Source organism: Pseudomonas sp. 21615526, assembly GCF_013386245.1.
In the GTDB taxonomy this organism is placed as follows: Bacteria; Pseudomonadota; Gammaproteobacteria; order Pseudomonadales; family Pseudomonadaceae; genus Aquipseudomonas.
In genome coordinates, this window is sequence record NZ_JACAOM010000012.1 from 53,814 (window position 1) to 111,484 (window position 57,671).

Annotated in this window: 51 protein-coding genes, 1 other RNA gene and 2 pseudogenes (2 of these 54 cut by a window edge); 31 read left to right on the forward strand and 23 right to left on the reverse strand. The window is 61.5% G+C overall.

All coding sequences use genetic code 11. The features are described from left to right. The 3 genes from HX786_RS05190 to HX786_RS05200 form a co-directional block, all read right to left on the reverse strand. Positions 1-82, reverse strand: the 5' end (the start) of a protein-coding gene (locus HX786_RS05190) for a phosphoheptose isomerase (protein WP_003216190.1). Its footprint begins 512 nt before the window's first position; only the first 82 of its 594 coding nucleotides appear in the window; the start codon lies at positions 80-82; its stop codon lies beyond the left edge, outside the window. Positions 83-174: 92 nt separating this feature from the next. Further along, positions 175-546 (reverse strand): YraN family protein, encoded by a 372-nt coding sequence (locus tag HX786_RS05195; RefSeq protein WP_076014393.1) that lies wholly within the window; start codon positions 544-546, stop codon positions 175-177. Then, on the reverse strand, positions 546-2,357 hold the full coding sequence (locus HX786_RS05200; RefSeq protein WP_177021829.1) for a penicillin-binding protein activator: 1,812 nt from the start codon (positions 2,355-2,357) through the stop codon (positions 546-548). The genes HX786_RS05195 and HX786_RS05200 overlap by 1 nt, the downstream gene beginning before the upstream one ends. Positions 2,358-2,533: 176 nt before the next feature. Here HX786_RS05200 and rsmI point away from each other — a divergent pair, with 176 nt between their 5' ends. The 18 genes from rsmI (at position 2,534) to lpxC (ending at position 22,042) form a co-directional block, all read left to right on the forward strand. Next, positions 2,534-3,439: a 16S rRNA (cytidine(1402)-2'-O)-methyltransferase gene (gene rsmI / locus HX786_RS05205; protein WP_161635740.1), complete on the forward strand. Its 906-nt coding sequence runs from the start codon at positions 2,534-2,536 to the stop codon at positions 3,437-3,439. A 95-nt stretch (positions 3,440-3,534) separates the two neighbouring features. Beyond that, positions 3,535-3,888: RNase P RNA component class A (gene rnpB / locus HX786_RS05210), an RNA gene on the forward strand. A 355-nt stretch (positions 3,889-4,243) separates the two neighbouring features. Continuing rightward, positions 4,244-4,699, forward strand: coding sequence for a division/cell wall cluster transcriptional repressor MraZ (mraZ, locus tag HX786_RS05215; protein ID WP_003171868.1), 456 nt, complete (start codon positions 4,244-4,246; stop codon positions 4,697-4,699). Next, positions 4,696-5,643 (forward strand): 16S rRNA (cytosine(1402)-N(4))-methyltransferase RsmH, encoded by a 948-nt coding sequence (rsmH, locus tag HX786_RS05220; protein ID WP_003216201.1) that lies wholly within the window; start codon positions 4,696-4,698, stop codon positions 5,641-5,643. Before mraZ ends, rsmH begins: the two co-directional genes overlap by 4 nt. Then, entirely contained in the window at positions 5,640-5,933 is a 294-nt protein-coding gene (gene ftsL / locus HX786_RS05225) for a cell division protein FtsL (RefSeq protein ID WP_003216203.1), read from the forward strand. Before rsmH ends, ftsL begins: the two co-directional genes overlap by 4 nt. Then, entirely contained in the window at positions 5,933-7,675 is a 1,743-nt protein-coding gene (locus tag HX786_RS05230) for a penicillin-binding protein 2 (protein WP_166742205.1), read from the forward strand. The genes ftsL and HX786_RS05230 overlap by 1 nt, the downstream gene beginning before the upstream one ends. After that, positions 7,675-9,138, forward strand: a complete 1,464-nt coding sequence (locus HX786_RS05235) for a UDP-N-acetylmuramoyl-L-alanyl-D-glutamate--2,6-diaminopimelate ligase (protein ID WP_003216207.1) — start codon at positions 7,675-7,677, stop codon at positions 9,136-9,138. Before HX786_RS05230 ends, HX786_RS05235 begins: the two co-directional genes overlap by 1 nt. Then, positions 9,131-10,501, forward strand: a complete 1,371-nt coding sequence (gene murF, locus HX786_RS05240; protein ID WP_178911794.1) for a UDP-N-acetylmuramoyl-tripeptide--D-alanyl-D-alanine ligase — start codon at positions 9,131-9,133, stop codon at positions 10,499-10,501. Before HX786_RS05235 ends, murF begins: the two co-directional genes overlap by 8 nt. Further along, complete coding sequence (gene mraY / locus HX786_RS05245) at positions 10,501-11,583, forward strand: phospho-N-acetylmuramoyl-pentapeptide-transferase (protein ID WP_008434230.1); 1,083 nt, start codon at positions 10,501-10,503, stop codon at positions 11,581-11,583. Before murF ends, mraY begins: the two co-directional genes overlap by 1 nt. Positions 11,584-11,589: 6 nt before the next feature. Next, positions 11,590-12,936: a UDP-N-acetylmuramoyl-L-alanine--D-glutamate ligase gene (gene murD, locus HX786_RS05250; RefSeq protein ID WP_076014386.1), complete on the forward strand. Its 1,347-nt coding sequence runs from the start codon at positions 11,590-11,592 to the stop codon at positions 12,934-12,936. After that, entirely contained in the window at positions 12,933-14,156 is a 1,224-nt protein-coding gene (ftsW, locus tag HX786_RS05255) for a putative lipid II flippase FtsW (protein ID WP_010170479.1), read from the forward strand. Before murD ends, ftsW begins: the two co-directional genes overlap by 4 nt. Beyond that, positions 14,146-15,216 carry an undecaprenyldiphospho-muramoylpentapeptide beta-N-acetylglucosaminyltransferase gene (gene murG / locus HX786_RS05260; RefSeq protein ID WP_003216217.1) on the forward strand — a complete coding sequence of 357 codons (1,071 nt, stop codon included), beginning with the start codon at positions 14,146-14,148 and terminating at the stop codon, positions 15,214-15,216. The genes ftsW and murG overlap by 11 nt, the downstream gene beginning before the upstream one ends. Beyond that, complete coding sequence (gene murC, locus HX786_RS05265; RefSeq protein ID WP_003216219.1) at positions 15,209-16,654, forward strand: UDP-N-acetylmuramate--L-alanine ligase; 1,446 nt, start codon at positions 15,209-15,211, stop codon at positions 16,652-16,654. The genes murG and murC overlap by 8 nt, the downstream gene beginning before the upstream one ends. Next, positions 16,651-17,607 (forward strand): D-alanine--D-alanine ligase, encoded by a 957-nt coding sequence (locus tag HX786_RS05270; RefSeq protein WP_178911795.1) that lies wholly within the window; start codon positions 16,651-16,653, stop codon positions 17,605-17,607. Before murC ends, HX786_RS05270 begins: the two co-directional genes overlap by 4 nt. A 4-nt stretch (positions 17,608-17,611) precedes the next feature. Then, on the forward strand, positions 17,612-18,478 hold the full coding sequence (locus HX786_RS05275; protein ID WP_023659197.1) for a cell division protein FtsQ/DivIB: 867 nt from the start codon (positions 17,612-17,614) through the stop codon (positions 18,476-18,478). A 15-nt stretch (positions 18,479-18,493) separates the two neighbouring features. Beyond that, positions 18,494-19,756 carry a cell division protein FtsA gene (gene ftsA / locus HX786_RS05280; RefSeq protein ID WP_003216224.1) on the forward strand — a complete coding sequence of 421 codons (1,263 nt, stop codon included), beginning with the start codon at positions 18,494-18,496 and terminating at the stop codon, positions 19,754-19,756. Positions 19,757-19,821: 65 nt separating this feature from the next. After that, positions 19,822-21,018 (forward strand): cell division protein FtsZ, encoded by a 1,197-nt coding sequence (gene ftsZ, locus HX786_RS05285; RefSeq protein WP_003216225.1) that lies wholly within the window; start codon positions 19,822-19,824, stop codon positions 21,016-21,018. A 112-nt stretch (positions 21,019-21,130) separates the two neighbouring features. Beyond that, positions 21,131-22,042, forward strand: coding sequence for a UDP-3-O-acyl-N-acetylglucosamine deacetylase (gene lpxC, locus HX786_RS05290; protein ID WP_003216227.1), 912 nt, complete (start codon positions 21,131-21,133; stop codon positions 22,040-22,042). Positions 22,043-22,145: 103 nt separating this feature from the next. On the opposite strand, the gene HX786_RS05295 is transcribed toward lpxC, so the two are convergent. Then, positions 22,146-23,645: a sensor domain-containing diguanylate cyclase gene (locus HX786_RS05295; RefSeq protein WP_178911796.1), complete on the reverse strand. Its 1,500-nt coding sequence runs from the start codon at positions 23,643-23,645 to the stop codon at positions 22,146-22,148. Positions 23,646-23,731: 86 nt separating this feature from the next. Then, complete coding sequence (locus HX786_RS05300) at positions 23,732-25,054, reverse strand: OprD family porin (RefSeq protein ID WP_008434205.1); 1,323 nt, start codon at positions 25,052-25,054, stop codon at positions 23,732-23,734. A gap of 351 nt (positions 25,055-25,405) precedes the next feature. Between HX786_RS05300 and HX786_RS05305 the strand changes: the two genes are divergently transcribed. The 5 genes and pseudogenes from HX786_RS05305 to HX786_RS05320 all read left to right on the forward strand — a co-directional run bounded on the left by HX786_RS05305 (position 25,406) and on the right by HX786_RS05320 (position 28,799). Continuing rightward, positions 25,406-26,380: a D-glycerate dehydrogenase gene (locus tag HX786_RS05305; RefSeq protein ID WP_178911797.1), complete on the forward strand. Its 975-nt coding sequence runs from the start codon at positions 25,406-25,408 to the stop codon at positions 26,378-26,380. Positions 26,381-26,408: 28 nt separating this feature from the next. Further along, a pseudogene (locus HX786_RS31835) lies at positions 26,409-26,507 on the forward strand (outer membrane lipoprotein carrier protein LolA); the annotation flags it as partial. A gap of 51 nt (positions 26,508-26,558) precedes the next feature. Continuing rightward, positions 26,559-27,461 carry a chemotaxis protein CheV gene (locus HX786_RS05310; RefSeq protein WP_102369883.1) on the forward strand — a complete coding sequence of 301 codons (903 nt, stop codon included), beginning with the start codon at positions 26,559-26,561 and terminating at the stop codon, positions 27,459-27,461. Positions 27,462-27,464: 3 nt separating this feature from the next. Continuing rightward, positions 27,465-27,947 (forward strand): N-acetyltransferase, encoded by a 483-nt coding sequence (locus HX786_RS05315; RefSeq protein ID WP_003216240.1) that lies wholly within the window; start codon positions 27,465-27,467, stop codon positions 27,945-27,947. Positions 27,948-28,055: 108 nt separating this feature from the next. Continuing rightward, a complete protein-coding gene (locus HX786_RS05320; RefSeq protein ID WP_003216242.1) occupies positions 28,056-28,799 on the forward strand; it encodes a YkgJ family cysteine cluster protein in 744 nt (247 codons plus the stop codon). A gap of 3 nt (positions 28,800-28,802) precedes the next feature. Here HX786_RS05320 and HX786_RS05325 read toward each other — a convergent pair whose 3' ends face one another. The 4 genes and pseudogenes from HX786_RS05325 to HX786_RS05335 form a co-directional block, all read right to left on the reverse strand. Further along, positions 28,803-29,849, reverse strand: a complete 1,047-nt coding sequence (locus tag HX786_RS05325) for a methyl-accepting chemotaxis protein (RefSeq protein ID WP_372846356.1) — start codon at positions 29,847-29,849, stop codon at positions 28,803-28,805. A 246-nt stretch (positions 29,850-30,095) separates the two neighbouring features. Then, positions 30,096-30,377, reverse strand: a pseudogene (locus HX786_RS32290) (PAS domain-containing protein); the annotation flags it as partial. Positions 30,378-30,484: 107 nt separating this feature from the next. Next, a complete protein-coding gene (locus HX786_RS05330; RefSeq protein WP_008434195.1) occupies positions 30,485-31,276 on the reverse strand; it encodes a transporter substrate-binding domain-containing protein in 792 nt (263 codons plus the stop codon). A 169-nt stretch (positions 31,277-31,445) separates the two neighbouring features. After that, positions 31,446-31,688, reverse strand: a complete 243-nt coding sequence (locus tag HX786_RS05335) for a hypothetical protein (RefSeq protein ID WP_003216247.1) — start codon at positions 31,686-31,688, stop codon at positions 31,446-31,448. Positions 31,689-31,902: 214 nt separating this feature from the next. Here HX786_RS05335 and HX786_RS05340 point away from each other — a divergent pair, with 214 nt between their 5' ends. The 4 genes from HX786_RS05340 to HX786_RS05355 are packed head-to-tail and all read left to right on the forward strand — an operon-like array spanning position 31,903 to position 38,224. Continuing rightward, positions 31,903-33,069: an efflux RND transporter periplasmic adaptor subunit gene (locus HX786_RS05340; protein WP_003216249.1), complete on the forward strand. Its 1,167-nt coding sequence runs from the start codon at positions 31,903-31,905 to the stop codon at positions 33,067-33,069. Next, entirely contained in the window at positions 33,066-36,161 is a 3,096-nt protein-coding gene (locus tag HX786_RS05345) for a multidrug efflux RND transporter permease subunit (RefSeq protein WP_008434191.1), read from the forward strand. Before HX786_RS05340 ends, HX786_RS05345 begins: the two co-directional genes overlap by 4 nt. A gap of 31 nt (positions 36,162-36,192) precedes the next feature. Beyond that, positions 36,193-36,870: a heavy metal response regulator transcription factor gene (locus HX786_RS05350; RefSeq protein WP_003216255.1), complete on the forward strand. Its 678-nt coding sequence runs from the start codon at positions 36,193-36,195 to the stop codon at positions 36,868-36,870. Beyond that, complete coding sequence (locus tag HX786_RS05355; protein WP_003216256.1) at positions 36,860-38,224, forward strand: heavy metal sensor histidine kinase; 1,365 nt, start codon at positions 36,860-36,862, stop codon at positions 38,222-38,224. The genes HX786_RS05350 and HX786_RS05355 overlap by 11 nt, the downstream gene beginning before the upstream one ends. A 12-nt stretch (positions 38,225-38,236) precedes the next feature. On the opposite strand, the gene HX786_RS05360 is transcribed toward HX786_RS05355, so the two are convergent. Continuing rightward, entirely contained in the window at positions 38,237-39,205 is a 969-nt protein-coding gene (locus HX786_RS05360) for a LysR family transcriptional regulator (protein ID WP_003216257.1), read from the reverse strand. 182 nt (positions 39,206-39,387) lie between these two features. Between HX786_RS05360 and HX786_RS05365 the strand changes: the two genes are divergently transcribed. The 4 genes from HX786_RS05365 to HX786_RS05380 are packed head-to-tail and all read left to right on the forward strand — an operon-like array spanning position 39,388 to position 44,154. Then, positions 39,388-40,899, forward strand: coding sequence for an efflux transporter outer membrane subunit (locus HX786_RS05365; protein WP_178911799.1), 1,512 nt, complete (start codon positions 39,388-39,390; stop codon positions 40,897-40,899). A gap of 10 nt (positions 40,900-40,909) precedes the next feature. Continuing rightward, positions 40,910-43,093 carry an FUSC family protein gene (locus HX786_RS05370; protein WP_003216260.1) on the forward strand — a complete coding sequence of 728 codons (2,184 nt, stop codon included), beginning with the start codon at positions 40,910-40,912 and terminating at the stop codon, positions 43,091-43,093. Beyond that, the gene (locus HX786_RS05375) at positions 43,083-43,283 is read left to right on the forward strand and encodes a DUF1656 domain-containing protein (protein WP_003216262.1); all 201 of its coding nucleotides are present in this window, start codon (positions 43,083-43,085) and stop codon (positions 43,281-43,283) included. Before HX786_RS05370 ends, HX786_RS05375 begins: the two co-directional genes overlap by 11 nt. Before the next feature lie 10 nt (positions 43,284-43,293). Continuing rightward, complete coding sequence (locus HX786_RS05380) at positions 43,294-44,154, forward strand: HlyD family secretion protein (RefSeq protein WP_087692839.1); 861 nt, start codon at positions 43,294-43,296, stop codon at positions 44,152-44,154. Positions 44,155-44,256: 102 nt separating this feature from the next. Here HX786_RS05380 and HX786_RS05385 read toward each other — a convergent pair whose 3' ends face one another. From HX786_RS05385 to HX786_RS05445, 13 genes are all read right to left on the reverse strand, one after another. Further along, positions 44,257-44,655 carry a hypothetical protein gene (locus HX786_RS05385; protein ID WP_003216266.1) on the reverse strand — a complete coding sequence of 133 codons (399 nt, stop codon included), beginning with the start codon at positions 44,653-44,655 and terminating at the stop codon, positions 44,257-44,259. Between the two features lie 14 nt (positions 44,656-44,669). Beyond that, positions 44,670-45,299: a TIGR02646 family protein gene (locus HX786_RS05390; protein WP_178911800.1), complete on the reverse strand. Its 630-nt coding sequence runs from the start codon at positions 45,297-45,299 to the stop codon at positions 44,670-44,672. Then, a complete protein-coding gene (locus HX786_RS05395) occupies positions 45,292-46,650 on the reverse strand; it encodes an AAA family ATPase (RefSeq protein WP_178911801.1) in 1,359 nt (452 codons plus the stop codon). The genes HX786_RS05390 and HX786_RS05395 overlap by 8 nt, the downstream gene beginning before the upstream one ends. 91 nt (positions 46,651-46,741) lie before the next feature. Next, on the reverse strand, positions 46,742-47,554 hold the full coding sequence (locus HX786_RS05400) for an SDR family oxidoreductase (protein WP_178911802.1): 813 nt from the start codon (positions 47,552-47,554) through the stop codon (positions 46,742-46,744). 20 nt (positions 47,555-47,574) lie between these two features. Beyond that, the gene (locus HX786_RS05405) at positions 47,575-48,039 is read right to left on the reverse strand and encodes a hypothetical protein (RefSeq protein WP_003216273.1); all 465 of its coding nucleotides are present in this window, start codon (positions 48,037-48,039) and stop codon (positions 47,575-47,577) included. A 154-nt stretch (positions 48,040-48,193) separates the two neighbouring features. Next, positions 48,194-49,645 carry a mannose-1-phosphate guanylyltransferase/mannose-6-phosphate isomerase gene (locus HX786_RS05410; RefSeq protein ID WP_003216275.1) on the reverse strand — a complete coding sequence of 484 codons (1,452 nt, stop codon included), beginning with the start codon at positions 49,643-49,645 and terminating at the stop codon, positions 48,194-48,196. Positions 49,646-49,794: 149 nt separating this feature from the next. After that, entirely contained in the window at positions 49,795-50,442 is a 648-nt protein-coding gene (locus HX786_RS05415) for an alginate O-acetyltransferase AlgF (RefSeq protein ID WP_008434181.1), read from the reverse strand. Positions 50,443-50,458: 16 nt separating this feature from the next. Beyond that, on the reverse strand, positions 50,459-51,646 hold the full coding sequence (locus HX786_RS05420) for an alginate O-acetyltransferase (protein ID WP_102369877.1): 1,188 nt from the start codon (positions 51,644-51,646) through the stop codon (positions 50,459-50,461). Positions 51,647-51,657: 11 nt separating this feature from the next. Next, positions 51,658-53,223: an MBOAT family protein gene (locus tag HX786_RS05425; protein WP_008434176.1), complete on the reverse strand. Its 1,566-nt coding sequence runs from the start codon at positions 53,221-53,223 to the stop codon at positions 51,658-51,660. Positions 53,224-53,413: 190 nt separating this feature from the next. Continuing rightward, positions 53,414-54,523, reverse strand: coding sequence for a mannuronate-specific alginate lyase (locus HX786_RS05430; RefSeq protein ID WP_008434173.1), 1,110 nt, complete (start codon positions 54,521-54,523; stop codon positions 53,414-53,416). 8 nt (positions 54,524-54,531) lie between these two features. Then, a complete protein-coding gene (locus HX786_RS05435) occupies positions 54,532-55,980 on the reverse strand; it encodes an alginate O-acetyltransferase (protein ID WP_076014451.1) in 1,449 nt (482 codons plus the stop codon). 11 nt (positions 55,981-55,991) lie between these two features. Next, complete coding sequence (gene algG / locus HX786_RS05440; RefSeq protein ID WP_178911803.1) at positions 55,992-57,551, reverse strand: mannuronan 5-epimerase AlgG; 1,560 nt, start codon at positions 57,549-57,551, stop codon at positions 55,992-55,994. Beyond that, a protein-coding gene (locus HX786_RS05445) for an alginate export family protein (protein WP_003216288.1) crosses the window boundary here: on the reverse strand, positions 57,551-57,671 show its end. It continues 1,367 nt past the right edge of the window; the window shows 121 of its 1,488 coding nt (coding positions 1,368-1,488); its start codon lies beyond the right edge, outside the window — the gene reads right to left on this strand; its stop codon occupies positions 57,551-57,553. The genes algG and HX786_RS05445 overlap by 1 nt, the downstream gene beginning before the upstream one ends.

Below are 57,671 nucleotides of genomic sequence, written 5' to 3' on the forward strand. Positions count from 1 at the left end.
GCGGTGCAAGTACGTCCATCGCCTGTTGCTTGGTATCGATACTGGCCTGGAAAAGCTGGCGAATTCGGGATTGCATGTCCATCTGTGTGACCTTAAGTAGCGCGGCTGTTTGGCACGGGAATGTGCAGCCCGCAAAGCAAAGAGCAAAAGTGTGCGGTGTAGATGTCCGGCGAATCAGCTGTCAAAGGCATCTTGCAGCCAGTTCAGATCGGCTGTTCCCCGGGGAGTGCTTTCTATGGCAACCACATCGAAACGGCAGGGATGATCGGCCCAGCGACGCTCCTTGAGCAGGAAAAACTGCGCGGCGAGTATCAACTTCTGGCGCTTGCGCCCGTCGATACTGGCGAGCGCGCCACCCCATTGTGCGTGTTTTCTGTAGCGGACTTCGACAAATACTACTGTATCGCCGTCAAGCATGACCAGATCAAGCTCGCCGCGTTTGCATAACCAGTTCTGCGCCAGGAGGCGCAGACCTTGTTGTTGCAGGTACTCGAGAGCTTGAAGTTCGGCGTCCTTGCCGCTTTGTGCGCTTGACCGCTCGGGCATCAGCGCGGGGTATCAGGCAGGCGCTGGATCTCGCCACCGACGAACTTCGCCCATGGCATCTGGCGGTCGACACGCTGGCTGGCGCTGACGCCCAGGTTGCCCGACAGGCCGTCGACACGAGTGTCCGGCAGTGCCTTGAGCTGCCCCAGGCGCGGCGCCAGGCGGTAGGCATCCACACCCATCGCATAAAGACGGCCAAGGCTGCCGTTGGCTTGTGGCCATTGGGCAGCGACCTGGTTGCGCAGCGGGTCGGTGGTGTTCAGCAGCCAAGGGGTTTCGCAGAACATCACGTTGGTCATGTCCAGGTACTGGTTCTTGTCGCCACTGGCGCTGAACACGTGGGACGTCGCATACACCGGCACGTCGCCAGCGTATTGGAAGTTCAGGGTCGGCTTGATCTGCTGGGCCAGTTGCGGAGTCACGGCCAGGAAGATGAACTCGATGTCCTGGCGGCGCGATGGCTGGGCGGAAACATCCGAACCTACCGTGCTTTGCAGGCTCTTGGCGCGGCCTTCGCTCTTGCGCAGCTGGAACAGGTCGGCAATCTGCTGGGCCAGGGCTACCGGCTGGTCAACGTACTCGACGCCCACCACGGTGCCGCCATTGGCTTCCCAATCCTGACGGAATGCCTTGTAGACGCGCTCGCCCCATTCGCCTTTCGGCACCATGGCGGCGGCGCGGTGCAGGCCATCGGCGCGAGCACGACGGGACACTTCACGGGCTTCGTCTTCAGCGGCCAGGCCAAACTGGAACAGTTGCGCCGGGTTCTGCTCGGCTTCGCTGTAGTTCAGGGCCAGGGTGGTAATCGGCAATTGCGGGCGTGCGCTGAGTTGCTTGACCAGTGGCTTCTCCAGCGGGCCGACCACCAGTTGCACGCCGGCGGCCTGGGCCTTGGCGTAGAAGTCGTCGATGGAGGTCAGGCGCGAGCTGTCGTAGAACTCGATCACCGGCGGCTTCTGCCCGGCTTGTTCAGCCTGGTAGTGCGCGGCCATGAAGCCTTCGCGCAGCGCCTTGGCAACGCCGGCCAGCGGACCTTCCTGCGGCAGCAGCAGCGCGATCTTGTTCAGCGGCTGGCTGGCCAGTTCCTTGAGCTTGGTCAGCGGCTGCGGCAATTGCGAAGCTGCCGGGTGGCCAGGGTTCTGGGCGCGCCAGGTGTCGATGGCCGCCTGCTGTTGCTCCAGAGTGCCGGCGCCCTTGACTGCCTGGGCCAGGCTGATCCAGCCGTCCAGCGTCGGGTTGCCGCTGGCTTGCAGCTGATCGGCAGGCAAGGCGGCAATCAGTGCCCAGATGGCTTCGTGGTTGCTGTTGTAGGCATCGCCCGTCAGCAGCGGGGCCATGGCGACGCGCTCGCGGGCGGCGGCCAGGGTCTGGCCGTCGGCCTCATAGGCGCGGGCATGCACGGTGCCCGTGCGGATCTGCTGTTCAGGCGGCAGTTCCTTGAGGCTTTGCAGGCTCGGGTGATTCAAGGCCGTCAACGCTGCCTTGGGCTGGTTGCGGGCCATCGCCAGTTCAGCCGACAGGGTGCTGGCAAATACCTGCGCCGCCGGTTTCAGGACGTCCAGTGGCACCTGGGCAAGAATCTGCGCCGAGCGTCCCGGATTGTTTTGGTGGAACGCCAGGTCAGCCGCACTCAAGCGCAACAGCGCGGCTTTTTCCGGAGTCTTGGCCGAAGTCGCCTGTTCGAGCAGTTGCTCGATGCTGGCATCCGGAGTCCGGGGGAGGTCGCCAAGGCTGGACGAGGGCGAGCTGGCGCAAGCCGCCAACAGGGCAGCGAGGCAGAGGGCAGAGAACAGCCGCAGGCAAGCGATCATGTAAGTGTTCCTGATACCGATCAAATTAGCGTGGAATTGTACCCAAGCACTGGCCGGGGCGCGATGTTACTGGCGTGAAACCGTCTATTTAGGTCGTGTAAATGTTGCAGGACCCTATAGGCGGCTGAAATCGAACCCGCCCCGAGGGCATATATTCAAGGCGTCTACGCGCTACAATGTGGCTTTTGCCAACCATCGAGGTGTGCGTTTTGACTGCTCCAGGTCCTTTGAATTCCACTGCAGGCTCGCTTTTTGTCGTGGCGACGCCCATTGGCAACCTGGACGACATCAGTGCCCGTGCGCTGAAAGTGTTGCGCGACGTAAAACTGATCGCGGCTGAAGACACTCGGCACTCCCAGCGGTTGATGCAGCATTTCGGTATTCCGACCCCCTTGGCCGCCTGTCACGAACACAACGAACGTGAAGAAGGCAGTCGTTTTATCACTCGTTTGCTGGCGGGTGATGACGTGGCTTTGATCTCGGATGCGGGTACGCCGCTGATTTCCGACCCTGGCTATCATCTGGTTCGCCAGGCGCGGGCGGCTGGTATCAATGTAGTGCCTGTTCCGGGAGCGTGCGCGCTGATTGCTGCATTGTCTGCTGCCGGCTTGCCGTCGGACCGGTTTATCTTCGAAGGCTTCCTGCCTGCCAAGGCCGTCGGGCGCCGGGCGCGCCTGGAACTGGTAAAGGAAGAGCCACGCACGCTGATCTTCTACGAAGCCCCGCACCGCATCCTTGAGTGCCTGCAAGATATGGAGCTGGTGTTCGGCGGCGATCGCCTGGCACTGCTGGCGCGGGAAATCACCAAGACCTTCGAAACCCTCAAGGGCTTGCCGCTGCAGGAACTGCGCGAATTCGTGGAAGGCGACAGCAATCAGCAGCGCGGCGAGTGCGTAGTGCTGGTAGCCGGCTGGTCGGCGCCGGAAAGCGAAGATGCCGTGGGCAGCGAGGCAATGCGCATTCTTGACCTGCTGCTCAAGGAGATGCCATTGAAGCGCGCCGCTGCATTGGCCGCGGAAATAACCGGCGTACGCAAGAACGTCCTGTATCAAGTGGCGCTGGATAAACAAAAGGGCGAATAGTTCCGGGTTCTAACCTGCACTCCGTCTGAACATGATGGCATTAGTGTCTTTTAATACTTGTTCTAACGCCGCCGTGCCGTTAACCTGCGCGGCGGAGAGTCGATTGGACAGTCGCTGCCTTCTATGAAAATTAGAGGGGGGAGGAAAGTCCGGGCTCCATAGGGCGAAGTGCCAGGTAATGCCTGGGAGGCGTGAGCCTACGGAAAGTGCCACAGAAAATAACCGCCTAAGTACTTCGGTACCGGTAAGGGTGAAAAGGTGCGGTAAGAGCGCACCGCACGACTGGCAACAGTTCGTGGCTAGGTAAACCCCACTTGGAGCAAGACCAAATAGGGTCCCAAGGCGTGGCCCGCGCTGGGACCGGGTAGGTTGCTAAAGATGTCCAGTGATGGCCATCGTAGACGAATGACTGTTCAAGACAGAACCCGGCTTACAGATCGACTCTCCACCTTTTTTCCTTCTGTCCGAATCTCGGGCAGGAACCTGGTAGTAACGCGAGAATCCCTCCCTGCTGAATCGTCAGCAGATGCGTCTTCGTAATACCGAAAAAATCTTACTCTTAATAAATTACTTTAACTTTAAGCCTTAGCTCTTTGAGCTATTTGGTGTTGTTGAGTCAAAATCGCCGTCAAACTCTCGTTTCTCCTCCCTTTACCTTCCTAAATCTCCGTTCTGTAAGGCTTTTCCTTGAATCCGCGCCTTGACGGTGTGGTGGGCGCATTCCTATAGTGTGCGCAAGTGGCGGAAAGTGGCACAAAGTGGGTTTTTTGAACGTAAAACGCTAAAATTTGGAGAAACGCATCTGTGTTTCGCGGAGCTAACGCTATCAGTCTCGATGCAAAAGGCCGTCTCGCCATGCCGAGCCGGTATCGTGACGAGCTCATTTCGCGAAGTTCCGGGCAATTAATCATCACCATCGATGCCGTTGATCCCTGTTTATGTGTGTACCCGCTCGATGAGTGGGAGCTGATTGAAACCAAATTGCGTGCACTGCCTTCACTGCGTGAAGAGAACCGCCGCCTGCAACGCTTGCTGATTGGTAATGCCGTCGACCTCGAACTCGATGGCAGTGGTCGTTTCCTGGTTCCACCGCGTCTGCGCGAATACGCCAAATTGGACAAGCGCGCGATGCTGGTAGGCCAACTGAACAAGTTCCAATTGTGGGACGAAGATGCCTGGGATGCTGTTTCTGCAGCTGACCTGGCTGCTATTCAACAACCGGGCGCCATGCCTGATGAACTGCGTGATTTGATCCTGTGACTATTGATAGCGGCTTTAACCACATCACCGTACTGCTTGACGAAGCCGTTGAGGCTCTCGCCGTACGCGCGGATGGCTGCTATTTGGATGGCACCTTCGGCAGGGGCGGGCACAGTCGGCTGATCCTCAGCCAGCTGGGTCCGGACGGTAAGCTCCTCGGGTTCGACAAAGACCCTCAAGCGATTGCCACCGGGCAAGCGCTAGCGGCCGAAGACGGCCGCTTTGTCGTTGTGCAGCGCAGCTTTGCCGAGCTCGGTGCAGAAGTCGCCGAACGTGGCATGGCGGGCAAGGTGGCCGGGGTTCTGCTGGACCTGGGCGTGTCTTCCCCGCAGCTGGACGACCCTGAGCGCGGCTTCAGTTTCATGAACGACGGCCCGCTGGACATGCGCATGGACCCAAGCCGTGGCATCAGCGCCGCGCAGTTCATCGCTACCGCTCCCCACGAAGAAATCACCCGCGTGTTCAAGGAATACGGCGAGGAGCGCTTCGCTGGCCGCATGGCGCGTGCCGTGGTCGAACGCCGGGAAATCCAGCCGTTCGAGCGCACGGCCGACCTGGCTGAAGTGCTGAAAGTCGCCAACCCTGCATGGGAAAAGGGCAAGAACCCGGCAACCCGTGCGTTCCAGGGCCTGCGTATTCACGTCAACAACGAATTGGGCGACCTGGAAGCCGGCCTCGAAGCCGCCCTGGAAGCTCTGGAAGTGGGCGGTCGCCTGGTGGTGATCAGCTTCCACTCCCTGGAAGACCGCATCGTCAAATTGTTCATGCGTCGCCTGGTCAAGGGCGAGTCCGACAACCTGCCGCGCAACCTGCCGGTGCGTTACGAAGCTTTTGTGCCGAAAATCAAAATCCATGGCAAAGCGCAGTTCGCTTCCGAAGCCGAACTCAAGGCCAACCCACGTGCCCGTAGCGCTGTCATGCGCGTTGCGGAGAAGTTGCGGTGAGCAAGCTTTTCGCCAAGCCCCTCCCGGGCGGCAGCTTCTTTATGTTGCTGCTATTTGTTGGCGTGCTGGTGTCCGCGATTGCGGTGTCCTACAGCGCCCATTACAACCGCCAACTGCTCAATACCCTGTACGGGGAGTTGAGCGTGCGCGACAAGGCGCAGGCGGAGTGGGGCCGGTTGATCCTCGAGCAAAGTACCTGGACGGCCCACAGCCGCATCGAAGTGCTGGCCACTGAACAACTGAAGATGCACATCCCGGGCGCTGCAGAAGTTCGCATGGTGGCGCCATGATGAAACTCGAGGGCGCACTCTACCCGTGGCGTTTCCGCGTAGTGCTGGGGTTGCTGGCACTGATGGTGGGCGCGATTGCCTGGCGGATTATCGACCTGCAAGTGGTGGACCGTGACTTCCTGATCGGCCAGGGCGATGCCCGTAGCCTGCGGCATATCCCGATTCCTGCACACCGCGGCCTGATCACCGACCGTAACGGCGAGCCCCTGGCCGTCAGTACCCCGGTGACCACCCTGTGGGCCAACGCCAAGGAAATGCAGACCGCCAAAGACAAATGGCCGGAACTCGCTGCCGCCCTGGGCCAGGACCCGAAAGCCCTGAGCGAACGCCTCGAAGCCCAGGCCAATAAAGAATTCATCTACCTGGTTCGCGGGCTCACCCCCGAACAAGGCCAGCAAGTACTCGACCTTAAAGTCCCCGGTGTCTACGGCATCGAGGAATTTCGGCGTTTCTACCCGGCCGGCGAAACCACCGCCCATATGGTGGGTTTCACCGACATTGATGATCACGGTCGCGAAGGCGTGGAACTCGCCTACGACGAATGGCTGGCCGGGGTTCCCGGCAAACGACAGGTCATCAAGGATCGGCGCGGCAGACTGATCAAGGATGTCCAGGTCACCAAAAACGCCAAGGCCGGTAAGCCCTTGGCGTTGTCGATTGACCTGCGCCTGCAATACCTGGCCAACCGTGAGCTGCGTAACGCGATCATCGAGAACGGTGCGAAAGCCGGCAGCCTGGTGATCATGGACGTGAAGACCGGCGAGATTCTCGCCATGGTCAACCAGCCGACCTACAACCCGAATAACCGTCGCAACCTGCAGCCGGCGATGATGCGCAACCGCGCCATGATCGACGTGTTCGAGCCGGGTTCGACCATGAAAGCCATTTCCATGAGTGCCGCCCTGGAAACCGGGCGCTGGAAACCGGCCGATAAGGTCGAGGTTTACCCGGGCACATTGCAGCTGGGCAAATACACCATTCGTGACGTGTCGCGCACCGAAGGTCCGGTGCTGGATTTGACAGGTATCCTGATCAACTCCAGTAACGTGGGCATGAGTAAAGTCGCCTTCGATATCGGCGGCGAAGCCATCTACCACCTCGCGCAGAAAGTCGGCCTGGGGCAACCCACCGGCCTGGACTTCCCGGGCGAACGTGTGGGTAACCTGCCGAACTACCGTGACTGGAAAAAAGCCGAGACCGCCACGCTTTCCTACGGTTATGGCCTGTCGGTGACAGCCATCCAACTGGCCCACGCCTTCTCGGTGCTGGCCAACAACGGCCGCATGGTGCCGCTGAGCCTGATCCACCTGGACGAGGCGCCGCCTGCGACCCAGGTGATCCCGGAAAACGTCGCCAAGACCATGCAAGGCATGCTGCAACAAGTGATCGAAGCACCGCGTGGCGTGTTCCGTGCCCAGGTGCCGGCGTATCACGTGGCAGGCAAGTCCGGTACCGCGCGTAAAACCGCCGTGGGTACCAAGGGCTACGCCGAAAACTCCTACCGCTCGCTGTTCGCAGGCTTCGGCCCGATGAGCGATCCGCGCTACGCCATCGTCGTGGTGATCGATGAGCCGAGCAAAGCCGGTTACTTCGGTGGCCTGGTATCGGCGCCGGTGTTCAGCAAGGTGATGTCCGGGACGTTGCGCCTGATGAACATCACGCCGGACAACCTGCCGGCTACCCAACAAGCGAACGCCGGCCCGCCGGCCGCTGCTGTAAAAGCCAATGGAGGGCGCGGCTGATGTCTCTGAGCCTGAACAAGATTTTTGCCCACGCCGGCCGCGATCTGCTGATTCGCGAGTTGACCCTGGACAGCCGTAATGTGCGTGCCGGCGACCTGTTCCTGGCAGTGCCGGGTGGCAAGTTCGACGGCCGTGACCATATCGCCGACGCGCTGCAACGCGGCGCTGCGGCAGTAGCCTATGAAGTGGAAGGCGCCACCGTGCTGCCGATCACCGACGTGCCTTTGATTCCGGTCAAGGGCCTGGCTGCGCAATTGTCGGACATCGCCGGGCGCTTTTATGGCGACCCGAGCCGCACCCTGAACCTGGTGGGCGTGACCGGTACCAACGGCAAGACCAGCGTGACCCAATTGGTTGCCCAGGCGCTTGACCTGCTGGGTCAGCATTGCGGCATCGTGGGCACCCTGGGCACCGGTTTCTACGGAGCGCTGCAAAGCGGGCTGCACACCACGCCTAACCCGATTGCCGTGCAAGCGACCCTGGCCGACCTGAAAAAGGCCGGTGCCAAGGCGGTTGCCATGGAAGTCTCGTCCCACGGTCTGGACCAGGGGCGCGTGACTGCCCTGGCGTTCGACGTGGCGGTGATGACCAACCTGTCCCGCGATCACCTGGATTACCACGGGACCATGGAGGCCTACGCCGCCACCAAGGCCCGGCTGTTTGCCTGGAATGACCTGAAGTGCCGGGTGGTCAACCTGGACGACGAATTCGGTCGCCAACTGGCCGCCGCCCAAGGCGACGGTCGCCTGATCAGCTACAGCCTGGAAGACTCCAGCGCCTACCTGTATTGCCGTGAAGCCACCTTTGATGACGAAGGCGTGCGCGCCACGCTGGTTACGCCACAGGGCGAGCACCATTTGCGCAGCACCTTGCTCGGGCGTTTCAACCTGAGCAACGTATTGGCCGCCGTCGGTGCCTTGCTTGGCCTGGATTACGCCCTCGACGAAATCCTGCGGGTGTTGCCGAAGCTGGAAGGCCCGGCCGGTCGCATGCAACGCCTCGGCGGCGGCACCCAGCCGCTGGTGGTGGTCGATTACGCCCACACGCCGGACGCCCTGGAAAAAATCCTGCAGGCCCTGCGTCCCCACGCCAAGGGCAAGTTGCTGTGCCTGTTCGGCTGTGGCGGTGACCGCGATCGCGGCAAGCGCCCGTTGATGGCGGAAATCGTCGAGCGACTGGCCGACGGTGTGCTCGTCACTGACGACAACCCGCGCAGCGAAGACCCAAGCCAGATTTTCGATGACATTCGTGTCGGCTTTAAAGATGCGTCCAAGGCGACGTTCGTTGCCGGTCGCGGTGCAGCCATCGCCCAGTTGATCGCCGGCGCAAGTGCTGACGACGTGGTGGTGCTGGCCGGTAAAGGTCACGAGGACTATCAGGAAATCAACGGCGAACGCCACGCCTTCTCCGATCTGGTCGAGGCCGATCATGCCTTGACCGCATGGGAGGTGGCCCATGCTTAAGGCGCTCACATTCAGCGAACTGACCCAGGCCTTGTCGGCCCGTGTGCTGTCGGCTGATTGCAGCTTTGATGGCGTCAGCATCGACAGCCGGACGATCAAGCCCGGGCAACTGTTTGTCGCCTTGGCCGGCCCGAGTTTCGATGGCCATGACTACCTCAATGACGTCGCTGCCAAAGGCGCTGTCGGCGCTCTGGTGCAGCGCGAAGTCGCTGACTCGACGCTGCCACAATTGCTGGTCGCCGACACCCGCCTGGCCCTCGGCCAACTGGGGGCGCTGAACCGTGCCGCCTTCACCAAGCCTGTTGCGGCGATCACCGGTTCCAGCGGCAAGACCACGGTCAAGGAGCTGCTGGCCGGCATCCTGCGCACGCGCGGCCCGGTCCTGGCGACCCGTGGCAACCTGAACAATGACTTCGGCGCTCCGCTGACCCTGCTCGAACTGGCCCCGGAACACACGGCGGCCGTCATTGAGCTGGGTGCTTCGCGCATCGGCGAAATCGCCTACACCGTGGCCATGACCAAGCCTCATGTCGCGGTGATCAGCAACGCCGGTACTGCCCACGTCGGCGAGTTTGGCGGCCCTGAAAAGATCGTCGAAGCCAAGGGCGAAATCATCGAAGGCCTCGACGCATCCGGCACTGCCGTGCTGAACCTCGATGACAAGGCCTTCGAAACCTGGCGTGTACGTGCCGCCGGTCGCAAGGTGTTGAGCTTCGCGGTGCACAACGCCGCTGCCGATTTCCATGCCTCGAATATCAAGGCCGACGCCCGTGGCTGCCCGTCCTTCACCCTGCATACCCCGCAAGGTGACGAGCATGTACAACTGAACCTGCTGGGCAACCACAACGTCGCCAATGCCCTGGCTGCCGCCGCCGCCGCCCACGTGCTGGGCGTGTCGTTGTTTGGCATCGCCACCGGCCTTGGCGCCGTGCAACCGGTCAAGGGCCGCACCGTCGCGCAACTGGCCAGCAACGGCATGCGCGTGATTGATGACACCTACAACGCCAACCAGTCCTCGATCTGTGCCGCCATCGACCTGCTGACCAGCTTCGACGGTCGCAAGGTGCTGGTGCTGGGAGATATCGCCGAGCTGGGCGAGTGGGCCGAACAGTCTCACCGTGAAGTCGGCGCGTACGCCGCCGGCAAGGTCGATGCCCTGTACGCCGTTGGCCCGAACATGCTGCACGCCGTGGACACCTTCGGGCCGGGCGCCAGGCATTTCGCCAGCCAGGCCGAACTGATCCAGGCACTGAGTGCGGCTGAACAAGACAAACACACCACTATTTTGATCAAGGGATCGCGCAGCGCGGTGATGGAAAACGTCGTCGCGGCCTTGTGTGGCTCAAGTACGGAGAAACATTAATGCTGCTGCTGCTGGCTGAGTATCTGCAACAGTTCCACAAAGGCTTCGCGGTCTTTCAGTACCTGACCCTGCGCGGGATCCTGGGTGTGCTGACCGCGCTGTCGTTGTCGCTGTTCCTCGGGCCATGGATGATCCGTACCCTGCAAAACCTGCAGATTGGCCAGTCGGTACGCAACGACGGCCCGCAGTCGCACCTGTCCAAATCCGGCACCCCGACCATGGGCGGCGCGTTGATCCTGTCGTCCATCGGCATCAGTACGCTGCTGTGGGCTGACCTGCATAACCGTTATGTCTGGACCGTGCTGCTGGTGACCCTGTTGTTCGGCGCCATCGGTTGGGTAGATGACTACCGCAAGGTGATCGAGAAGAACTCCAAGGGGCTGCCAAGCCGCTGGAAGTATTTCTGGCAGTCGGTGTTCGGCCTCGGCGCGGCGATCTTCCTGTTCATGACTGCGCCAAGCGCGGTGGAAACCACCCTGATCATCCCGATGCTCAAGGACGCCAGCATTCCACTGGGCGTCGGCTTCGTGGTGCTGACCTACTTCGTGATCGTCGGCTCCAGCAACGCGGTCAACCTGACGGACGGCCTCGACGGCCTGGCGATCATGCCGACGGTGATGGTGGGCGGTGCCCTCGGCATCTTCTGCTACCTGTCGGGTAACGTGAAATTCGCTGAATACCTGCTGATCCCTTATGTACCGGGCGCGGGCGAACTGATTGTGTTCTGCGGTGCGTTGATCGGTGCGGGCCTGGGCTTCCTGTGGTTCAACACCTACCCCGCACAAGTCTTCATGGGCGACGTTGGCGCACTGGCGCTGGGCGCGGCCCTGGGCACCATCGCGGTGATCGTCCGCCAGGAAATCGTCCTGTTCATCATGGGCGGTGTGTTCGTGATGGAAACCCTGTCGGTGGTGATCCAGGTTGCCTCCTTCAAATTGACCGGGCGCCGCGTATTCCGCATGGCGCCGATTCACCACCACTTTGAACTCAAGGGCTGGCCTGAGCCGCGGGTGATTGTCCGTTTCTGGATTATCACCGTGATTCTGGTTCTGTTCGGCCTTGCCACCCTGAAACTGAGGTAGAAACGAGTGTCCCTGATCGCTTCAGACCACTTCCGCATCGTTGTCGGCCTCGGCAAGAGCGGCATGTCCCTGGTTCGCTTCCTGGCGAACCGGGGCACGTCGTTTGCCGTGGCCGATACGCGGGAAAATCCACCGGAGCTGGTCACGCTGCGCCGTGACTACCCGCACGTGGAAGTGCGTTGTGGCGAGCTGGATGTCGAGTTTCTGTGCCGTGCCGATGAGCTCTACGTGAGCCCCGGCCTGGCCCTGGCGACCCCGGCCCTGCAAGCGGCGGCGGCCCGTGGCGTGAAGTTGTCCGGCGACATCGAGCTGTTCGCGCGTAACGCGAAGGCGCCGATCGTGGCCATCAGCGGTTCCAATGCAAAAAGCACCGTGACCACCCTGGTGGGCGAGATGGCGGCTGCGGCCGGCAAGCGCGTGGCCGTGGGCGGCAACCTCGGCACGCCGGCGCTGGACCTGCTCAACGACGACGTCGAGCTGTACGTGATGGAGCTGTCGAGCTTCCAGCTGGAAACCACTGACCAGCTCAACGCCGAGGTGGCCACCGTGCTCAACGTCAGCGAGGACCACATGGACCGCTACAGCGGCCTGCCGGCGTATCACCTGGCCAAGCACCGGATCTTCCGTGGCGCGCGGCAAGTGGTGGTGAACCGTCAGGATGCCCTGAGCCGTCCGCTGATCGGCGAAGGTCTGCCGTGCTGGACCTTCGGCCTGAACAAGCCTGACTTCAAGGCCTTCGGCCTTCGGGAAGAGAACGGCGAGAAATACCTGGCCTTCGAATTCCAGAACCTGATGCCGGTGCGCGAACTGAAAATCCGTGGTGCCCACAACCAGGCCAACGCCCTGGCGGCGCTGGCGCTCGGTCACGCAGTTGGCTTGCCGTTCGACGCCATGCTCTCGGCCCTGCGCAGCTTTGCCGGCCTTGAGCATCGCTGCCAGTGGGTTCGCGAGCTGGATGGCGTTGGCTATTACAACGATTCCAAGGCCACCAACGTCGGTGCGGCACTCGCTGCCATCGAAGGCTTGGGTGCCGACATTCAGGGCAAGGTCGTGCTGATCGCCGGTGGCGACGGCAAGGGTGCCGACTTCAAGGACCTTAAAGGCCCGGTCGCCGCCAACTGCCGCGCCGTGGTGTTGATGGGCCGTGATTCCGGGCTGATCGCCGATGCCCTGGGCGACGCCGTACCGCAGGTGCGCGCGCAGTCCCTGGACGATGCCATCGCCCAATCCAAAGCCTTGGCTCAGCCGGGCGACGTGGTGCTGCTGTCGCCTGCCTGCGCCAGTTTCGACATGTTCAAGAACTACGAAGAGCGCGGCCAGCTGTTCGCCCGCGCCGTGGAGGCCTTGGCATGAGTATCAATTTGCGCAACATCATCAAGCCGTACCCGTCGCCGATCATTACCGGGCGCGGTATCGACCTGGACTTCCCGATGCTCGCCGGTTGCCTCGCGCTGCTGGGCCTGGGCCTGGTGATGATCACCTCGGCCTCCTCGGAAGTGGCTGCGGTGCAATCGGGCAACACCCTGTACATGATGATCCGTCACCTGGTGTACCTGGTGATTGGCCTTGGCGCATGCATCGTCACCATGATGATCCCGATCGCCACCTGGCAGCGCCTGGGTTGGCTGATGCTGGTGGGCGCCTTCGGCCTGTTGGTGATGGTGATCCTGCCCGGCATCGGGCGTGAGGTGAACGGCTCGATGCGCTGGATCGGCTTCGGTGCGTTCAACGTGCAGCCCTCGGAAATCGCCAAGGTGTTCGTGGTGATCTACCTCGCCGGCTACCTGGTGCGGCGCCAGAAAGAAGTACGCGAAAGCTGGATGGGCTTCTTCAAGCCGTTCATCGTGCTGCTGCCCATGGCCGGCCTGTTGCTGATGGAGCCGGACTTCGGTGCCACCGTTGTAATGATGGGCGCGGCGGCGGCGATGCTGTTCCTCGGCGGCGTCGGCCTGTTCCGCTTCACCTTGATGGTGGTGCTGGCGGTGGCCGCCGTGACCATTCTGGTGCAGGCGCAACCCTACCGGATGGCCCGTCTGATTACCTTTACCGACCCGTGGTCCGATCAGTTCGGTTCCGGCTACCAGTTGACCCAGGCGTTGATCGCCTTCGGTCGCGGTGAGTGGCTGGGCGTGGGCCTGGGCAATAGCGTGCAGAAGCAGTTCTACCTGCCGGAAGCCCACACCGACTTCGTGTTCTCGGTACTCGCCGAAGAGCTGGGCGTGGTCGGTTCGCTGTGCACCGTCGCGCTGTTCGTGTTCGTGTGTGTTCGCGGCATGTACATCGGCTTGTGGGCCGAAAAGGCCAAGCAATATTTCGCCGCCTACGTGGCGTACGGCTTGTCGTTCCTGTGGATCGGCCAGTTCCTGATCAACATCGGGGTGAACGTCGGCCTGCTGCCGACCAAGGGCCTGACCTTGCCGTTCCTCAGTTACGGCGGCAGCTCGTTGGTGATTTGCTGCGCCTGTCTCGGGTTGTTGCTGCGTATCGAGTGGGAGAGTCGGACCCACCTGGGCAGCGAAGAGATGGAGTTCAGCGAAAGCGACTTCGCCGAGGAGCCGAACCATGGGCGCTAACGTGCTAATCATGGCAGGCGGCACCGGTGGCCACGTGTTCCCGGCGCTGGCCTGTGCCCGTGAGTTCCAGAACCGTGGCTACACCGTGCATTGGCTCGGTACGCCGCGGGGCATCGAAAACGATCTGGTACCGAATGCCGGCTTGCCGCTGCATTTGATCAACGTCACCGGCTTGCGTGGCAAGGGCAAATTGTCCCTGCTGAAGGCGCCGTTCGTGTTGCTCAAGGCCGTGTGGCAAGCGCGCAAGGTGATCCGCGAAGTGAAGCCGGTATGCGTGCTGGGCTTCGGTGGCTACGTGACCGGCCCGGGCGGTGTTGCGGCAAGACTCGCCGGCGTGCCAGTGATCGTCCACGAGCAGAATGCCGTGGCCGGCACTGCCAACCGCCTGCTGGTGCCCTTGGCTGCACGGGTATGCGAGGCGTTTCCGAAGACCTTTGGTGCCGCGGACAAGCTGCGTACCACCGGCAACCCGGTGCGTACCGAACTGTTCATGGACATCGCCCGCCAGCCATTGGCCGGTCGCAAGGCGCACCTGTTGATCCTGGGCGGAAGCCTGGGCGCCGAACCGTTGAACAAATTGCTGCCTGAAGCGGTGTCGCAACTCCCCGTGGAGCTGCGCCCGGAGATCTTCCATCAGGCCGGCAAGAACCACGATGAAGTGACCGCGACGCGTTATCGCGATGCGGGTGTGGAGGCGAATGTGCAGCCCTTCATCAAAGACATGGCCCAAGCCTATGGCTGGGCCGACCTGGTGGTCTGTCGCGCAGGTGCGTTGACCGTCAGTGAACTGGCTGCCGCCGGTCTGCCGTCCTTGCTGGTGCCTTTGCCCCACGCGATCGACGATCACCAGACCCGCAACGCCGAATATTTGGCTGGGGAGGGCGCTGCCTTCCTGCTGCCGCAAAGAACGACTGGCGCCGCCGATTTGGCCGCACGCCTGACCGAGGTTTTGATGCAACCGGAACGACTGAACAGCATGGCGAGCACCGCAAGCCGCCTGGCCAAACCTGACGCAACCCGCACCGTGGTCGATATCTGCCTGGAGGTGGCCCATGGTTGAGAATCAGAAAGCCATGCCACAGCCGGAAATGCGCCGCATCCGTCGCATCCACTTCGTCGGTATCGGCGGCGTGGGCATGTGCGGGATCGCCGAAGTGTTGCTGAACCTGGGTTACCAGGTGTCCGGCTCCGACCTGAAAATGTCGCCGGTCACCGAGCGCCTGGAATCGTTTGGCGCAAAAATCTTTATCGGCCACCGCGCCGAGAACGCTGCCGAAGCCGACGTGCTGGTGGTCTCCAGTGCTGTGAACACCTCCAACCCGGAAGTGGCCACCGCCCTTGAACGCCGCATTCCCGTAGTGCCGCGTGCCGAAATGCTGGCTGAGCTGATGCGCTACCGCCACGGCATCGCCGTCGCCGGTACCCACGGCAAGACCACCACCACCAGCCTGATCGCCTCGGTGTTCGCCGCCGGTGGCCTGGACCCGACTTTCGTCATCGGTGGCCGCCTGAATGCAGCCGGCACCAATGCACAACTGGGGACCAGCCGTTACCTGATCGCCGAAGCCGATGAAAGCGACGCCAGCTTCCTGCACCTGCAACCGCTGGTGGCCGTGGTGACCAACATCGACGCCGACCACATGGCGACCTACGACGGTGACTTCAACAAACTGAAGAAAACCTTCGTCGAGTTCCTGCACAACCTGCCGTTCTACGGTCTGGCCGTGGTGTGCCTGGACGATCCGGTGGTGCGCGAAATCCTGCCGCTGGTGAAGCGTCCGACCGTGACCTACGGCTTCAGCGAAGACTGCGACGTGCGCGCGATCAATGTGCGCCAGCAAGGCATGCAGACTTTCTTCACCGTGCTGCGTCCTGACCGCGAGCCGCTGGATGTCTCGGTGAACATGCCGGGCAACCACAACGTACTCAACTCCCTGGCGACCATCTGCATCGCCTCCGACGAAGGCGTCAGCGATGAAGCCATCGTCGAAGGCCTGTCGGGTTTTGCCGGTGTGGGTCGTCGCTTCCAGGTCTACGGCGAACTGCCGGTGGACGGCGGCAACGTGATGCTGGTGGACGACTACGGTCACCACCCGACCGAAGTGGCAGCGGTGATCAAGGCCGTACGCGGTGGTTGGCCGGAACGCCGCCTGGTGATGGTGTACCAGCCGCACCGCTACAGCCGTACCCGCGACCTGTACGACGATTTCGTCAATGTACTGGCGGATGCCAACGTGTTGCTGCTGATGGAAGTCTACCCGGCCGGTGAAGAACCGATCCCGGGTGCCGACAGCCGCAAGCTGTGCAACAGCATCCGTCAACGCGGCCAGTTGGACCCGATCTACATCGAGCGTGGTGTGGACCTGGCGCCGATCGTCAAGCCGCTGCTGCGTGCCGGCGACATCCTGCTGTGCCAGGGTGCCGGTGACATCGGTGGCCTCGCCCCTAAATTGCTGGCAAGCCCGCTGTTTGCCGCCGCACAGGGGAAGTCGAAATGACCACTGACTACGGCTCCCTGTTCTCGACCATTCAACCTGCCGACTTCGGCCGGGTTGCGGTGCTGTTCGGTGGCAAGAGCGCTGAGCGTGAAGTGTCGCTGAAGTCCGGCAATGCCGTGCTGGAAGCGCTGCAAAGTGCCAGTGTGAATGCGTTCGGCATCGACGTGGGTGATGACTTCCTGTCGCGCCTGCAGGCCGAGAAGATCGACCGCGCCTTCATCATTCTTCACGGCCGTGGCGGTGAAGACGGCAGCATGCAGGGCCTGCTGGAGTGCCTGGGCATTCCGTATACCGGCAGCGGCATCCTCGCTTCGGCCCTGGCCATGGACAAGTTGCGCACCAAGCAGGTGTGGCACAGCCTGGGTATTCCGACTCCGCGTCACAGCGTGCTGTGCAGCGAAGACGATTGTATTTCTGCAGCCAAGGAACTGGGCCTGCCTTTGATCGTCAAACCAGCCCATGAAGGCTCCAGTATCGGCATGGCTAAAGTGAACTCAGCCGCCGAATTGATTGACGCATGGAAAGCGGCCAGTACCTACGATTCGCAAGTGTTGGTGGAACAGTGGATTCAAGGTCCCGAGTTCACCATCGCTACTCTGCGTGGCCAGGTATTGCCGCCCATCGCATTGGGCACGCCCCACACCTTTTACGACTACGACGCCAAGTATGTGGCCTCCGATACCCAGTACCGGATCCCGTGCGGCCTCGACGCAGCCAAGGAACAGGAATTGATGGACCTCACGGCGAAAGCCTGTGAGGCGCTGGGTATCGCCGGTTGGGCGCGGGCAGACGTGATGCAGGATGACCAGGGGAACTTCTGGTTCCTGGAAGTCAACACTGCACCCGGGATGACCGACCACAGCCTGGTACCCATGGCCGCTCGTGCCGCCGGCCTGGATTTCCAGCAGTTGGTGCTGGCGATCCTGGCAGCAAGCATAGAGCCACGAGGCTAAGACCATGAACGGCGCATCGCTTCGTCATCAGCAACCCGCTCCCGGCCGCAAGCCGGTGCCGCGTGGTGCCAGCCGAATGGTGGCTAAAGAGCCGATGTCGGCGCGCATGCCGAAAGCCAACTTTGGTTTTCTCAAGGCGCTGTTCTGGCCGGTGATCCTGGTGGCCCTGGGGTTCGGTACGTATGAAGGCGCCCAGCGCCTGCTGCCGTATGCCGACCGGCCGATCACCAAGATCAGCGTGCAGGGTGACTTGAGCTACATCAGCCAGCAAGCCGTGCAGCAGCGAATCGCCCCGTTTGTGGCGTCGAGCTTCTTCACCATCGACCTGGCAGGCATGCGCTCCGAGCTGGAACAGATGCCATGGATTGCCCACGCCGAAGTACGTCGCGTGTGGCCGGATCAAGTGACGATCCGCCTGGAAGAACAACTGCCCGTGGCCCGTTGGGGTGATGGTGCGCTGTTGAACAACCAGGGCCAGGCGTTTGCACCTCGCGAAGTGGCGAATTACGAGCACCTGCCGCAGTTGTTCGGGCCGCAGCGGGCGCAGCAGCAAGTGATGCAGCAGTACCAGGCGTTGAGCCAGATGCTGCGGCCGTTGGGCTTCTCGATTGCGCGACTGGAATTGCGCGAGCGGGGCAGCTGGTTTTTGACCACGGGTGCAGGCAGTTCCGGCCCGGGCATCGAGTTGTTGCTGGGACGCGGCAACCTGGTGGAAAAGATGCGCCGTTTTATCGCCATCTATGAAAAGACCTTGAAAGAACAGATTACGAACATTGCGAGCATCGACCTGCGTTACGCCAACGGCCTTGCCGTCGGCTGGCGGGCCCCTGCGGCGCCCACGGCAGCGCAACCTGCTGTCGCGAAGAATTAAGAAGAGGCAGGACCCATGGCAAACGTGCAAAGCGGCAAAATGATCGTCGGTCTGGATATCGGCACCTCCAAGGTGGTGGCGCTGGTAGGCGAGGTCGCGGACGACGGCACGCTGGAAATCGTCGGAATCGGCACGCATCCGTCCCGGGGCCTGAAGAAGGGCGTGGTGGTGAATATTGAATCCACCGTGCAATCGATCCAGCGCGCCATCGAAGAAGCGCAGCTGATGGCCGGTTGCCGGATTCACTCGGCATTTGTCGGCGTTGCCGGCAACCACATCCGCAGCCTGAATTCCCACGGCATCGTGGCGATTCGCGACCGCGAAGTCAGCTCGGCCGACCTGGAGCGGGTACTCGACGCAGCGCAAGCCGTGGCGATCCCGGCTGACCAGCGCGTGCTGCACACCCTGCCGCAGGACTACGTGATCGATAACCAGGAAGGCGTTCGCGAGCCCCTGGGGATGTCGGGCGTACGTCTGGAGGCCAAGGTTCACGTAGTGACCTGCGCCGTCAACGCTGCACAGAACATTGAAAAATGCGTGCGCCGCTGCGGCCTGGAAATCGACGACATCATTCTCGAGCAGTTGGCTTCGGCTTACTCGGTACTGACCGACGACGAAAAAGAACTGGGCGTGTGCCTGGTGGACATCGGCGGCGGCACCACGGACATCGCGATCTTCACCGAGGGTGCGATTCGTCACACCGCCGTGATCCCGATTGCCGGTGACCAGGTGACCAACGACATCGCCATGGCGTTGCGCACACCGACCCAGTACGCCGAAGAAATCAAGATCCGTTACGCCTGCGCCCTGGCCAAGCTGGCCGGTGCCGGTGAAACCATCAAGGTGCCAAGCGTGGGCGACCGTCCACCGCGCGAACTGTCGCGCCAGGCATTGGCCGAAGTGGTCGAGCCGCGCTACGACGAACTGTTCACCCTGATCCAGGCTGAACTGCGTCGCAGCGGCTACGAAGATTTGATCCCGGCCGGCATCGTGCTGACCGGTGGCACCTCGAAGATGGAAGGCGCGGTCGAACTGGCCGAGGAAATCTTCCACATGCCAGTCCGCCTGGGCGTGCCCCATGGCGTGAAAGGCCTGGGCGACGTAGTGCGCAACCCGATTTATTCCACCGGTGTGGGCTTGCTGTTGTACGGGCTGCAAAAGCAGACCGACGGCATTTCCCTGTCGGGCCCGAGCAACCGCGACAGCTACAGAAGCGACGACGAAGCGAAAGCGCCGTTGTTCGAGCGGTTGCAGGCTTGGGTGAAAGGCAATTTCTAAAGATTTACCGCAACACCGTTTCAAGTAGTAGGCGAAAAAACTAGAGAAATGAAAGGAGAGGGAAAATGTTCGAACTCGTAGACAACATCCCCGCAAGCCCGGTCATCAAAGTGATCGGCGTCGGCGGTGGCGGCGGCAACGCTGTCAACCACATGGTCAAGAGCAACATTGAAGGCGTTGAATTCATCTGCGCCAACACTGACGCCCAGGCCCTCAAAAGCATCGGTGCACGCACCATCCTGCAATTGGGCACAGCCGTGACCAAGGGCCTGGGTGCCGGCGCGAATCCGGAAGTCGGCCGTCAAGCCGCCCTGGAAGACCGCGAGCGCATCGCTGAAGTGCTGCAAGGCACCAACATGGTGTTCATCACCACGGGCATGGGCGGTGGTACCGGTACCGGTGCTGCGCCGATCATTGCCGAAGTGGCCAAGGAAATGGGGATCCTGACGGTTGCCGTCGTGACCCGTCCATTCCCGTTCGAAGGTCGCAAGCGCATGCAGATCGCCGATGAAGGCATCCGTCTGCTGTCCGAAAGCGTCGACTCGTTGATCACCATTCCCAACGAGAAGCTGCTGACCATCCTCGGCAAGGACGCAAGCCTGCTGTCTGCGTTTGCCAAGGCTGACGATGTACTGGCCGGTGCCGTTCGCGGTATCTCCGACATCATCAAGCGTCCGGGCATGATCAACGTCGACTTTGCCGACGTACGTACCGTGATGAGCGAAATGGGCATGGCGATGATGGGCACTGGCTGCGCCAGCGGTCCGAACCGTGCACGTGAAGCTACCGAAGCGGCCATCCGCAACCCGTTGCTGGAAGACGTGAACCTGCAAGGCGCACGCGGCATCCTGGTGAACATCACCGCCGGTCCTGACCTGTCCCTGGGTGAGTACTCCGACGTGGGTAGCATCATCGAAGCCTTCGCTTCCGAGCACGCCATGGTCAAGGTCGGTACCGTTATCGATCCGGACATGCGCGACGAACTGCACGTGACCGTTGTTGCGACCGGCCTGGGTGCGAAAATCGAGAAGCCTGTAAAGGTCATCGACAACACCGTCCATACCAGCCACGCCAGCCAGCAAGCTGCCGCTCCAGCGCCTTCGCGCCAGGAACTGCCGTCTGTGAACTATCGTGACCTGGATCGTCCGACCGTGATGCGCAACCAGGCTCAGGCCGGTGCTGCTGCATCCCGCAGCCCGAATCCGCAAGATGACCTGGACTACCTGGACATCCCGGCTTTCCTGCGTCGTCAGGCCGATTAATGGAATGTATCAGGGCTATGAAGGTGATTGGTGTTCAGCAAAGGTCTGGTCTGCTATTATCGCCAGCCTTTGTTGATACCAGTTCGCAATTTGCGCTGAAGCGGTCCAAGCCATGATTAAACAACGCACCCTGAAGAATATTATCCGTGCCACAGGTGTAGGTCTGCACTCCGGGGAGAAGGTATACCTGACCCTCAAGCCCGCACCTGTCGACACCGGCATCGTGTTTGTTCGTGCCGACCTGGACCCTGTGGTGCAGATACCTGCTCGCGCGGAAAATGTTGGCGAAACCACGATGTCGACCACGTTGGTCAACGGTGACGTCAAAGTGGACACGGTGGAGCACTTGCTCTCGGCCATGGCCGGTCTGGGCATCGATAACGCCTACGTCGAGCTCTCCGCGTCCGAAGTCCCGATCATGGATGGCAGCGCCGGACCCTTCGTATTCTTGATTCAATCTGCCGGCCTGGAAGAACAGGACGCAGCCAAGAAGTTCATTCGCATTCTGCGGGAAGTGACAGTAGAAGACGGCGACAAGCGCGCCACCTTCGTCCCGTTCGAAGGCTTTAAAGTGAGCTTTGAGATCGATTTCGATCACCCGGTATTCCGTGACCGCACCCAAAGTGCAAGCGTGGATTTTTCCAGCACTTCGTTCGTAAAAGAAGTCAGCCGCGCCCGTACCTTTGGTTTCATGAGTGACATCGAGTACCTGCGCAAGCACAACCTCGCACTCGGCGGCAGCGTTGAAAACGCCATTGTGGTCGACGCGGATGGTGTACTGAACGAAGACGGCCTTCGCTATGAAGACGAATTCGTGAAGCACAAGATCCTCGATGCAATCGGTGACCTCTACCTGCTGGGCAATAGCCTGATAGGCGAGTTCAAAGGCTTCAAGTCTGGCCACGCCCTGAACAACCAACTGCTGCGCAAGCTGATTGCACAGACAGATGCCTGGGAAGTCGTGACCTTCGAAGATGCCAGCACCGCACCGATCTCTTACATGCGTCCCGTCGCGGCGGTGTAAGTAACAACTCTCTTTCCTTTTGTTTTTAAAGGCCGCCCTCGGGTGGCCTTTTTTTTGATCGTTCCCACGCTCTGCGTGGTAACGCCTCCTGTGACGCTTCGCGTCACGGCTTTAAAGCGCCGGCATCAACAACGCGATTACGCCCGGTATGCTTGGCCTCATACAGCGCCTGGTCGGCGTTGAGCAGTAATTCCTCCAGCGTGGTGCGGCTGTTTTTGGTCCAGGTACTGAGGCCGATGCTGACGGTAATCGGCACCGTATCCCCGCCCACTCGCGGCAGGTGTTCGACACTGCTGCGGATATGTTCAGCAATCACGCGCGCACCCTGGCTGTCGGTATGCGGCAGCACCACTGCAAATTCTTCCCCACCATAGCGAGCCGCGAGGTCAGCCGGGCGGCGGATATTGCCCTCGATCACCTGCGCCACCGTGCGCAGTGCCTCGTCGCCACCTTGATGGCCATGTCGGTCGTTGAACGCCTTGAAGTGGTCCACGTCAATCATCAGCACCGTCAACGGCTCGGCCGAACGCTGGGCGCGGTCCCATTCCAGGCGCAGGCGCTGGTCCAGGGTGCGGCGGTTGGCCAGGCCGGTGAGGCCGTCGGTGGCCGCCAGTTCCGACAACACCTTCTCGGCGCGATAGCGGCGGCGCAGTTCCAGGCGCAGCATCCAGGTCAGCCACAACAGCCCCACACACAGCACGCCGGTGGCGCCACTGATCAGCAGGGCGGCGCGCTTCCAGGCGGCAAACACGTCATCGCTCGACAACGCCACCACCACAATCAGCGGCAGCGCGCCGACGCTGGTGAAGGTGTACAGCCGTTGCGCGCCACTGATGGCGGAGATGGCGCTGAAACTGCCGCTGCCTTCGCGCAGCATTCGCTTGAAGTTGGGCCGCGCGCTCAGGTCCTTGTTGATCATGTCTCTTTCGAGCAGCGGCTGCTGGGCCAACAGGATGCCGTCGTTATTCAGCAGGTTGATGCTGCTGCCGCTGCCGATGGTCAGGCTATTGAACAACTGGTCGAAATACGCCAGGCGCATGGTTGCCACCGCCACACCGGCAAACTCGCCATTGGGCCCGGGCACCCGGCGGCTGAAGGCGATGCGCCAGACTTGATCGCAGTCGCAACGAATCCTGAAGGGCCGACTGATGAACAGCCCGGCATCGGGGTTCTGCTGGTGGATCTGGAAATAGTCGCGATTGGCGAAATTACGTGGCGTGGGGGTCAGCGTGGAGGAGTCGGCGGTGACCGCGCCGGTTTTGTCCAGCAGCAGGACTTCGCCTTTGAAAGGGGCGGCCGTGGACTGGTCGAACTGCACCATATGCAGGACTTCGGCGGAAACCTGGGGCAGGTCATCGCGAGTGGTTGCGGTGATCAGGCCGTTCAGCGCCAGGTCGTAGAGCTCGACGTTGCGCAGCACATCGGCATTGATCAGTTGGGTGATATTGCTGGTGGAGCGCTTGGCTGCCTGCAAGGCGCTGGCGTGTTCGCGGATCAGCAGTACGGCAACGATGACCACGATCAGCACGACAGTAAGGCCACTGCCCAGAATCAGCAAAAGCTCCGGGCGTGCAGGCAGGGTGAAGGCGCGGCGTTGACTCATGGGACTGGCTTCGGCACTCAAGATGCTGGCAGTTTAGTTCCATGCTGTGAAAAATAAGTCGTCGCCGCTAAAAGAAAGCCTGAAGGTTAAAAAACGTCAATCGGATAGTCGACGATCACGCGGTACTCATCCACGTCCCGGTCCACTGCCGCGTAGCCATTGCCGCCGCGATTGGTCGCCCATTGCAGGCGCACGGCCAGGTCCTTGGCCTTGCCGCCTTGCACCACGTACTTGAGGTCGATGTCCCGTTCCCAGTGCTTGGCGTTCTTGCCGTCGGCACTGTACCAGGATGAGTAACCACGGCTGTCCGGATCGACCGTGGTCAGGTCGGTCTTGCCGCTGATATACGACACCGCCGAGGTCAGGCCCGGCAGGCCCAGCCCGACGAAGTCATAGGCGTACTTGAGCTTCCACGAGCGCTCGTTGGGGCCGTTGAAGTCGGAGTATTGCTGGGAGTTGTCCAGGTAGATGCTGTCGCCCTGGCTGATGTAGTCGAACGGCGTGTTGCCGTTGACCCGCTGGTAGGCGGCGGTAACGCTGTGATTGCCCACGCCCACGGTGAAATGCAGGCTGTAGGTGTTGTTGTCGATGTTGCCCAGCAAGGCTTTGCCGGTCTCCTGGGTGTGGTAGTAGTGCAGGCCCGGGTTCAGGCTGACCAGCTCGTTCAACTGCCAGGTGTAGTCCAGGTCGTAGTAGTACTGGTTCCAGATGTCCTTGAGTTCGGACGCGTACAGGTTGCTGGTCAGCCCCGGCACGCCGCTGAAGGACACGCCGGCCCAGTCCAGGTGGCGGCTGTCTTCGCCATTGGGCAATGCGCCGTAGCTGGTGCCGATGCGGCGACGGCCGCTCTGGTTGTAGAGCTTGGTGAAGCTGGCCTGGCCGCCCTCGAACATCCAGCCGTCCAGGCTGTGGTTGGTCAGGCTCACGCCGCGGAAGGTCTGGGGCAGCATGCGGGTCATGCCGCCGGCAATCACCGGGTTGTTGAGGAACAGGTCGCCGGCTTTCAGTTCGGTGTCGAAGGCGCGCATTTTCAGGGTGGCGCCGGCGGTGGAGAACGAGCCGGGCGCTTTGCCGTTGCCGGAGCTTACCGGCAGGATGCTCGAGCCATCGGTGCCGCCACCGCCGTCGAGCTTGAGGCCGAGCATGGCGTTGGCGTCCAGGCCGAAGCCGACGATGCCGGGGGTGTAGCCGGATTCGAAGATGCCGATGAAGCCCTGGCCCCATTCCTTGCTGTCATCGGTGTGAATGTCGCGACGGTCGCGGTTCATGTAGTAGTTGCGGGTGTTGATCTTGAAGCTGGAACCTTCGACGAAGCCGTCGGTGGCCGGGGTGTCTGCCGCGTGGGCAAGGGGAACGATCGTTGCAGCAATCGCGAGGAATAACGGGGTGAACGTCAGCGAGGTTTTCACCGGTGGAGCTCCTTTGGGTCAATCGAAACCGGCCAGTGTTGTTGGGGTTCCTGGCCTTTTTTCAGCGCAAAAAAAAGCCGCTGAACTCAGCGGCTTTAAGACAGATCCCCAGTGTAGAGCCCTGGAAATAAGTCGAGGGAAATCGGGGGAGAGCGGGTCGGTCTTAACCGCTGCGCTCATCGATGCGACAAATTAGCGCAGGTGAGCGGTGCGATACAGAGTGTAACAAGATAATGACTGTTGCCCAAATCGCAACAGTCTGGCAGTGGGGTGTGAGGGGCGGCCTGACAAGCCCTACCCAAGAATGTTAGCGTGCTTGCCATTCCCACGTAGTCGATGAGCCCGCCTTCCATGAAAAAGACCGTCCTCGCCTTCAGCCGCGTCACCCCGGAAATGATCGAACGCCTGCAACAGGATTTCGATGTCATCGCCCCCAACCCCAAGCAGGGCGACATCAACGCCCAGTTCAACGAAGCCTTGCCCCATGCCCACGGCCTGATCGGCGTAGGCCGCAAACTGGGCCGCGCGCAACTGGAAGGTGCGAGCAAACTGGAAGTGGTTTCCAGCGTGTCGGTGGGCTACGACAACTACGACCTGGCGTACTTCAATGAGCGCGGGATCATGCTCACCAACACCCCGGATGTGCTCACCGAAAGCACCGCCGACCTGGCCTTCGCCCTGCTGATGAGCAGCGCCCGCCGCGTCGCCGAACTGGACGCCTGGACCAAGGCCGGCCAGTGGAAAGCCAGCGTCGGCGCGCCGTTGTTTGGCTGTGATGTACACGGCAAGACCCTGGGTATCGTCGGCATGGGCAACATCGGCGCGGCCATCGCCCGTCGGGGTCGCCTGGGCTTCAACATGCCGATTCTATACAGCGGTAACAGCCGCAAGACCGAACTGGAACAGGAACTCGGCGCGCAATTTCGCAGCCTCGACCAGTTGCTGGCCGAAGCCGATTTCGTCTGCCTGGTGGTGCCGTTGAGCGAGAAAACCCGCCACCTGATCAGCCATCGTGAACTGGGCCTGATGAAGTCCAGTGCGATCCTGGTGAACATCTCCCGTGGCCCGGTGGTGGATGAGCCGGCGCTGATCCAGGCCCTGCAAAACCACACAATCCGTGGTGCGGGCCTGGATGTGTATGAGCAGGAGCCGCTGTCCGAGTCGCCGCTGTTCCAGCTGAGCAATGCGGTGACCCTGCCGCACATCGGCTCGGCCACCAACGAGACCCGCGAAGCCATGGCCAACCGCGCCCTGGAAAACCTGCGCAGCGCCTTGCTGGGCGAGCGTCCGCAGGATCTGGTAAACCCGCAGGTGTGGAAGGGCTGACGACTGCTTGTTGTAGGTAGGAGCGAGCTTGCTCGCGAAACGCGTCAACGATAACGCGGGCAGCCTGGATAAACACAGCGCCCTCAGGTTCTTCGCGAGCAAGCTCGCTCCTACAGTTTTTCGCGTGCAAGTCGATAACGGTCTATAGATCGTCATCCCTGATCCACAGAAGGTTTTTATGTCCACCACCAAAGCCCGCGCAGATTCACTCTCGCTTCTGCTCTTTACCTTGCGCAGCGGCAAGCTGATGGCGATCAACCTGCTGAAAGTCAGTGAAATCATTCCCTGCCCGCCGCTGACCAAGCTGCCGGAGTCGCACCCCCACGTCAAAGGCATCGCCACCTTGCGCGGCACCGCGTTGTCGGTGATCGACCTGAGCCGCGCCCTGGGGGAAATGCCCCTGCAAGACCCGGACGGCGGCTGCCTGATCGTCACCGATGTAAGCCGTTCCAAGCAGGGCCTGCATGTGCAGGCGGTGAGCAAGATCGTGCACTGCCTGACCACCGACATTCGCCCGCCGCCGTTTGGTTCCGGCGGTACGCGTTCGTTTATCACCGGCGTGACCCAGGTCGAAGGCGCCCTGGTGCAAGTGCTGGACATCGAGAAAGTCATCCACGGCATCGCCCCGGCGCAGATCGAAGCGGCGCCCACCGACCTGACCATGGAAGAAGCCGAAGTGCTGGGCAACGCCCGAATCCTGGTGGTGGACGACAGCCAGGTAGCGCTGCAGCAGTCGGTGCACACCCTGCGCAACCTCGGCCTCACCTGCCACACCGCCCGCAGCGCCAAGGAAGCCATTGACCGTTTGCTGGAGCTGCAAGGCACCGTCGAGCAAATCAACGTGGTGGTCTCGGACATCGAAATGTCCGAAATGGACGGCTACGCCTTTACCCGAACCCTGCGGGAAACCCCGGACTTCCAGGACCTTTATGTGCTGCTGCACACCTCCCTGGACAGTGCGATGAACAGCGAAAAAGCCCGCTTGGCCGGCGCCAATGCGGTACTCACCAAGTTTTCTTCGCCGGAACTGACCAAGTGCCTGGTGGTAGCCGCCCAGACCGTGGCGCAACAGGGCCTGTGACCGGTGGGTGAATATTTCCAGCTGCTGCGCCGCGACCTCACCGGCAGCCTGCCCGCCCCGCAGTGGCCGGCGGATATCCAGCTGGATCATTACCGCGAAGCCATGGCCCCGGCGATCCATGCGGTATTGAGCCTGGCCCAGGAACAAGGCGGCGGACGGGTCGGCTCCCTTGAGCACTGGCGCCAGCAGTTCGTTACCGATGCCGAGTTCGACCCCAAACTGTGCCTGGTGGCGAGTAACGCCAGCGGCATCCTGGGTGTGTCCCAATGCTGGACCAGCGCCTACATCAAGAACCTGGCCATTCACCCCTGTGCCCAGGGCATGGGGTTGGGCCGTGCGTTATTGCTGCACACCTTCCAGGTGTTCAAGCAACGCGGCGAAGCGTTTGTCGACCTCAAGGTGCTGGAGTCCAACTTGCGGGCACGGCGGCTGTATGAACGTGTGGGCATGGTGTTTGTGCTTCGCGACCTTGTCCCCGAGGACTGACGGCGCTGGCGCATAACTTGCTTTGCACAGAGGCAGAACGGTGAACAGAGGCAAAAACCCGCCACCGTTCATGAGTGCCTTCTGACCTTGCCTGGTGACAGACCCTCCATGAATACCCATTTTTCCTGCGTCGGTTGCGGCAAATGCTGCACCGACCACCATGTGCCCTTGACCCTTGAAGAAGCCCGCAGCTGGGCGGCTGACGGCGGTAATGTCATCGTGCTGGTGGAAGGTTTCCTGGGCAGTGGCCTGGGGCTGCCCGAGTTGCAACGTGACCACGCGCAACGCCGTTCCGCCATCGTGCCCAGCGGCAATACCGAGGCGTATGTGGCAATCACCTTTGCCGCCTATAACGCCGGGCGCTGCCGGAATCTTGACGAAGACGACCGTTGCCGCATTTACGAGCGGCGGCCGTTGGTGTGCCGCATCTACCCGATGGAGATCAATCCGCACATCCCGTTGAACCCGGCAGCCAAGGACTGCCCGCCGGAATCCTGGGAGCAGGGGCCGGCGCTGATCGTGGGGGGCGAGTTGATGGACAAGGAGCTGGCCGAGTTGATCCGCCGCTCACGCCAGGCTGACCGCGATGATATCCAGGCCAAGGAAGCCGTGTGCGGGTTGCTGGGCATCCATACCACGGCGCTCAAGGGCGATGGGTTTACCGCGTACTTGCCCGACATGGGCCTGTTTGCCCAGGCGATCGAGTTGGCGACGCAAGAAGTCGTGCAGGCCAATGAGTGGGTGTTTCATGTGTCCGGGATGGACATTGCCGAGCAGTTGCTGGACGCCGGCGCCCGGATTGCCACCGAGGTGCCGGCCAACTATGCGTTCATTTCATTGCGGGCGGCTTAAGCGCTAGCGCCGCTTGCCCCAGAATTCCTCCGCCAACCGCCGCAAGTCATCCGCCAGCCCCGCCACGTCCCCTGAGCTGAGCTGGCTCTGCTGGCCAGCGCTGACCGTCACTTCCCCGGCATTGCGAATGCCGATGATGTTGCGGTTGATGTCCTCGCTCACCGCACTCTGTTCTTCCACCGCCGCCGCAATCTGCTGGCTCATGGCGGTAATTCGGGTCACTCGCTGGCTGATCCCATCCAGTGCGGCAGCGGCGCGCTGGGCCTGATCGACGCTGGCCTCGACATGCTGGCTGCTTTGCGCCATCGCCTGCACTGCATCCCGGGCGCCGCCTTGCAGGGTGCTGATCATGTGCTGGATCTCATTGGTCGAATCCTGCGTACGCTGGGCCAGGCCTCGTACCTCATCGGCCACCACGGCAAACCCGCGTCCTTGCTCCCCGGCCCGCGCCGCTTCGATGGCGGCATTCAGCGCCAGCAGGTTGGTCTGTTCGGCAATCGCCCGGATCACTTCCAGCACCCCGGAAATATCGCCGCTGTGGCTTTCCAGTTGATGGATCACTGCGGTGGCCCGCGCCAGTTCCTCGGACAAACGCAGCACCGCGTCGCGGCTTTCATCCACCCGTTGATGGCCCTCGCGGGTTTCGCTGCCGGCCTGGTCAGCGGCCCTGGACGCCTGCAACGCGTGCTCGGCGACTTGCGCCACGCTGGCGGCCATTTGATTGATCGCAGCGGCGACCTGATCCGTCTGGGTCTGTTGGCCGAGGCTGCTGGTGTGGCTGCTGTCCAGTTGTTGCACCAGCGCCGCGGCATGGCCGGACAGACGTTGCGACGCATCGCCAATCCGGCCGACCACTGCGCCCACCTGGGCCTCCAGCATCTGCATGGCAAACTCGATACGCCCGAACTCGTCCTTGCGCCCGGTGTAGATCGCCTGGCTCAGCGGGTTATCGGCAATCAGCCGTGCCCGCTGGTTCAACTGTGCCAGGGGCCGTAACAAGCCATGCACACCCGCTACCCCCACGGCGCAGGCCGCCGTTCCCGCCAGCAGTTGCCAGGTCAGCGGATAAGTCGCCAGCCCAAGGCCCAATGCCCAGGTTGCGGCGCAAGCCCCCAGGACCCATGCCGACAGCTTGAAGGTCATGCCCACCACGGGCCGTGCTCGCCGAGTGCCGGCACGCAGGCGGGCATAGGCCCGTTCGGCCCGATGCACCCGCCGTGCATCGGGCTTGGTGCGCACCGATTGATACTCCACCGTCACGCCGTCCCGGGTGACCGGCGTGGCATAGGCACTGACCCAATAGTGATCGCCGTTCTTGCAGCGATTTTTCACCATGCCCATCCACGAGCGACCGCTTTTCAATACCTGCCACATGTGCGCAAACGCCGCGGCCGGCATGTCCGGGTGACGCAGCAGGTTGTGCGGCGTGCCCAGCAGCTCCTCGCGGGTGTAGCCGCTGATATCGATGAAGTCCTGGTTGGCGTAGGTAATTGCGCTGGTCAGGTCGGTGGTCGAGAGGATATTGGCGTCGGGGGCAAAATCCACATTTCGACCGGTGACCGGCAGATTGATCTTCATGGAAAAGCGCGCTCGTGATTGTTGGAGGAGTCGGCAGGGCGTCGACTCTAAGCGCACCGGTTGGGCAAATACTGATCCAGCTCATGTTCCGCGCAATTAATTGGCCATTACGGTCTGGAGAGCGGCGCGTCCAGGCGGTAGGGCTCGATGATGCGTTGGTATTCGCCGCTCTGTTTCAGTTGCTCGAGGGCGTGATTGAGGGCGCTGCGCAAGGCGGTGTCGGGCTTGCGCAGTGCGATCGCCACGCCGTTACCCAGCAGTTCGGTGGAGACGTGAGGGCCGAGGAAGTCGAAAACCTGACCATCAGCGGTGTCGAGCAGCGCCTCACGGATTTCCACGGTGCCTTGCAATGTTGCATCGATGTCGCCTGCCAGCAGGCTGCGGATCAGCTCGTCATTGCGCCAGAATGCCTTGACGATGACCCCCTTGGGCGCCCACTTCGACAGGGCGAAGGCTTCGCGGTTGCTGCCCACCAGAACGCCCACGCGCTTGCCCTTCAGTGACCGTGGGGTCGGCTTCAACCCTGATGTCTTGCGGGCCACCAGGCGCGTGGTGATCGGATAAAGGTTATCGGTGAAATTCACCCGCTGGCGCCGTTTCAGTGTAGGGGCCATGCCCATGATCGCGTCGAATTGCCTGGCTTCAAGGGCGGGGAAGTTTTCCACAAGGACCTGGTCGACCCAGGTACACCGCACATTGAGCTGTATGCATAAGGCATTGCCCAGCTCGATGTTCAGCCCTGCAAGCTGGCCATGTTGATTGCGGCTTTGGAAGGGTGGAAATTGCGCAGCAACGGCGAAACGAATTTCATGCCGTGGTTGACCGCTGGCCGCAGTGGTGGAGAAAACGCTGGCCATCAGCGACAACAACAGCACGACACAGGTGCGTATCAGAACCACAGGGGACGTCCTTTTCCAGAAAACCAGCTTTACCACGTCCAGCCCCGAGCGAAAGAGTCGGGGCAAGCGGGTGTCATGCAAGCTTTCAAGAATTGGCCGCAGGCCTACAAGGCGAAACGTCAGTAACTGTTGTAGGCATAAATCTCCATTACGGAGGATTTATTACCGGTCAGCGCTTGCCCATCGAGCGACGGGTGCCGGGAGGCGCCATGCCCGGGCTCTTGGTGTGGCCGTTCTTGGCGCCGTTTTTGTACCACGGCTGGCTGGCGTTTTTCGCCCCGGCCAGTTCGCCCGGCTTGAACGGAAACTTGAACGCCGGGATCTCGGCCTTGGTTTCGCCTTCGACGCTGTCAGGGTTGGCCTGTTGGTCGATGTCGACCGCTTCAACAGCGGGTTGTGTCGGGGAATTCATGGTGGCTCCGGGGAGTACTGAAAATGACGCGGGCCCGACTTGCAGGCCACACCGCCGCGCAGTATACCTGCGCGCCTCGGATCTTTAACCACTGCTCGTACGAATGGTCGGACTTTACTGACGGCGCTGTCAGTTAGCAGTCACTTTGCTGACCCGGTTGGCGGGCTATAAAGAGCCTTCATTCTTCCGATCCTTTGCCCTGGCGCCTCACCCCATGCACATTCAACGAAAACCTGCCTTGATCGTGGGCGTCCTTGTGGTACTGGCCGTGGTTGCCTGGGTGGTGACCCGCCCGGCCAAGACCAAACTGACCGCATCGTCGGCGATCCCGGTGCGGGTGATCAGCGTCAAACAGCAGGACATCCCGCGGTTTGTCAGCGGCATCGGCTCGGTGCTGTCGTTGCACAGCGTGGTGATTCGCCCGCAGATCGACGGCATCCTTACCAAATTGCTGGTCAAGGAAGGTCAACTGGTGAAGGCCGGCGACCTGCTGGCGACCATTGATGACCGCTCGATCCGCGCCAGCCTGGACCAGGCCAAGGCGCAGCTCGGGGAAAGCCAGGCGCAACTGCAAGTCGCGCTGGTCAACCTCAAGCGCTACAAGGAACTGAGCATCGACGACGGCGTGTCCAAGCAGACCTATGACCAGCAACAAGCCCTGGTCAACCAGCTCAAGGCCACGGCCCAAGGCAACCAGGCCGCGATTGATTCGGCCCAGGTGCAGCTTTCCTACACCCAGATTCGCTCGCCGGTTACCGGTCGCGTCGGGATTCGCACAGTGGATGAAGGCAACTTCCTGCGCATGAGCGACACCCAGGGCTTGTTCTCCGTGACCCAGATCGACCCGATTGCCGTCGAGTTCTCCCTGCCGCAACAGATGCTTCCGACCCTGCAAGGCCTGATCGCCGCGCAACTGCCCGCCGACGTCAACGCCTACATGGGCGCCGACACCGACGGCCAGACCGGCGACCTGCTGGGGGAGGGCCGCCTGAGCCTGATCGACAACCAGATCAGCGGCACCACCGGCACCATCCGCGCCAAGGCCGAGTTCAGCAACGGCGCTCAGAAACTCTGGCCGGGGCAGTTGGTGACGATCCGCATCCAGACCGCCCTGCACAAGAATGCCCTGGTGGTGCCGCCTACCGTGGTGCAACGCGGCCTGGATTCGCACTTCGTGTACCGGCTCAAGGGTGACAAGGTAGAGGTGGTGCCGGTGCAGGTGCTGTACCAGAACAGCGACATGAACATCCTCCAGGGTGTGCAGGCCGGCGATGTGCTGGTCAGCGACGGCCAGTCACGGCTCAAGGCGGGCGCCCAGGTTGATGTGCTCAAGGAGCCGCCGCAGGTGATCCAGACCGTTGATGCCAAGGTGCAGCCATGAGTGGCAGTCGTTCGCCGTCGGCCTGGTGCGTCGACCACCCGGTCGCCACCTTGCTGCTGACCTTCGCCCTGGTATTGCTCGGGATGATTGCCTTCCCACGCCTGGCCATCGCCCCACTGCCGGAAGCGGAATTTCCGACGATCCAGGTCAGTGCGACGCTGCCCGGCGCCAGCCCGGACACCATGGCCTCATCCGTGGCAACGCCGCTGGAGGTGCAATTCAGCGCCATCCCCGGCATGACCCAGATGACCTCCAGCAGTGCCTTGGGCTCCAGCCTGCTGACCCTGCAATTCACCCTTACCAAGAGCATCGACACCGCCGCCCAGGAAGTGCAGGCGGCGATCAACACCGCGTCCGGCAAACTGCCCAGCGACATGCCGAGCCTGCCGACCTGGAAGAAGGTCAACCCGGCGGACAGCCCGGTGCTGATCCTCAGCGTCAGTTCCGACAGCATGCCCAGCACCGAGCTGAGCGACTACGTGGAAACCCTGCTGGCCCGGCAGATCAGCCAGATCGACGGCGTCGGCCAGATCAACATTACCGGCCAGCAACGCCCGGCCATCCGGGTGCAGGCGTCGGCCGATAAACTCGCGGCCATCGGCCTGACCCTGGCGGACGTGCGCCTGGCGATCCAGCAATCGAGCCTGAACCTGGCCAAGGGCGCGATCTACGGCGAGAACAGCGTGTCGACCCTCTCGACCAACGACCAGTTGTTCCACCCCGAGGATTACGCCCAGCTGATCGTGTCCTACAAGGACGGGGCACCTGTACAGCTGCGGGATATCGCCAAAGTCATCAACGGCTCGGAAAACGCCTACGTGCAGGCCTGGTCCGGCGACACCCCAGGCGTCAACCTGGTGATCTCCCGCCAGCCCGGCGCGAATATCGTCGAGACCGTGGACCGCATTCAAGCCGAACTGCCGCGCCTGCAAGCCATGCTGCCGGCCTCGGTGCAGGTCAGCGTGTTGACCGACCGCACCAAGACCATCCGCGCGTCCCTGCATGAAGTGGAAGTGACCCTGCTGATCGCCATCCTGCTGGTGGTGGCGGTGATGGCGCTGTTCCTGCGCCAGCTGTCGGCCACGTTGATCGTGTCCAGCGTGCTCGGCGTGTCGCTGGTGGCCAGTTTTGCCCTGATGTACCTGATGGGCTTCAGCCTGAACAACCTGACCCTGGTGGCGATCGTGATCGCCGTGGGGTTTGTGGTGGACGATGCGATCGTGGTGGTGGAGAACATTCACCGCCACCTGGAAGCGGGCCTCGACAAGCGCGAAGCCGCGATCAAGGGCGCGGGTGAAATCGGTTTTACCGTGGTCTCCATCAGCTTCTCGCTGGTGGCGGCGTTTATCCCGCTGCTGTTCATGGGCGGTGTCGTGGGGCGGTTGTTCAAGGAGTTTGCCTTGACAGCCACCTCGACCATCCTGATTTCGGTGGTGGTCTCGCTGACCCTGGCGCCGACCCTGGCCGCATTGTTCATGCGCGCACCAACCCATCATGCCCACGACAAACCCGGTTTCAGCGAACGCCTGCTGGCCGGCTATGCGCGCAATCTGCGCCGCGCCCTGGCCCATCAACGCACCATGGCCGCGATCTTCATGGTGACCCTGGCCCTGGCCGTGGTCGGCTACGTGTTTATCCCCAAGGGTTTCTTTCCGGTACAAGACACCGGCTTCGTCCTCGGCACCAGCGAAGCGGCGGCCGACGTGTCGTTCCCGGACATGGTCGCCAAGCACAAGGCAATCGCCGAGATCGTCAAGGATGACCCGGCGGTGGAAGCGTTCTCCCATTCGGTGGGTGTGACCGGCAGCAACCAGACCATCGCCAACGGCCGGTTCTGGATTGCCTTGAAAGATCGCGGGGATCGCGACGTGTCGGCCAGCCAGTTTATCGACCGGATCCGCCCGAAACTGGCGAAAGTGCCGGGCATCGTCCTGTACCTGCGGGCCGGCCAGGACATCAACTTGAGCTCCGGCCCCAGCCGCGCCCAGTACCAGTACGTGCTCAAGAGCAATGACGGCCCGACCCTGAATACCTGGACCCAGCGCCTCACCGAAAAACTGCGGGCAAACCCGGCGTTCCGCGACCTGTCCAACGACTTGCAACTGGGCGGCAGCATCACCCACATCAGCATCGACCGTCAGGCCGCCGCGCGGTTTGGCCTCACCGCCACCGATGTGGACCAGGCGCTGTACGACGCCTTCGGCCAGCGCCAGATCAACGAGTTCCAGACCGAGATCAACCAGTACCAGGTGGTGCTGGAACTGGACACCCAGCAACGCGGCAAGGCCGAAAGCCTGAACTACTTCTACCTGCGCTCGCCGCTGACCAACGAGATGGTGCCGCTGTCGGCGGTGGCCAAGGTCGACCCGCCTACCGTCGGGCCGTTGTCCATCAGCCATGACGGCATGTTCCCGGCGGCCAACCTGTCTTTCAACCTGGCACCCGGCGTCGCGTTGGGCGATGCGGTGATCCTGCTCAACCAGGCGAAGAATGAAATCGGCATGCCGACCACCATCATCGGCAACTTCCAGGGCGCGGCCCAGGCGTTCCAGAGTTCATTGGCCAGCCAGCCCTGGCTGATCCTCGCGGCACTGGTGGCGGTCTACATTATCCTGGGTGTGCTGTACGAGAGCTTCGTGCACCCGCTGACGATCATCTCCACCTTGCCATCGGCGGGGTTGGGGGCGCTGATCATGCTGTCACTGATGGGCCAGGACTTTTCGATCATGGCGTTGATCGGCCTGGTGCTGCTGATCGGGATCGTGAAGAAGAACGGTATCCTGATGATCGACTTCGCCCTGGACGCTCAGCGCGTACGCGGCCTGCCGCCCGAGGAAGCGATTTATGAGGCGTGTGTCACGCGGTTCCGGCCGATCATCATGACCACCCTGGCCGCCCTGCTGGGTGCGGTGCCGCTGATGCTGGGCTCCGGCCCCGGCGCGGAAATGCGCCAGCCGCTGGGTATCGCGGTGGTGGGCGGGTTACTGGTGAGCCAGGCGCTGACGCTGTTCACCACACCGGTCATATACTTGTACCTCGAGAAGTTTTTCCACAGACCCAAACCAGCTCCCCAGCTGGCAATCACACACTGAGGCTGAGGCCCCGTCCTGGAACAAAAGGCTCATGCGTGTACTGATTATTGAAGACGAAGAAAAAACCGCCGACTACCTGCACCGCGGCCTGACGGAGCAAGGCTATACCGTCGACGTCGCCCGTGAAGGCGTCGAAGGGTTGCACCTGGCCCTGGAGAACGATTACGCGGTCATCGTGCTCGACGTGATGCTGCCCGGCCTGGATGGCTTTGGTGTATTGCGCGCGCTGCGGGCGCGCAAGCAGACGCCGGTGATCATGCTCACCGCCCGCGAGCGCGTGGAAGACCGTATTCGCGGCCTGCGCGAAGGCGCGGATGATTACCTCGGCAAGCCGTTCTCGTTCCTCGAACTGGTGGCGCGCCTGCAAGCCCTGACCCGTCGCAGTGGCGGGCATGAGCCGGTGCAGGTGACCATCGCCGACCTGTGGATCGACCTGATCAGCCGCAAGGCCAGTCGCAACGGCGTTCGCCTGGACCTGACCGCCAAGGAGTTCTCGCTGCTCAGCGTATTGGCCCGGCGCCAGGGTGAAATCCTGTCCAAGACCTCGATTGCGGAAATGGTCTGGGATATCAATTTCGACAGTGACGCCAATGTGGTGGAAGTAGCGATCAAACGCCTGCGGGCCAAGCTCGACGGGCCGTTCGAACAGAAACTGCTGCACACCATCCGTGGCATGGGTTACGTGCTGGAGAACCGCAGTGTCGGCTAACTCCATCGCCCTGCGCCTGAGCGGCATGTTCACCCTGGTGGCGCTGCTGATCTTCCTGTTGATCGGCGGCGCGCTGTACCAGCAGGTGGACAAAGGCCTGGGCCTGCTGCCCGGGGCCGAGCTGGATGCGCGCTACAGCGTGCTGGAGTCTTCGGTCAATCGCTTCGGTACGCCGGACCATTGGGCGAAGATCACCGCCAAGCTCAAGTTGTTGGGAGAGGAAGACAAGCGCATTCGCTTCTGGGTGGTGAGCAGCGACCCGACCTACGAATACGGCAACCCGGACGCGCAGATTCGCGCCTTTGCCGCCGGCCCGACCGGCAAGCGCGACTTGCGCCTGCCGGGCCATGCCTACCCGTTCAAAGTATTGGTCAGCCAGTTTCCAGCCAAGGAGCAGCGCCCGCCGCTGCGTTTCCTGATCGCGGTCGACACCGAGAACTTCCGCGCCACCCAGCATCAACTGCTGGTGGCGCTGATCGGCCTGGCGTTTGTCGGCGTGCTGCTGGCCTCGCTGCTGGGGTTCTGGGTGGCGCGCATCGGTCTCAAGCCGCTGATCAAGCTGTCGGACGAGGCGCAGAAACTTGCACCGCCGAAACTCTCCGGGCGCCTGCAATTGTCGCCATTGCCGCCGGAGCTGAAGCAGTTCGTCAACTCCTTCAACTCGACCCTCGACCGGGTAGAACAGGCCTATTCGCGCCTGGAGTCATTCAACGCCGATGTGGCCCATGAGCTGCGCTCGCCGCTGACCAACCTGATCGGCCAGACCCAGGTGGCGCTGACCCGTGGGCGTTCGGCCGAGCATTATTTCGAGGTGCTGCAATCGAACCTCGAAGAGCTGGAACGGCTGCGCTCGATCATCAATGACATGCTGTTCCTGGCCAGTGCCGACCAGGGCAGCAAGGCCACCAAGCTGATCACCAGTTCGCTGGCGGATGAAGTGGCGACCACCCTGGATTACCTGGACTTTATCCTCGAGGACGCCCAGGTGCAGGTGCGTGTGACCGGCGATGCCCAGGTGCAGATCGAGAAGGCGCACTTGCGCCGGGCGTTGATCAACCTGTTGAGCAATGCGGTGCAGCATACGGCGCCTGGCCAGGTGATCGAGGTGAAGATCGAAGTGCTGGAGGACCACGTGGCGATCGGGGTGACCAACCCGGGCGATGAGATTGCCAGCGAGCACCTGCCCCGGTTGTTCGAGCGGTTCTATCGGGTGGACGCGTCCCGCAGCAATAGCGGGGCGAATCACGGGTTGGGACTGGCGATCGTCAAGGCGATCGCGTTGATGCACGGCGGAGATGTGTTTGTGCGCAGCGAGGGCGGCGGCAACACCTTTGGCATTACGCTGCCGGTGTAGTGGCTGCCCCCCTCAGTTACTCAGTCGTACCCCGCCCAAACTGCCACTTAGCTCATAGGCCGCCAGTTCCGCCTGATGCGCGGCCATGATTTCCGGCAGGGAGCTGCGCAGGTATTCCACCCACGTCTTGATCTTCGCATCCAGGTATTGGCGCGATGGGTAGATGGCGTACAGGTTGAGCTCCTGGGAGCGGTAGTTGGGCATCACCCGCACCAGGGTGCCGTTGCGCAGCCCTTCAATCGCCGCATACACCGGCAACAGGCCAACGCCCATGCCGCTGGTGATCGCGGTCTTCATCGCATCCGCCGAGTTCACCAGGAACGGTGAGCTGTTGATCGCCACACTTTCCTGGCCTTCCGGGCCATTGAACGACCATTTATCCAGCTGAATCACCGGGCTGACCAGGCGCAGGCACGCGTGGTTGAGCAGGTCGCTGGGCCGTTGCGCGCAGCCGTTGGCCTTGACGTAGGCCGGCGAGGCACAGGCGATGCTGTAAGTTATCCCCAGGCGCTGCGAGACAAACCCCGAATCCGGCAACTCGCTGGCGAGCACGATGGACACGTCGTAACCCTCATCCAGCAGGTCCGGCACGCGGTTGGCCATGGTCAGGTCAAAGGTCACGTCCGGGTGGGTGCGGCGGTAGCGGGCAATCGCATCGATCACGAAGTGCTGGCCGATGCCGGTCATGGTGTGCACTTTCAGCTGCCCGGCGGGGCGGGCGTGGGCGTCGCTGGCTTCGGCTTCCGCTTCCTCGACATACGCCAGGATCTGCTCGCAACGCAGCAAATAGCGCTTGCCGGCCTCGGTCAGGGCGATGCGGCGGGTGGTGCGGTTGAGCAAACGGGTTTGCAGATGGGCCTCAAGGTTGGAGACCGCGCGCGAGACGTTGGCCGTGGTGGTATCCAGTTGCACGGCGGCGGCGGTGAAGCTGCCGGCTTCGGCCACACAACTGAAGGCGCGCATGTTTTGCAAGGTGTCCATTAAGGTGCTCTCAGGGGAGATGGCAAATTGTGACACGAAGTTGCAGGATCCAGTGATCCCTACGAACGGATTATCGCCTGAACGGTAACAAAGATTCACAAGAATCCCACCTTATCGCCATCCGGCCCGCCCCTTAGAATTGCGCCACCTTCCCCGCAACACCCTCTCAGGAATTCGCAGCAGTGCCGCGTCGCATCAGCAGAGAGCTGAAGACTCTCAGTGTTTGGGCCTTATCGTTAGCAATCAGCGGCTGCATCGGAACCGGAGGAATTGCCCCTCAAGGCCAGTCACTCGTCGCCAGTTCATTGGCCACCGACGAGGCGATCAAAAGCGCCGCCCAGGACGCCCACTGGCCCACCGCGCAATGGTGGCAAGCCTACGGCGACCCGCAACTCAACCACTGGATCGACCTCGCCGTGCAAGGCAGCCCGAGCATGGCCATGGCCGCTGCACGTGTGCGTGAAGCCCGGGCCATGGCCGGGATCGCCGAGTCGGCCGAGTCGTTGCAGATCAATGGTGATGCCACGCTCAAGCGCCATAACTGGCCCAGCGACCAATTCTACGGCCCGGGCGCGCTGGACAATTCCACCACCTGGGACAACAACGCGTCCCTGGGGCTGAGTTATGCCCTCGACCTCTGGGGCCGCGAAAGCAACGCCACCGAGCGCGCCGTGGACATGGCCCACATGAGCGCCGCCGAAGCGCGCCAGGCGCAGCTCGAATTGCAGAACAACGTGGTGCGCGCCTATATCCAGCTGTCGTTGCACTTCGCCCAGCGCGATATCGTGGCCGCCACCCTGGCCCAGCAACAACAGATTCTCGACCTGGCGCAAAAGCGTTTGAATGGTGGGATCGGCACCCACTTCGAAGTCAGCCAGGCCGAGACGCCGCTGCCGGAAACCCATCGCCAGATGGACGCCCTGGATGAACAGATCGCCCTGAGTCGCAACCAGTTGGCCGCGCTGGCGGGCAAAGGGCCGGGGGCGGGCGCGCAGTTGCAGCGGCCCACCCTGTCCCTCGCGGCACCGCTGAAACTGCCGTCGAGCTTGCCCGCCGAACTGCTCGGCCAGCGCCCGGACGTGGTCGCCAGCCGCTGGCAAGTGGCGGCCCAGGCCCGTGGCATTGATGTGGCCCACGCCGGTTTCTACCCCAACGTCGACCTGGTGGGCAGCCTCGGCTACGTCGCCACCGGCGGCGGAATGCTGAGTTTCCTGACCGGTAAGAAACTCAACTACACCGCCGGCCCTGCCATCAGCCTGCCGATCTTCGACGGTGGCCGCCTGCGCTCGCAACTGGGTGAAGCCAGCGCCGGCTACGACATCGCCGTCGCGCACTACAACCAGACCCTGGTCAACGCGCTCAAGGGCATCAGCGACCAGTTGATCCGCCGCGAGTCGATGGACAAGCAGCAAGCCTTCGCCGCCGAATCCGTGGCCTCGGCGCAGAAAACCTATGACATCGCGATGATCGCCTACCAGCGCGGCCTCACCGACTACCTCAACGTGCTGAATGCCCAGAGCCTGTTGTTCCGCCAGCAGCAGGTGCAGCAGCAGGTCCAGGCCGCACGCCTGAGTGCCCACGCCGAACTGGTGACCGCGTTGGGCGGTGGCCTCGGTGCCGGCAGCGATGTACCTCAGGACAGCCAGACTTTACCGAGCAAGACCCCGGCGGCCCTCGCCGTGTTTGATCACTGAGTAGGATGCGATGACTCCCTTGCCTGCACCGCTGCGCTGGTTGCACTCGCTTGAGTGGCGCCGCGGTTTCTTCGATTGGGCACGCAGTGATGGCGTGACCTGGGTCTATATCTTCAAGGTGCTGATCGCGGCGTTCCTGACGCTGTGGCTGGCCATGCGCCTGGAATTGCCGCAACCGCGTACCGCGATGATCACGGTATTTATCGTGATGCAGCCGCAAAGCGGCCAGGTATTCGCCAAGAGTTTCTACCGCTTCCTGGGCACCCTGGCGGGCTCGGCGGTGATGGTGTTCCTGATCGCGTTGTTTGCGCAGAACACTGAACTGTTCCTCGGTTCGCTGGCGATCTGGGTCGGCATCTGCACTGCTGGCGCGACCCGCAATCGCAACTTTCGCGCCTACGGTTTTGTGCTGGCCGGCTACACCGCGGCGATGGTCGGCTTGCCGGCCCTGGCCCATCCCGACGGCGCGTTTATGGCGGCGGTGTGGCGAGTCCTGGAAATCTCGTTGGGGATTGTCTGCTCCACGCTGGTCAGCGCCGCGATCCTGCCGCAAACCTCCAGCGCTGCGATGCGCAACGCCCTGTACCAGCGCTTCGGTGTGTTCGCGCTGTTCGTCACCGACGGCCTGCGCGGTCGCAGCGAGCGCGAAGGCTTTGAACGCAGCAACGTGCGCTTTATCGCCGAAGCCGTGGGCCTGGAAGGGCTGCGCAGCATCACCGTGTTCGAAGACCCGCACATGCGTCGGCGCAATGGCCGGCTGACGCGCTTGAACAGCGAGTTCATGGGCATCACCACGCGCTTCAACGCCTTGCACCAATTGCTCGAGCGCCTGCGCAGCCAGGAGGCCGATCACGTGGTGGCTGCCATCAAGCCGGGCCTGCAAGACCTGGCGGAACTGCTCGACGGTTTTTCCGGCCGTGCGCTCACCAGCCCCGATGCGGCGCGCCTGGCCAATCAGTTGAACGCCTACAAGGAAGGCCTGCCCGCCAAGGTGCGCAGCCTGCGCACCCGCTTCCAGGAAAGCGCCCCCAGCGACGCCGAACTGTTGGACTTTCACACCGCCTATGAGCTGCTGTACCGCTTCGTCGACGACTTGCACAACTACGCCCAGACCCACGCCTCCCTGGCGGATCACAGCCACGAGCGCGAACACTGGGACGAACCCTACACCCCCAAAACCAACTGGCTGGCCTGCGCCGCCTCGGGGATTCGCGCCTCGTTTATCCTGATCGTGCTCGGCAGTTACTGGGTGGCCACGGCCTGGCCCAGTGGCGCCACCATGACCCTGATCGCCGCGGCGACGGTGGGTTTGTCGGCCGCCACCCCCAACCCCAAGCGCATGGCCTTTCAAATGGCTTGCGGCACCTTGATCGGGGCGCTGGTGGGCTTTGTCGAAATGTTCTTCGTGTTCCCCTGGATCGACGGTTTCCCGTTGCTGTGCGTGATGCTCGCGCCGGTGATCATCTTCGGTTCGTTCCTGGCTTCGCGCCCGCAGTACGCGGGAGTCGGCGTCGGGTTGCTGATCTTCTTCAGCACCGGCTCGGTGCCGGACAACCTCACGATCTACAACCCCTACACCTTCATCAACGACTACATCGCCATGGTCATCGGCATGCTGGTGTGTGCGGCGGCGGGCGCGATCATCCTGCCGCCCAACAGCCGCTGGTTGTGGCGTCGGCTGGAGCAGGACTTGCGCGAGCAAGTGGTGTTCGCCATCAGCGGCAAACTCAAGGGCCTGGCGTCGGGTTTCGAAAGCCGCACCCGCGACCTGCTGCACCAGGCCTACGGCTTTGCCGCCGGGCAACCCCAGGTGCAACGCAACCTGCTGCGCTGGATGTTCGTGGTGCTGGAAGTCGGCCACGCGATCATCGAGTTGCGCAAAGAACAGGCGATCCTGCCGGTGCACCCGGCGTATGCCGAGTCCCAGCCGTGGCGCCAGGCGATCCGGGTGATGGGCCGTTCGCTGGTGCGGCTGTTCCTGCAACCCAGCGCCAGCAACCTGGAGCGCAGCCTGGTCGCCGTGGACCATGCCATCAGCCGCGTGCAGGCCACCGACGAACCCTTCGCCCCGCACTTCGACACCTCGGCCCTGCGCCGGGTGAAAAGCTACCTGCACTTTATCCGCACCTCATTGCTGGACCCGCAATCACCCCTGGCTGCCCTCAAGCCCGAAGGACCCGCCCATGCCTCGTGAAATCGCCTTCCACGGCGTCTACATGCCCACCATGACCCTGATGTTTCTGATCGCGGCGGGCCTGGCCTGGGCCCTTGACCGGTTCCTGGCCGGCTTTGACCTGTACCGTTTTTTCTGGCACCCGGCGCTGCTGCGCCTGAGCCTGTTCGCTTGCTTGTTCGGCGCCCTGGCGCTGACCGTCTACCGTTGAGAATGCCCCGATGAAAAAGTTTTTCAGCCTGCTCGCGACCTTGCTGGTACTGGCCCTGGCGATCTGGATTGGCCGCACGTTGTGGGTGCACTACATGGAAACTCCCTGGACCCGCGATGGCCGGGTGCGCGCCGACATCATCAACGTCGCCGCCGACGTCACCGGCGAAGTGGTCAACGTTCCGGTGCGTGACAACCAGTTGGTGAAAAAGGGCGACCTGCTGATGCAGATCGACCCTGAGCATTACCAGATTGCGGTCAAGCAGGCGCAATCCCTGGTGGCTTCCCGCAAGGCCACCTGGGAGATGCGCAAGGTCAACGCCCACCGCCGCGCCGACCTCGACGCCCTGGTGATCTCCAAGGAAAACCGCGACGACGCCAGTAACATCGCCGACTCGGCCCTGGCCGACTACCAACATGCCCTGGCCCAGCTTGAAGCGGCGCAACTGAACCTCAAGCGCACCCAGGTGGTGGCGGCGGTCGACGGCTACGTCACCAACCTCAACGTGCACCGCGGCGACTATGCACGCATCGGCGAGGCGAAGATGGCGGTGGTGGATATGAACTCGTTCTGGGTGTACGGCTTCTTTGAAGAAACCAAGCTGCCCCACGTCAAAGTCGGGGACAAGGCCGACATGCAGTTGATGAGCGGCGAAACCCTCAAGGGACACGTGGAAAGCATTTCGCGCGGCATCTACGACCGGGACAACCCGGAGAGCCGCGAGTTGATCGCCGATGTGAACCCGACGTTCAACTGGGTGCGCCTGGCCCAGCGGGTGCCGGTGCGGATTCATATCGATGAAGTGCCGGAAGGTGTGCTGTTGGCGGCGGGGATCACCTGCACCGTGATCGTCAACCAAACACAGAACTGAATGTGGGAGCGGGCTTGCTCGCGAAGGCAGTGTGTCAGTCAACGAAAATATCGACTGATCCACCGCATTCGCGAGCAAGCCCGCTCCCACATTTTGACCGTGTCAGGCCTGTAGAAACGTCTCGTGCAAATGGCGCCACAGCAGGGCGCCACTGGCCTGTTTTTCAAACACCACGGTCGATCGCCGATCGGTTTGGGCACCGCTGCCATCCACCTGCTGTTCGCGATAACTTACCGTCGCGCCACGGGCATGTCGGTCAATCCCGGCAAACTCGCTGAGGCTGATCTTGAACCCGGGCCGCTTGCCGCCAGCCTGGCTGAACAGCTGGTTGAGCAGTGCAAAATCCAGTTGTTTGCCCGCCGGGGTGATCATGGAAAAGTCCGGCGAAAAACGCCTCAGCAAAACCTCCAGTGTTCCCTCGGGGGCTGTGCCGGCAAACCATTGTTCGATCTCGACATGGGCCTGGATCACTTCATCAAAAAAATCGCGGTAGTCAATCATCGTGTGGGCTCGGGTTAGGTGTTCAGATGGCGAATCACGTTGACCAGCACGGGTGAAAAGGGCTTCAGTCGTCTATTCACATCAGGTTGCTGTAACTCCTCTGCCAAAATGTTCAGCAGATCGATGTTCTCGATGTTGATGTCTTCGCCATCCATCCGGCTGTTGAAAAGAAGTGTGCTGAGAATGTCTCGCCTATCGTTGAACAGCGCTCGATTTTTTTCACGACTGTTGCCCAGGTTTAGCACCTGAATGGATGTAGTTGCTCTAGCGGTTAAACCTTCCACCCGTCCTGAAAGGTAAAACTTCACTTCGGTTTCGCATTCATCCATCAGCGACGTGAGCGGTAGCGCCTGATGTGCATGTGCGTTTCCACACTGCTGGGTGCGGTTGCAACTGGCGACTATATTTGAGTAATCCACCGTGCGATTTGGCGCAATTCTTTGAGCTTCGACATGCTCGTTGTGGGCGTTGGCTACTGTGATTGCATGGCAGCAGTAGGCACACAAACCGTATTGCTCTTCGATGCACGCTTGACGAATGGAGCTTCTTTCTTCGTGGCTTAGATCAGTGTAGCGACCACGTGGGTTTGAACGCTTCCATTGAGTTAGTGCAGCCGGCTCATCGCCTTTGGTGATCTTACGCAATGCGCAGCTCCAGTTTGCGAATCAAAAGCGATGCCTTGGTTAACTCAATATGACCCGGTGGAAGATCTGCGGACAGTTCGTTGAACAGCTCCTTGGCTTCTTTCAGTTTCTTGTCCTGCAGCAGTTCCAATAAGCGGTCCAGACGCTCTTGGACTTCGTTATTGCGAACATCAGTGTCCATTACGCTGAGCAACACTTGGTTGGCGTCCAGACCATAGAGTCCGTTTTGCTCTTCCAGTTCGCCGTCGTCGAGTACGTAGCACAAAACATCTTTGGTATCGCTGATCACCAAGGGGGAGTGGGTGGTCAGGATGAATTGGCAATGGGGGAAGGTTTGAGTGAGTTGGCGGATTAGACGGCGTTGCCACTGTGGATGCAGGTGCAGATCCACTTCGTCGATTAAGACGATGCCTTTGCCGTGCAGCGGATTGTCCAGAGATGGATTCATAATCGCTAGACGGCGAGCAATGTCACCAACAAGTGCAAGCAATGATTTTTCGCCCTGAGATAGCTGTGAAACAATCAGTGTTTTACCTGCTTTGTCAATAGCCATGTGTAGCCGAGGCTTGCGCTGAACTCGCAGGTTATTAAATCCAGGCATAAAAACTTCAATGGCTAACCTAACCGCCGTAAGCTGAACATCCCGGGAAGCAATATGCATATCCCTTAATTCAGCAATTAATTTTGTTTCCGAGTCAGGGAGAGCTGCTGCCCAATGTTTCAGAGCTTCAAACGAAATTCCTCGTTCGTTTTCGCTATCTTCTCGTTCGCGGAACCATTGGAAAAAGCGGCCAAAATCCACACCGCCGTTCAACGCATTCTCATAGCCGTCAAACTGATCAAACTCTTTTTCCGCTTTCCCTACCTTCAAAGGAACATCTTTGACAGATCTTTCAACTGGATAAAAGACGATGAGTGGCAAAGAGGAACTCTCGTCGACGAGGCCGAGGTGAAATCGGAAAAAGTCAGCTAGTAGCGTGACATTCGTGAGTTCGCTTTCGACTTTTGATTTACGTGCTCGAAGCGTGCGAGCAAGTGTCCATGAGTAAATCGTCGAAAGGTGTACCGCAGGGTGATTTATTGAACTTATATCTATAGTGACTGAAGCAGATGGTGTGCCATTAGTTATATCGTCTTGAGCTATTGGGCTGCCGCTGCCTCTTTCCGAGCGAATTCTTGCTACTAGCCAGCTAAACGATGTGGCTATCGACTTCAAAATTGTTGTTTTACCCGCCCCGTTGTTCCCAACAAAAACCGTTACCTTCGACGGATGCTTTTCCGTGGGCGCAAAGGCGACTTCCAAGTCGGTAAAGCGACCGACATTGCTCAGTCGAATTTTTCTAATTTCCATCGCATTACCCTTCAGGGGCCGGTCGGTTCAAGGTGCAGGCGGGGGATTATGGCACTCATGCCGGGTTTTGGCAGGAGGAGCTAACGGATGCTTACAACACCCCACCCAATCCAAAGCGTTTTTTCAAGACAGTCTCCAGCAAGCCCTTGGGCAACAGCGCCGCCATCCACGGCAATGCCCGGCAGCCATTACCCGAGCGCAACAGGCGCGGCGGCGTGGTCTGTTGCACGGCCTTGAGCACGTCTGCCGCAAACTGGCTGGCGGGCGTAGGCCGATCCTGGGAGGCCTTGGCCCGGGCGCGGATGCTTTCGCGCAGTGGCCACCAGGGCGACTTTTCATTGATCAACAGTTCGGCCTGGGTGCCGGCGTTTTTTGCAAAACTTGTATCGATGGCGCCTGGCTGCACTTCCATCACCCGCACGTCAAACGGTGCGAGCTCCATGCGCAACGCATCACTCAAGGCATGCACTGCGGCTTTCGAGGCGCAATACGCACCGGCGAACGGTGTGACCAACACGCCGGACACGCTGCCGATATTCACCACCAACCCTTTACGGCGACGCAGGGCCGGGAACAGCGCCTGAGTCACGCCGACCACTGAGAATACGTTGGTCTCGAATTGCTGCTGCATCGCCTGGGTGCCGCCGTCGAGCAACGGACCCATGGCGCCATAGCCGGCGTTGTTGATCAGCACATCCAGCTCGCCGACCTGCCCGGCCAACTGCGCCAGTGCAGCGCTGTCGTTGACGTCCAGTTGCACCGCGTTAAAGCCGGCGCTGGCGAGTGCCGCCACATCCTCGCTGCGCCGGGCGCTGGCCCACACGTCAAAGCCGGCTTGCTTGAAGGCGTCCGCCAGGGCACGGCCAATGCCACTGGAGCACCCGGTGATCAGTACGTTGGGCATGGATCAGTCCTTTGTCGTTATCAGTCAGAGAAGCTGCCTTGCAAATGCTCGGCACGAAATTCCAGGGTTTGCGGGCGGTAGCCGGGGCGCAGCGGCGGCACTGGCAGGCAGTCTTCCCAGGTGGCGCCGGCCTGCAGTTCGCCGGGGCCGCGATAGCGCGGGGCAGCGTACACGTTGTCTGCCAGGTTGACCGTATCGCCCGGCGCATACGCGGCGATGCGCCAACGCAGTTCGGTCAGCGGTACGTTGTTGCCGTTGTTCAAGGTGAGCTTGAGCGGGCGGTCTGCGGGGCATTCTTTCGGCGCGTAGACGGTACGCAGTTCCAGGCGTGCCAATTGCTGGGCCTCGCGGTTGTCCAGCCACACCACCCATACCGCCACCAGGCCCAGGCCGACGGCGGCCGCGAGGGAAACCGGCAACGCCCTGGCGGGGTAGCGCAGCAAGAGGATCAGCCAGGTGATAATCAGCAAGACACCAAAGAACATGGCAACAACCTCGAAAACGGAACGGGCATCCTAACCAAGCGTAGGTGGAGTTGACCATCTTCGGGTTCCCCTGCCCCAAAGAAAAAGCCCCCGGCCCACCGGCTGCGGATAGGGGACGCAGTCGGTGGGGCGGGGGCTTGTTGTGCTGCTCTGTTTACTGCGCGATGGTTTTCACCGACACGCCACGCTCGATTGGCGTGGATCGACCGTAGATATCTTCAAAGCGCTCGATATCGTCTTCACCCAGGTAGCTGCCGGACTGCACCTCGATAATCTCCAATGGAATCTTGCCCGGGTTACGCAAACGGTGCACCGAGGCAATCGGGATGTAGGTGGACTGGTTTTCGGTGAGCAGGAACACGTTCTCGTCACAGGTGACTTCGGCGGTGCCGCTGACCACGATCCAGTGTTCGGCGCGGTGGTGGTGCATCTGCAACGACAGGCACGCGCCCGGTTTCACCGAGATGTGCTTGACCTGGAAGCGCCCGCCCATATCCACCGAGTCGTACGAGCCCCATGGACGGTACACCTCGCAGTGGTTCTGGGTTTCGCTGCGGCCCTGTTCGTTGAGGGTGTTGACCATCTGCTTGACGCCCTGGACCTTGTCCTTGTGGGCAATCATCATCGCGTCCTTGGTTTCTACCACCACGATGTTTTCCAGGCCGATCACCGACACCAGCTTGCCGTTGCCGTGGATCATGCAGTTCTTGCTGTCCTGGATCACCACGTCGCCCTTGCTGACGTTGCCGTTGGCGTCTTTTTCATTCACGTCCCACAACGATGCCCAGCAACCCACGTCGCTCCAGCCGGCAGTCAACGGCACCACGCAGGCCAGTTGGGTTTTTTCCATCACGGCGTAGTCGATGGAGTTGTCCGGGCAGCAGGCGAAGGTGGATTCGTCGATGTCGATGGTGTCGGCGGTTTGGTTGCTGCGTTCCAGGGTCAGCAGGCAGGTGTCGTAGATGTCCGGGTCGTGTTTTTTCAGCTCTTCGAGGAAGCGGCTGGCACGGAACAGGAACATGCCGCTGTTCCAGAAATAACCACCGCTCTTGACGAATTCGGCGGCGCGTTTTTCATCGGGTTTTTCCACGAACTGTTGCACGCGGCTGACGCCTTCGGGCAGCAGCGAATCGTTGGTCGACTTGATATAGCCGTAGCCGGTCTCCGGACGGGTGGCCGGCACACCGAACAGCACCATTTCGCCACGCTCAGCCGCCACAGTGGCCAGGGCCAGGGCGCGTTGCAGGGCTTTCTGGTCATCCAGCACGTGGTCGGCGGGCAGCACCAGCATCAGTTCGTCGCGGCCTTCGTTGACCAGCATCATCGCCGTCAGGGCCACGGCCGGCGCGGTATTGCGGCCGAACGGCTCCATCAGGATGCGCTGGGTTTCCAGTTTGCGGGCAGCCAGTTGCTCGTTGACGATAAAGCGGTGGTCCTTGTTGCACACCACGATGGGCGCGTCCATGCCGTCGAACACCAGGCGCTCCAGGGTTTGCTGGAACAAGGTGTGCTCGCCGGTCAGGGCCAAGAACTGCTTGGGAAACTGTTTACGCGAAAGCGGCCAAAGGCGTGAGCCGCTACCACCGGAAAGGATTACTGGGATCATGGTGTTTCTCCTTGAATCAAATTTGGTTAGAGCCTGTGGGAGCCGGGCTTGCCCGCGATGGCGTCACCTCGGTGTACCTGATACACCGAGTTGTCCGCATCGCAGGCAAGCCAGCTCCCACAGGGGGCAGCGTCAATCTGAAAATCTAATCAGCGGGTCGACACAGGGCGTTTCACCCACACTGGCGACAGGTTGGCGCCGGTGCCGGTGACGTACAGCACTGCGGCCTCACCGCGTTCCAGAGCTACCGGCTTCACGTCGCCGACTTTTTTATCGCCTTCATACAGCGCCAGGCTGACCTTCACCGGGTTGATCTCGCGCTCGCCACGGCCCTTGGCGGCCACGGCCTGGACCACGTCGGTCTTGCCATCGGCGGTTTTCAGGGTCAGCGACTTGTCACTGAGGTTCTGCACGCGCACCAGGGATTTCTGCTTGTTCTTGAACGGCGGTTCTTCGATCAGTTGCGGTTGGCCGCTGCCGCTGCTGACCAGGGTGTAGTAGTGGTCGGCGGCGAGCTTGACCGGCAGGGTCTGGCTGCCGACCTTGGCGCTGTAGTCACCGCCCGGCATGAAGCTGAAGTCACTGCTGGCCAGCGGTGCAACCTCGTTGAGGTTGGTGCTGCCGACGGTGGCGCTGACTTCCTGGTTGCTGGCGTTGTACACCCGCACAAAGCTCGAGCCTTTTGGCGCGACGGGACCGTAGAGGGCGGCGTCGCCACCGGCGAAGGCGGACATCGAAACAACGCTCATGCCGGCGACGAGGGCAAAAGTTTTTGCGAGGTTAGTAGTGAAAGTCATGTGAGTTACCTCTCTTTCAGTTTTGCGCCCGGTCGGGCGTCTCGGAGTTCATGTTTTTAACGGTGGGGGTGTTGATAGCCATGTTCTGTTGGCGCATACCGGCTTGTTTGAGCTGCGCAACCCACTGCGGGTCGGCATCGCCGATTTCGTTGTTCACAGGCAGATAACGCTCGGGAAACTCCCAGATCAGCACCTGTGGCGGGCTGTTCTTGAAGTCGTCGCTTTTCAGGTAGCTGAGCATCGGCAGGATCGGGCCGTGGCCGTCTTCGGAGTAGTTGATGACGTCGCTGCCCAGGGCTTGCTTCAGCGCGCCGACAAAGTTCCAGTTCGGGTTGGCGCTGTAGCTGGTGCCCACCAGTGCCACCGGGGTTTCACTGTCGGTGAACAGCGCATCGTCGCCTTTGGTTTCAGCCAGGTGCGTCACGCGTTTTTGCAGTGGCTCCTTGGGCGGCATCAGGTTTTCGAACAGCGGGTCCAGCGGCAGGAACAGGCGCAGGTCGCCCTTGTGTGGCTCGGTCTTCTCGGCTTCGGTGACAAAGCGTTGAGGCTCGCCGCTCAGGGGCGTTTTGTTGGCAATTGTCTTGGCCAATTCTTTGGCCGCCACTTCAGCGCCGTCCGGGGTCCAGTGGGTGTCGGTGCGCAGGAACACTTGTTGGCCGTGCAGCTTGGCCTGTTGCAGCGGACCCATCAGGTCAGGGGCGACGATCTTGTCGGCGGCCATGCGGGCATGGAAGTCCTGGTACAGACCGGCGCGGATGCTCGCTGGCTGCACTTCACCCAGGTGTTCCGGGTACAGCCGCACCTTGGCCGGCACGATCGCCATCACCAGTTGGATACCCTGGGCCTTGAGCTTCTGGCGCACGCCTTCCACCAAGGCGTAGTTGCCTTGCAGGTTCTGGTCTTCGTTGACGATCGGGTTGAATTCCTCGTCGCTGTACAACCAGTGGTCGCGGCCAATCACCACGCCAGGGCGGCCTTCGTTGAACAGCTTGTAGTCCAGCGCTGCCCAGAGGTTGGTGCCCAGGCGCTTGATCGGGAACTGGTCGTCGTAGTGGGTCTCGACGGCCTTGGTCCAGCGGCCGTTGAGCACGGTGGCGTCGGCGTTGGTGCTGAAGCCCAGGAAACTGCGCATCGACCAGGCGCCCAACGCCAGCAGCACGGCGAGGAACAAGGCGATGTAGAGGACGCGTAATGAACGGGTCATGGTCGGCTCCCTCAGAACTGGAAGTAAAGGAACGGCGAGAAGCTCTGCGCCGAAAGTTTGAGAATCGACGCCACGAACAGCAGCAGTACTGCGGCGCGCATGGCGTAGCGTGGCCAGGTGGCGCTCCAGTAGGCCGGTTGCACGGTGGCCTCGGTGCCCACGGTGTAGCCGGGCTCATGGATGCTGCCCGGGTTGTCGCCCGGTACGGCCTTGATCAAGCCCGGTTGCGCAGTCGCCGGGCCATCGGCCTGGGTGTTCACCGCAGGCTTGGTTTTTTCCGGTGGGCGGTTGCTGTAGAAGTCCCGCAGGCCGAAGAACGCCAGGGTTGCGTACGCCACCACCAGGGTTGCCACTTGCAGGCCGGTGAGGCTGGCGCGGTTGAGTTCCGACAGCGACCACTCGCCGAAGCTGAACATCGCGCCGTACATACGGCCGGCGACGTGCAGGTTTTCCGAGCGGAAGATCACCCAGCCCATCACCACCAGCAGGAAGGTGAATGCCCAGCGCACAACGTTGAAACTGCGCGGTGCGGTGTTGAGGCCGATGGCTTTTTCAATCGCCAGCCACATGCCGTGCCAGGCGCCCCACACGATGTAGGTGATGTTCGCACCGTGCCACAGGCCACCGAGGAGCATGGTCAGGAACAGGTTGCGGTAGGTGGTCAGCGTGCCTTTACGGTTGCCGCCCAGGGTGATGTACAGGTAGTCACGCAGCCAGGTGGACAGGCTGATGTGCCAGCGCCGCCAGAACTCGGTGATCGACTGGCTGATGTACGGCTGCTTGAAGTTTTCCATGAAGCGGAAACCCATCATCAAGCCCAGGCCGATGGCCATGTCGCTGTAGCCGGAGAAGTCGAAGTACAGCTGCGCGGTGTACGCCAGCGCGCCGAGCCAGGCGTCACCCGTCGTAGGGTTTTGCAGGGCGAAGCAATGGTCGGCGACCACCGCCAGGGTGTCGGCGATGAACACCTTCTTGATGAAACCCTGCATGAACCGCGTGCAGCCCTCGGAGAATTTATCGAGGGTGTGGGTGCGGTTGTTGAACTGGTCGGCCAGGTCGCGAAAGCGCAACACCGGGCCGGCAATCAGGTGCGGGAAGATCGCCACGAACGCCGCAAAGTCGATCAGGTTGCGGGTGGCCGGGGTGTCGCCGCGGTACACGTCGATGATGTAGCTGATGGACTCGAAGATGTAGAACGAGATCCCGATCGGCAACAGCACGTGGGTCAGGATGAAGGGTTCCAGGCCGGCCGACTTCATCATCAGGTTGATGCTGTCGACACCGAAGTTGGCGTACTTGAAGTAGCCGAGGATGCACAGATCGACCGCCACGCCCAGCAGCAGCCAGCGCTGGGCGGGCTTGGTGCGCACGCCTGCCGCACCGACCTTGAGGCCGATCCAGTAGTTCCACAGCGTCACGGCGGCGAACAGCGCCAGGAAGTCCACTCGCCACCAGGCGTAGAACACATAACTGGCAACCAGCAGCAGCAGATTGCGATAGCGTTGCCCGCTCAGATAGTACAAGCCGAGGAAGATCGGCAAGAACAGGAACAGGAACACATTGGACGAGAAAACCATCCCGATCTCTCCATGTTTAACCAACAGTCAAGGGCCAACGGCCCCCCCAAACCCCCCACCGAAATGAGAGGGCTATGTGATCGTTCCCACGCTCTGCGTGGGAATGCCTCACTGGACGCTCTGCGTCCGCTTTTGGGACGCGCAGCGTCCCTGGCTGCATTCCCACGCGGAGCGTGGGAACGATCAGCGACTAGCTGCCTTTGTTGCCTTTCTCATGCGCCGGGTCGTAGACCTTGGTCAGGTCACCCCCCAGGCGGAACGTCTTGAACGGCTGCATCCCGTGCTTGCGCTCGATCACATCCGGGGCGCAGGTGTAGAGGGTGCAGAAGGGCTCAAGCCAGGCAAATTTCATGTCTTCCTTGAGGTCCTTCATGTCCTGTTCCTTGCCGTTCTTCTGCTCGAAGATCTCCGGGTCTTTCACCCCGGCCAGCACCTTGTCACCCAGGCGTTTCAACGCGCCGTTGTTTTCCTGGCGCAGGTCCACACCGTTCACCAGGGCAAAACTGGCGATCATCGCCAGCGGCGGCAGGGCGTAGTTGTGGTACGACAGGGCCCGTTGCTGACGCTTCAATTCGTTGGGCAGGAAGCCTTGGGCATCCACCTGGTTGGCGCCGACCTTGTATTCCTTCACGGCCCAGTCAAACAGGTCGCGGCGGTTCACGGCGACGGAGGTCGCCATCACCGACCAGGCAGCCCAGTAGGAGTGGTTGTTGGTTTTATCCAGCGGCAGGTTGTCCCAGTCGCTCACCACCTGGTCGGCCATTTTGCTGAACCAGGCTTCGATCAACTGCGACTCCTGCTGGTGGTTGGCCAGCGGATGAGAGTCGGAGAACTTCAGGCGCACATAGGCCGACGCCATGCTGCCCAGTGCCCATTTGCGCATGGACTTGCCGGTGTGGTTGAAGTCCTTGGACATCAATGCATCGGCCTTGGCCCAGCTCGTGAGCCAGTTCAGCGTGCATTCCAGCTGCTCCGGACGGCCGTCGCGCATGAATTGCATCACGCGCTTGCTGGTGTCTTTTTCCAGCTTGGTGATGTCGGCGGTGCTGTCGCGAAAGGCTTTTTCGGACTGCACATTCAGGGTGGAACGAGCCTTGTCCGAACCTTCGTACTTGCTGCGAAATTGCAGCGAGCCGGTGTACGGCGCCGGCATGGCGTCGCAGTCATTCTTGAAGTCGCCGGTCTTGAATGCTTCCACTGGGGCGAAATAACCCTGGGGCGGACGCAGTGGTGCGGCGGCGTTGACTTGGCCGGCAAACATCGCCAGGCCCAGCAGCGTTGGAATCAATAACTTCTGCATAAGTAACCTCATTGCCCCGTTGAAGCAGTCTGTTGACCACCGGCGGGGAATACGTTGCGTGTGCAAATTTTCGCTTCGACTTTCTGCGCGGCCTGGCCCGCTTCAGGGCCCTGCACTTCCACGGCCAGCAGGTTTTGCGTGGCCCAGTCTTCATCGGTGCGCAGTTCAAAGGCGAAACGCCCGTCTGTATCGGATGTTTCGGGTTTCTCGATCTTGATGTCCTCGTGGCGCCCGTTCATGTACCAGAGGGTGGCTTGCAGGGTTTTCACCGATGGGTCGGCGAAGCGGATGTCGACCTGGTGACTGCTGTTGCGCAGGTCTTTGTTCGAACTGTTCACCAGCAATTCGTTCTTGCCGGGTTTCAGCGTGGTGCTGGCGCTCATCTGGGCGGTCTTGCCTTCACAGCCGTTGTCCAGCAGCGACATCATCTGGCGGTAGATGGTCTCCTGGTCCAGGCGATACAGCGGCGAGAATTCCCAGATCAGGATCTTCGGCGGGGTCTTCTGGAATTCTTCGCTGCCCAGGTACTGGATCATCGAGCCTTCCAGGCCACCACCGGGGAAGGCGACGTTAAGGATGTCGGCACCGATTTCCTGTTCCAGGAAGCCGGCGAAATTGTAGTTCTTGCCACTGTGGCTGGTACCCACGAGGGTGATCTGCGGGTTGCCGGAATCACCGAACAGGTCGCCGTCTGCCGCTTCGCCCTTGGGCTCGGTGGTGAACTGGTCCATGTACTGGATCGCGTAGCTGGTGCCGCACAGTTGCCCGGCCATGTTATGCAGGGTGCCGGTCTTACCCATGCGCCCGGAGCGTTTGGTCTCGAATTCACGTTGTGGGATGCCGGCAAACTCAGGCATCGCCCGCACTTTCGCGCCGACGATTTTGGCGGTGCGCTGGGCGCCGTATGGCGTCCAGTGTTGGTCGCCGCGGAAGTAGAAATCGTGGGCCGGCAACTCGTCCGGCAGTTGCTCGTTGGTCAGCGGCGACAGGTCCGGCACGACGTAGCCCATCTTGGCGAAGCGCCCGAGCATGGTCTTGTAATTGCCCAGGGCCTTGTCGAAATCGAACCTGGCTTTCTCTTCAGGGTTGAGCTTGTTGCGGTTCACCAAACCACGGGTCGGCTGGTAGACCACCACCAGTTCCACGCCCTTGCTCTTGAACGCATCGTGCAGCTGCTGCATGCGTTTGTAGCCGGCGGGGCTGGTGTCGAATTCGGTGCGCAGGTCTTCCTGGGTCCGGAACAGCCAATCGCCCTGGGCTTGCACCAGGGTGGTGAAGTTCTGCTGGTAGCGCGTGGTGTAGTTCTTCGCGTCGTGGGCGGCCGGGCACAGGCTGCAGCACGGTTCGGCGGTGAAGGTTGGCGCCTTGATTTCGTCGGCGCGCACGCCCTGGCTGGCCGCGAGCAGGCCGAGGGTCAAACCCGAAAGGCTGAGCAGTTTGATCATGTGTGGGTGCATAAAGGTCATCCTCAGTCCTGCATTTCGGTCTGGCGTTCGACAGGGTCGATCAGCACGGCTTTCTTCTGGCGTACCAGCAAGTCGAGGATCTCTTCCTGGCGATCGCCAAGAACGCCCGAGAAGCTGATGCCACTGGATTTGGTCGGCGCAAGCATCGATACGCGGTACAGCTCGACGCTCAACGGCGAGTCGATGGACAGCGGCCCGCTGCCGTTGGCGGCCAGTTCACCGCCGACCACGATCAGCGAGACCTTGGTGTCGAACGGGTCGAGGGCGATGTCGCGGTCGGTGTCGGTCAAATCCTTGATGTGGCCGTACACGCCGGTCAGCCCGTTGGCCATGGCAATGTTCTCGTACAGGCGAATGTTCACGCTGTTACGCACGCGGATGCCGTGGCGACGGTTGTTGATCACCTTGTTGCCCCACAGCAGGTTATCGCCGCTCTCATAGAGGGTGATGCCGTCGGTGTGGTTGCGGTAGATCTCGTTGTCGGCGATCAGGTTGTTGACGCTGTTACGGTCGATCACCAGGCCCGAGAGCTTGTTGTCGAAGCTGCGGTTGTTGAAGATGAAGCTGTCGTTCACTTCCCGGGAAATGATGATGCCGTGCTTCTTCTTCGTGCCGTAGACGGTGTTGTCGGTGATGATCAGGCCGTGTGAACGGTCGTGGGGGTCAATGCCGTAGACGATGTTGTCCTTGTAGGTATTGCCCTTGAGCACAAAGCCGGTGGTTTCGTAGCAGTAGAAGCCGTACCACATGTCCGAGAACTCGGAGTCGACGATCCAGCCCGTCGGTTCAGGACGCTTGAGCACCTTGGCCATGTTCGGCGTGTATTGGGAAATACTCACGCCATACGACTTACTGTTGGCGTAGCCGAAACTGGCCATCTTGCTGTTGGCGATGTAGGTCTCGGTGCCGCCCCAGGCCAGCAGGAACGGGCGGAATTCCTTGGGCGACTGGAAGGTCGCCGGGCCGTTGGTCTTCTCGCGCCAGCCGGTGATTCTGGTGTCACGTACGAACAGCTGGCCGTCGTTGATCAGGAACGAACCGGCTTCCTGGGACAGGCGCAGCTCTTGAGTCTGCTTGTCGATTTCGAGGATGCCTTTACGGCCCACCACGATCGGCAACTTGGCCAGGAACACCCCCGGCGAGGTTTCGCTGAAGTACTGCTTGGGCACTTTCTTCAGCAGGTCCTTGAGGTTCATGTAGCCGTCGTCGACAAAGATCGCCTGGGGAATGCCGTGCTGGCGCACTACCCATTCGGCCATCTTGTTGTCGCCGCCGATGAAGTCCTTCAGGGCGTCTTCCTGCATCATCCGGCGGATGCTGATTTTGCCTGGCTTGGTACGCACGATCTTTTTCGCGATATTGGCCGCGGTGTAGCCGGACACGTCCGGCAGCGCAGGCTTGGCCATCTCCAGCGGCTCGGTCGGCGGGCTGGAGATGGTGTAGGTCTTGGCCTGTTGCAGCTCTTTGGCGATGGTCGGCGCTTTGTCGGCGAAGGCCGAGGCGCTGGCCAGCAGCATGGCCGCGACGAGCAGGCTTTGAGACTTCATTGCGCAGGCTCCCATCAAAACTTCCAGATCACGTCGACAAAGGCGCGATGCATGTACGAGTCGACCTGGCTGCCATAGGCGTCGCCCGGCTTGAACACGCCTGCACGGAAGCGCACCAGGGCCGACGGCTCGTCG

Bases quoted from the DNA above. Each gene is read 5' to 3' on its own strand.
- HX786_RS05195 (WP_076014393.1), bottom strand. From the start codon at position 546: ATGCCCGAGCGGTCAAGCGCACAAAGCGGCAAGGACGCCGAACTTCAA.
- HX786_RS05200 (WP_177021829.1), bottom strand. From the start codon at position 2,357: ATGATCGCTTGCCTGCGGCTGTTCTCTGCCCTCTGCCTCGCTGCCCTG.
- rsmI (WP_161635740.1), top strand. From the start codon at position 2,534: ATGTGGCTTTTGCCAACCATCGAGGTGTGCGTTTTGACTGCTCCAGGT.
- HX786_RS05230 (WP_166742205.1), top strand. From the start codon at position 5,933: ATGAAACTCGAGGGCGCACTCTACCCGTGGCGTTTCCGCGTAGTGCTG.
- HX786_RS05235 (WP_003216207.1), top strand. From the start codon at position 7,675: ATGTCTCTGAGCCTGAACAAGATTTTTGCCCACGCCGGCCGCGATCTG.
- murF (WP_178911794.1), top strand. From the start codon at position 9,131: ATGCTTAAGGCGCTCACATTCAGCGAACTGACCCAGGCCTTGTCGGCC.
- mraY (WP_008434230.1), top strand. From the start codon at position 10,501: ATGCTGCTGCTGCTGGCTGAGTATCTGCAACAGTTCCACAAAGGCTTC.
- ftsW (WP_010170479.1), top strand. From the start codon at position 12,933: ATGAGTATCAATTTGCGCAACATCATCAAGCCGTACCCGTCGCCGATC.
- murG (WP_003216217.1), top strand. From the start codon at position 14,146: ATGGGCGCTAACGTGCTAATCATGGCAGGCGGCACCGGTGGCCACGTG.
- murC (WP_003216219.1), top strand. From the start codon at position 15,209: ATGGTTGAGAATCAGAAAGCCATGCCACAGCCGGAAATGCGCCGCATC.
- HX786_RS05270 (WP_178911795.1), top strand. From the start codon at position 16,651: ATGACCACTGACTACGGCTCCCTGTTCTCGACCATTCAACCTGCCGAC.
- HX786_RS05275 (WP_023659197.1), top strand. From the start codon at position 17,612: ATGAACGGCGCATCGCTTCGTCATCAGCAACCCGCTCCCGGCCGCAAG.
- ftsA (WP_003216224.1), top strand. From the start codon at position 18,494: ATGGCAAACGTGCAAAGCGGCAAAATGATCGTCGGTCTGGATATCGGC.
- ftsZ (WP_003216225.1), top strand. From the start codon at position 19,822: ATGTTCGAACTCGTAGACAACATCCCCGCAAGCCCGGTCATCAAAGTG.
- lpxC (WP_003216227.1), top strand. From the start codon at position 21,131: ATGATTAAACAACGCACCCTGAAGAATATTATCCGTGCCACAGGTGTA.
- HX786_RS05295 (WP_178911796.1), bottom strand. From the start codon at position 23,645: ATGAGTCAACGCCGCGCCTTCACCCTGCCTGCACGCCCGGAGCTTTTG.
- HX786_RS05305 (WP_178911797.1), top strand. From the start codon at position 25,406: ATGAAAAAGACCGTCCTCGCCTTCAGCCGCGTCACCCCGGAAATGATC.
- HX786_RS05310 (WP_102369883.1), top strand. From the start codon at position 26,559: ATGTCCACCACCAAAGCCCGCGCAGATTCACTCTCGCTTCTGCTCTTT.
- HX786_RS05320 (WP_003216242.1), top strand. From the start codon at position 28,056: ATGAATACCCATTTTTCCTGCGTCGGTTGCGGCAAATGCTGCACCGAC.
- HX786_RS05335 (WP_003216247.1), bottom strand. From the start codon at position 31,688: ATGAATTCCCCGACACAACCCGCTGTTGAAGCGGTCGACATCGACCAA.
- HX786_RS05340 (WP_003216249.1), top strand. From the start codon at position 31,903: ATGCACATTCAACGAAAACCTGCCTTGATCGTGGGCGTCCTTGTGGTA.
- HX786_RS05345 (WP_008434191.1), top strand. From the start codon at position 33,066: ATGAGTGGCAGTCGTTCGCCGTCGGCCTGGTGCGTCGACCACCCGGTC.
- HX786_RS05350 (WP_003216255.1), top strand. From the start codon at position 36,193: ATGCGTGTACTGATTATTGAAGACGAAGAAAAAACCGCCGACTACCTG.
- HX786_RS05360 (WP_003216257.1), bottom strand. From the start codon at position 39,205: ATGGACACCTTGCAAAACATGCGCGCCTTCAGTTGTGTGGCCGAAGCC.
- HX786_RS05370 (WP_003216260.1), top strand. From the start codon at position 40,910: ATGACTCCCTTGCCTGCACCGCTGCGCTGGTTGCACTCGCTTGAGTGG.
- HX786_RS05375 (WP_003216262.1), top strand. From the start codon at position 43,083: ATGCCTCGTGAAATCGCCTTCCACGGCGTCTACATGCCCACCATGACC.
- HX786_RS05380 (WP_087692839.1), top strand. From the start codon at position 43,294: ATGAAAAAGTTTTTCAGCCTGCTCGCGACCTTGCTGGTACTGGCCCTG.
- HX786_RS05385 (WP_003216266.1), bottom strand. From the start codon at position 44,655: ATGATTGACTACCGCGATTTTTTTGATGAAGTGATCCAGGCCCATGTC.
- HX786_RS05395 (WP_178911801.1), bottom strand. From the start codon at position 46,650: ATGGAAATTAGAAAAATTCGACTGAGCAATGTCGGTCGCTTTACCGAC.
- HX786_RS05400 (WP_178911802.1), bottom strand. From the start codon at position 47,554: ATGCCCAACGTACTGATCACCGGGTGCTCCAGTGGCATTGGCCGTGCC.
- HX786_RS05405 (WP_003216273.1), bottom strand. From the start codon at position 48,039: ATGTTCTTTGGTGTCTTGCTGATTATCACCTGGCTGATCCTCTTGCTG.
- HX786_RS05410 (WP_003216275.1), bottom strand. From the start codon at position 49,645: ATGATCCCAGTAATCCTTTCCGGTGGTAGCGGCTCACGCCTTTGGCCG.
- HX786_RS05415 (WP_008434181.1), bottom strand. From the start codon at position 50,442: ATGACTTTCACTACTAACCTCGCAAAAACTTTTGCCCTCGTCGCCGGC.
- HX786_RS05420 (WP_102369877.1), bottom strand. From the start codon at position 51,646: ATGACCCGTTCATTACGCGTCCTCTACATCGCCTTGTTCCTCGCCGTG.
- HX786_RS05425 (WP_008434176.1), bottom strand. From the start codon at position 53,223: ATGGTTTTCTCGTCCAATGTGTTCCTGTTCCTGTTCTTGCCGATCTTC.
- HX786_RS05430 (WP_008434173.1), bottom strand. From the start codon at position 54,523: ATGCAGAAGTTATTGATTCCAACGCTGCTGGGCCTGGCGATGTTTGCC.
- HX786_RS05435 (WP_076014451.1), bottom strand. From the start codon at position 55,980: ATGCACCCACACATGATCAAACTGCTCAGCCTTTCGGGTTTGACCCTC.
- algG (WP_178911803.1), bottom strand. From the start codon at position 57,551: ATGGGAGCCTGCGCAATGAAGTCTCAAAGCCTGCTCGTCGCGGCCATG.